General features: G+C 54.6%; 58 protein-coding genes and 1 riboswitch (1 of these 59 only partly in view). Of the genes, 25 read left to right on the top strand and 33 right to left on the bottom strand.

The features are described from left to right. From ABLN94_RS22530 to ABLN94_RS22595, 14 genes are all read left to right on the top strand, one after another. Positions 1-1,856 (top strand): hypothetical protein (locus tag ABLN94_RS22530; protein WP_352996651.1); only part of this gene is annotated, 1,856 nt, incomplete at its 5' end. Then, complete coding sequence (locus ABLN94_RS22535; protein WP_170417970.1) at positions 1,853-1,990, top strand: hypothetical protein; 138 nt, start codon at positions 1,853-1,855, stop codon at positions 1,988-1,990. The genes ABLN94_RS22530 and ABLN94_RS22535, both read left to right, overlap by 4 nt. Continuing rightward, positions 1,990-2,736 (top strand): type IV secretion system protein, encoded by a 747-nt coding sequence (locus ABLN94_RS22540; RefSeq protein WP_352996652.1) that lies wholly within the window; start codon positions 1,990-1,992, stop codon positions 2,734-2,736. The genes ABLN94_RS22535 and ABLN94_RS22540 overlap by 1 nt, the downstream gene beginning before the upstream one ends. Further along, entirely contained in the window at positions 2,733-3,233 is a 501-nt protein-coding gene (locus ABLN94_RS22545) for a hypothetical protein (protein WP_170642041.1), read from the top strand. Before ABLN94_RS22540 ends, ABLN94_RS22545 begins: the two co-directional genes overlap by 4 nt. Continuing rightward, positions 3,230-4,285, top strand: coding sequence for a type IV secretion system protein (locus ABLN94_RS22550; protein WP_170474353.1), 1,056 nt, complete (start codon positions 3,230-3,232; stop codon positions 4,283-4,285). The genes ABLN94_RS22545 and ABLN94_RS22550 overlap by 4 nt, the downstream gene beginning before the upstream one ends. A 17-nt stretch (positions 4,286-4,302) precedes the next feature. Next, on the top strand, positions 4,303-4,947 hold the full coding sequence (locus ABLN94_RS22555) for a virB8 family protein (RefSeq protein WP_352996654.1): 645 nt from the start codon (positions 4,303-4,305) through the stop codon (positions 4,945-4,947). Continuing rightward, complete coding sequence (locus ABLN94_RS22560) at positions 4,947-5,762, top strand: TrbG/VirB9 family P-type conjugative transfer protein (protein ID WP_352996655.1); 816 nt, start codon at positions 4,947-4,949, stop codon at positions 5,760-5,762. Before ABLN94_RS22555 ends, ABLN94_RS22560 begins: the two co-directional genes overlap by 1 nt. Further along, a complete protein-coding gene (locus ABLN94_RS22565) occupies positions 5,762-6,442 on the top strand; it encodes a hypothetical protein (RefSeq protein WP_352996657.1) in 681 nt (226 codons plus the stop codon). The genes ABLN94_RS22560 and ABLN94_RS22565 overlap by 1 nt, the downstream gene beginning before the upstream one ends. An 11-nt stretch (positions 6,443-6,453) precedes the next feature. Next, on the top strand, positions 6,454-7,287 hold the full coding sequence (locus ABLN94_RS22570) for a TrbI/VirB10 family protein (protein ID WP_352996659.1): 834 nt from the start codon (positions 6,454-6,456) through the stop codon (positions 7,285-7,287). 205 nt (positions 7,288-7,492) lie between these two features. Beyond that, positions 7,493-8,506 carry an ATPase, T2SS/T4P/T4SS family gene (locus ABLN94_RS22575; RefSeq protein WP_352996660.1) on the top strand — a complete coding sequence of 338 codons (1,014 nt, stop codon included), beginning with the start codon at positions 7,493-7,495 and terminating at the stop codon, positions 8,504-8,506. A 12-nt stretch (positions 8,507-8,518) separates the two neighbouring features. After that, positions 8,519-8,677, top strand: coding sequence for a hypothetical protein (locus ABLN94_RS22580; RefSeq protein ID WP_352996661.1), 159 nt, complete (start codon positions 8,519-8,521; stop codon positions 8,675-8,677). Beyond that, positions 8,670-10,562 (top strand): type IV secretory system conjugative DNA transfer family protein, encoded by a 1,893-nt coding sequence (locus ABLN94_RS22585; protein WP_352996663.1) that lies wholly within the window; start codon positions 8,670-8,672, stop codon positions 10,560-10,562. The genes ABLN94_RS22580 and ABLN94_RS22585 overlap by 8 nt, the downstream gene beginning before the upstream one ends. Before the next feature lie 80 nt (positions 10,563-10,642). Then, positions 10,643-10,840, top strand: a complete 198-nt coding sequence (locus tag ABLN94_RS22590; RefSeq protein WP_271951236.1) for a YqaE/Pmp3 family membrane protein — start codon at positions 10,643-10,645, stop codon at positions 10,838-10,840. Further along, positions 10,840-11,364, top strand: coding sequence for a hypothetical protein (locus tag ABLN94_RS22595; protein WP_352996664.1), 525 nt, complete (start codon positions 10,840-10,842; stop codon positions 11,362-11,364). Before ABLN94_RS22590 ends, ABLN94_RS22595 begins: the two co-directional genes overlap by 1 nt. A gap of 571 nt (positions 11,365-11,935) precedes the next feature. On the opposite strand, the gene ABLN94_RS22600 is transcribed toward ABLN94_RS22595, so the two are convergent. The 4 genes from ABLN94_RS22600 to ABLN94_RS22615 all read right to left on the bottom strand — a co-directional run bounded on the left by ABLN94_RS22600 (position 11,936) and on the right by ABLN94_RS22615 (position 15,996). Then, entirely contained in the window at positions 11,936-12,973 is a 1,038-nt protein-coding gene (locus ABLN94_RS22600) for a hypothetical protein (protein ID WP_352996666.1), read from the bottom strand. An 87-nt stretch (positions 12,974-13,060) separates the two neighbouring features. Continuing rightward, on the bottom strand, positions 13,061-14,896 hold the full coding sequence (locus ABLN94_RS22605) for a relaxase/mobilization nuclease domain-containing protein (RefSeq protein WP_352996668.1): 1,836 nt from the start codon (positions 14,894-14,896) through the stop codon (positions 13,061-13,063). Beyond that, positions 14,893-15,318, bottom strand: coding sequence for a hypothetical protein (locus ABLN94_RS22610; protein ID WP_352996670.1), 426 nt, complete (start codon positions 15,316-15,318; stop codon positions 14,893-14,895). Before ABLN94_RS22610 ends, ABLN94_RS22605 begins: the two co-directional genes overlap by 4 nt. A 477-nt stretch (positions 15,319-15,795) precedes the next feature. After that, positions 15,796-15,996 (bottom strand): hypothetical protein, encoded by a 201-nt coding sequence (locus tag ABLN94_RS22615; protein WP_352996672.1) that lies wholly within the window; start codon positions 15,994-15,996, stop codon positions 15,796-15,798. A 205-nt stretch (positions 15,997-16,201) separates the two neighbouring features. On the opposite strand from ABLN94_RS22615, the gene ABLN94_RS22620 reads away from it, so the two are divergent. Together ABLN94_RS22620 and ABLN94_RS22625 are read left to right on the top strand one after the other, a co-directional pair. Further along, positions 16,202-17,239 (top strand): IS110 family transposase, encoded by a 1,038-nt coding sequence (locus ABLN94_RS22620; RefSeq protein WP_352996674.1) that lies wholly within the window; start codon positions 16,202-16,204, stop codon positions 17,237-17,239. A 728-nt stretch (positions 17,240-17,967) separates the two neighbouring features. Then, a complete protein-coding gene (locus ABLN94_RS22625; RefSeq protein WP_352996676.1) occupies positions 17,968-18,123 on the top strand; it encodes a hypothetical protein in 156 nt (51 codons plus the stop codon). Between the two features lie 131 nt (positions 18,124-18,254). Here the strand turns inward: ABLN94_RS22625 and ABLN94_RS22630 are convergent, their stop codons facing one another. The 12 genes from ABLN94_RS22630 to ABLN94_RS22685 form a co-directional block, all read right to left on the bottom strand. Next, on the bottom strand, positions 18,255-18,791 hold the full coding sequence (locus tag ABLN94_RS22630) for a hypothetical protein (RefSeq protein ID WP_352996677.1): 537 nt from the start codon (positions 18,789-18,791) through the stop codon (positions 18,255-18,257). Between the two features lie 177 nt (positions 18,792-18,968). Beyond that, positions 18,969-20,834, bottom strand: a complete 1,866-nt coding sequence (locus tag ABLN94_RS22635; RefSeq protein WP_352996679.1) for a ParB/RepB/Spo0J family partition protein — start codon at positions 20,832-20,834, stop codon at positions 18,969-18,971. A 253-nt stretch (positions 20,835-21,087) separates the two neighbouring features. Next, a complete protein-coding gene (locus tag ABLN94_RS22640) occupies positions 21,088-21,492 on the bottom strand; it encodes a DUF3768 domain-containing protein (protein WP_352996681.1) in 405 nt (134 codons plus the stop codon). A gap of 526 nt (positions 21,493-22,018) precedes the next feature. Beyond that, positions 22,019-22,288 carry a WGR domain-containing protein gene (locus tag ABLN94_RS22645; protein ID WP_352996683.1) on the bottom strand — a complete coding sequence of 90 codons (270 nt, stop codon included), beginning with the start codon at positions 22,286-22,288 and terminating at the stop codon, positions 22,019-22,021. Between the two features lie 85 nt (positions 22,289-22,373). Next, positions 22,374-23,495, bottom strand: coding sequence for a hypothetical protein (locus ABLN94_RS22650; RefSeq protein ID WP_352996684.1), 1,122 nt, complete (start codon positions 23,493-23,495; stop codon positions 22,374-22,376). 281 nt (positions 23,496-23,776) lie between these two features. Beyond that, positions 23,777-24,127, bottom strand: a complete 351-nt coding sequence (locus ABLN94_RS22655; RefSeq protein WP_352996685.1) for a hypothetical protein — start codon at positions 24,125-24,127, stop codon at positions 23,777-23,779. A gap of 359 nt (positions 24,128-24,486) precedes the next feature. Continuing rightward, positions 24,487-26,952, bottom strand: a complete 2,466-nt coding sequence (locus ABLN94_RS22660) for a S8 family peptidase (protein ID WP_352996687.1) — start codon at positions 26,950-26,952, stop codon at positions 24,487-24,489. Next, on the bottom strand, positions 26,858-27,979 hold the full coding sequence (locus ABLN94_RS22665; RefSeq protein WP_352996689.1) for an AAA family ATPase: 1,122 nt from the start codon (positions 27,977-27,979) through the stop codon (positions 26,858-26,860). Before ABLN94_RS22665 ends, ABLN94_RS22660 begins: the two co-directional genes overlap by 95 nt. Before the next feature lie 229 nt (positions 27,980-28,208). Then, positions 28,209-29,246 (bottom strand): helix-turn-helix domain-containing protein, encoded by a 1,038-nt coding sequence (locus ABLN94_RS22670; protein WP_352996691.1) that lies wholly within the window; start codon positions 29,244-29,246, stop codon positions 28,209-28,211. A 239-nt stretch (positions 29,247-29,485) separates the two neighbouring features. Further along, on the bottom strand, positions 29,486-30,499 hold the full coding sequence (repB, locus tag ABLN94_RS22675; RefSeq protein ID WP_352996693.1) for a plasmid partitioning protein RepB: 1,014 nt from the start codon (positions 30,497-30,499) through the stop codon (positions 29,486-29,488). Continuing rightward, the gene (gene repA, locus ABLN94_RS22680) at positions 30,499-31,683 is read right to left on the bottom strand and encodes a plasmid partitioning protein RepA (RefSeq protein ID WP_170416192.1); all 1,185 of its coding nucleotides are present in this window, start codon (positions 31,681-31,683) and stop codon (positions 30,499-30,501) included. The genes repB and repA overlap by 1 nt, the downstream gene beginning before the upstream one ends. 428 nt (positions 31,684-32,111) lie before the next feature. Beyond that, positions 32,112-33,167, bottom strand: coding sequence for a tyrosine-type recombinase/integrase (locus tag ABLN94_RS22685; RefSeq protein WP_352996695.1), 1,056 nt, complete (start codon positions 33,165-33,167; stop codon positions 32,112-32,114). 233 nt (positions 33,168-33,400) lie between these two features. On the opposite strand from ABLN94_RS22685, the gene ABLN94_RS22690 reads away from it, so the two are divergent. Further along, positions 33,401-33,877, top strand: a complete 477-nt coding sequence (locus ABLN94_RS22690; RefSeq protein WP_352996697.1) for a DUF411 domain-containing protein — start codon at positions 33,401-33,403, stop codon at positions 33,875-33,877. A gap of 210 nt (positions 33,878-34,087) precedes the next feature. Here the strand turns inward: ABLN94_RS22690 and ABLN94_RS22695 are convergent, their stop codons facing one another. Together ABLN94_RS22695 and ABLN94_RS22700 are read right to left on the bottom strand one after the other, a co-directional pair. Beyond that, positions 34,088-34,306: a GDCCVxC domain-containing (seleno)protein gene (locus ABLN94_RS22695; RefSeq protein WP_352996699.1), complete on the bottom strand. Its 219-nt coding sequence runs from the start codon at positions 34,304-34,306 to the stop codon at positions 34,088-34,090. 4 nt (positions 34,307-34,310) lie between these two features. Beyond that, entirely contained in the window at positions 34,311-34,634 is a 324-nt protein-coding gene (locus ABLN94_RS22700) for a hypothetical protein (protein ID WP_352996701.1), read from the bottom strand. 145 nt (positions 34,635-34,779) lie between these two features. Here ABLN94_RS22700 and ABLN94_RS22705 point away from each other — a divergent pair, with 145 nt between their 5' ends. Together ABLN94_RS22705 and ABLN94_RS22710 are read left to right on the top strand one after the other, a co-directional pair. Beyond that, a complete protein-coding gene (locus tag ABLN94_RS22705) occupies positions 34,780-35,199 on the top strand; it encodes a MerR family DNA-binding protein (protein WP_352996703.1) in 420 nt (139 codons plus the stop codon). 363 nt (positions 35,200-35,562) lie between these two features. Beyond that, a complete protein-coding gene (locus ABLN94_RS22710; protein ID WP_352996704.1) occupies positions 35,563-36,171 on the top strand; it encodes a transglutaminase-like cysteine peptidase in 609 nt (202 codons plus the stop codon). Positions 36,172-36,276: 105 nt separating this feature from the next. On the opposite strand, the gene ABLN94_RS22715 is transcribed toward ABLN94_RS22710, so the two are convergent. Continuing rightward, positions 36,277-36,960 (bottom strand): energy-coupling factor ABC transporter permease, encoded by a 684-nt coding sequence (locus ABLN94_RS22715; protein WP_352996706.1) that lies wholly within the window; start codon positions 36,958-36,960, stop codon positions 36,277-36,279. 76 nt (positions 36,961-37,036) lie between these two features. Next, positions 37,037-37,249: riboswitch (cobalamin riboswitch) on the bottom strand. A gap of 215 nt (positions 37,250-37,464) precedes the next feature. Between ABLN94_RS22715 and ABLN94_RS22720 the strand changes: the two genes are divergently transcribed. Then, the gene (locus tag ABLN94_RS22720) at positions 37,465-38,127 is read left to right on the top strand and encodes a L,D-transpeptidase (RefSeq protein ID WP_050605692.1); all 663 of its coding nucleotides are present in this window, start codon (positions 37,465-37,467) and stop codon (positions 38,125-38,127) included. 42 nt (positions 38,128-38,169) lie between these two features. Here ABLN94_RS22720 and ABLN94_RS22725 read toward each other — a convergent pair whose 3' ends face one another. Further along, positions 38,170-38,442, bottom strand: a complete 273-nt coding sequence (locus ABLN94_RS22725; RefSeq protein WP_171648690.1) for a hypothetical protein — start codon at positions 38,440-38,442, stop codon at positions 38,170-38,172. Positions 38,443-38,631: 189 nt separating this feature from the next. On the opposite strand from ABLN94_RS22725, the gene ABLN94_RS22730 reads away from it, so the two are divergent. Next, positions 38,632-40,965 carry a heavy metal translocating P-type ATPase gene (locus tag ABLN94_RS22730; protein WP_352996708.1) on the top strand — a complete coding sequence of 778 codons (2,334 nt, stop codon included), beginning with the start codon at positions 38,632-38,634 and terminating at the stop codon, positions 40,963-40,965. Positions 40,966-41,017: 52 nt separating this feature from the next. Here ABLN94_RS22730 and ABLN94_RS22735 read toward each other — a convergent pair whose 3' ends face one another. From ABLN94_RS22735 to ABLN94_RS22765, 7 genes are all read right to left on the bottom strand, one after another. Beyond that, on the bottom strand, positions 41,018-41,182 hold the full coding sequence (locus ABLN94_RS22735) for a hypothetical protein (RefSeq protein ID WP_170481525.1): 165 nt from the start codon (positions 41,180-41,182) through the stop codon (positions 41,018-41,020). 99 nt (positions 41,183-41,281) lie between these two features. Further along, a complete protein-coding gene (locus ABLN94_RS22740; protein WP_352996711.1) occupies positions 41,282-42,649 on the bottom strand; it encodes a M23 family metallopeptidase in 1,368 nt (455 codons plus the stop codon). Next, positions 42,646-43,272 (bottom strand): SCO family protein, encoded by a 627-nt coding sequence (locus ABLN94_RS22745; RefSeq protein ID WP_352996713.1) that lies wholly within the window; start codon positions 43,270-43,272, stop codon positions 42,646-42,648. The genes ABLN94_RS22740 and ABLN94_RS22745 overlap by 4 nt, the downstream gene beginning before the upstream one ends. Continuing rightward, positions 43,272-43,751 carry a copper chaperone PCu(A)C gene (locus ABLN94_RS22750; RefSeq protein ID WP_352996715.1) on the bottom strand — a complete coding sequence of 160 codons (480 nt, stop codon included), beginning with the start codon at positions 43,749-43,751 and terminating at the stop codon, positions 43,272-43,274. The genes ABLN94_RS22745 and ABLN94_RS22750 overlap by 1 nt, the downstream gene beginning before the upstream one ends. 18 nt (positions 43,752-43,769) lie before the next feature. Beyond that, positions 43,770-44,429, bottom strand: a complete 660-nt coding sequence (locus ABLN94_RS22755; protein ID WP_352996717.1) for a DsbA family protein — start codon at positions 44,427-44,429, stop codon at positions 43,770-43,772. Further along, on the bottom strand, positions 44,426-44,848 hold the full coding sequence (locus tag ABLN94_RS22760; protein WP_352996719.1) for a disulfide bond formation protein B: 423 nt from the start codon (positions 44,846-44,848) through the stop codon (positions 44,426-44,428). Before ABLN94_RS22760 ends, ABLN94_RS22755 begins: the two co-directional genes overlap by 4 nt. Before the next feature lie 5 nt (positions 44,849-44,853). Next, positions 44,854-45,417, bottom strand: a complete 564-nt coding sequence (locus tag ABLN94_RS22765) for an SCO family protein (RefSeq protein ID WP_352996748.1) — start codon at positions 45,415-45,417, stop codon at positions 44,854-44,856. Positions 45,418-45,630: 213 nt separating this feature from the next. Here ABLN94_RS22765 and ABLN94_RS22770 point away from each other — a divergent pair, with 213 nt between their 5' ends. Beyond that, entirely contained in the window at positions 45,631-46,059 is a 429-nt protein-coding gene (locus ABLN94_RS22770; RefSeq protein ID WP_352996721.1) for a MerR family transcriptional regulator, read from the top strand. A gap of 97 nt (positions 46,060-46,156) precedes the next feature. After that, positions 46,157-46,918 carry a transglutaminase-like domain-containing protein gene (locus ABLN94_RS22775; RefSeq protein ID WP_352996722.1) on the top strand — a complete coding sequence of 254 codons (762 nt, stop codon included), beginning with the start codon at positions 46,157-46,159 and terminating at the stop codon, positions 46,916-46,918. Between the two features lie 197 nt (positions 46,919-47,115). On the opposite strand, the gene phnE is transcribed toward ABLN94_RS22775, so the two are convergent. From phnE to ABLN94_RS22795, 4 genes are read right to left on the bottom strand one after another with little or no spacing between them, the layout of a single operon-like run. Then, positions 47,116-47,859 (bottom strand): phosphonate ABC transporter, permease protein PhnE, encoded by a 744-nt coding sequence (gene phnE, locus ABLN94_RS22780; RefSeq protein WP_352996723.1) that lies wholly within the window; start codon positions 47,857-47,859, stop codon positions 47,116-47,118. Beyond that, on the bottom strand, positions 47,859-48,629 hold the full coding sequence (locus ABLN94_RS22785; protein ID WP_352996725.1) for a phosphonate ABC transporter ATP-binding protein: 771 nt from the start codon (positions 48,627-48,629) through the stop codon (positions 47,859-47,861). Before ABLN94_RS22785 ends, phnE begins: the two co-directional genes overlap by 1 nt. After that, positions 48,626-49,486, bottom strand: a complete 861-nt coding sequence (locus ABLN94_RS22790) for a phosphate/phosphite/phosphonate ABC transporter substrate-binding protein (protein ID WP_352996727.1) — start codon at positions 49,484-49,486, stop codon at positions 48,626-48,628. Before ABLN94_RS22790 ends, ABLN94_RS22785 begins: the two co-directional genes overlap by 4 nt. Continuing rightward, positions 49,486-51,339: a cytochrome c peroxidase gene (locus tag ABLN94_RS22795; RefSeq protein ID WP_352996729.1), complete on the bottom strand. Its 1,854-nt coding sequence runs from the start codon at positions 51,337-51,339 to the stop codon at positions 49,486-49,488. The genes ABLN94_RS22790 and ABLN94_RS22795 overlap by 1 nt, the downstream gene beginning before the upstream one ends. A 116-nt stretch (positions 51,340-51,455) precedes the next feature. On the opposite strand from ABLN94_RS22795, the gene mntR reads away from it, so the two are divergent. Both mntR and ABLN94_RS22805 read left to right on the top strand, forming a co-directional pair. After that, the gene (gene mntR / locus ABLN94_RS22800) at positions 51,456-51,908 is read left to right on the top strand and encodes a manganese-binding transcriptional regulator MntR (protein WP_352996731.1); all 453 of its coding nucleotides are present in this window, start codon (positions 51,456-51,458) and stop codon (positions 51,906-51,908) included. Between the two features lie 471 nt (positions 51,909-52,379). Next, positions 52,380-52,877, top strand: coding sequence for a L,D-transpeptidase family protein (locus ABLN94_RS22805; protein WP_352996750.1), 498 nt, complete (start codon positions 52,380-52,382; stop codon positions 52,875-52,877). Between the two features lie 416 nt (positions 52,878-53,293). Here ABLN94_RS22805 and ABLN94_RS22810 read toward each other — a convergent pair whose 3' ends face one another. Further along, positions 53,294-54,247 carry a helix-turn-helix transcriptional regulator gene (locus ABLN94_RS22810; protein WP_352996732.1) on the bottom strand — a complete coding sequence of 318 codons (954 nt, stop codon included), beginning with the start codon at positions 54,245-54,247 and terminating at the stop codon, positions 53,294-53,296. Between the two features lie 198 nt (positions 54,248-54,445). Then, positions 54,446-55,323, bottom strand: partial view of a helix-turn-helix domain-containing protein gene (locus ABLN94_RS22815; RefSeq protein ID WP_352996734.1) — the 3' portion only. The gene runs 400 nt beyond the window's last position; 878 of the gene's 1,278 nt are visible here — the last part of the coding sequence; its start codon lies off the right edge, out of view; its stop codon occupies positions 54,446-54,448.

Here is a 55,323-nt window from a genome sequence, read left to right on the forward strand (position 1 = left end):
TGTTCACAACACTGGCGGGCACGCTGGGCGAGGCCCGGGTGCGCCGGCTGAAGCTCAGCGAGGGGCGTTGGCTCGGCTATTATGGAATGCTGTTGAACGGTCGGTATCAGCCGATCATTCACACGAACATTGCAGAACCCATTGCCTTCAACATGCCGCAAGAGGATGTGCTGTTTCAGGGCAAGACCGGCAAACTGGTCACAGGCGACGATCAGGAACGCTCCATCCGTGTGTATTCCCTGAAGAATTACCCGATGGCTTCGTTCCCCGGCATTTTCGACGGGCTGGACCTGCCGGTTGATGTTGTGATTTCGCAATCCTTCCTGCCGATCAGCCGCGCCCAGGCGCAGGAAATGGAACGCCGCAAGTCGGGACAAATGCGCTCGGCAGGCGACAAAGCGAAGTCGCTTGAAGAGGATTTGTCCATTCTGGCGGACGGCATTGCCTCCGGCACCATGTCACTCGGCAAGCACCATCTGTCGATCTGCGTGTTCGGGACAGAAGAAGATCTGAAAACCGCCGAAAAGCACATCGTCGGTGAAATCCAGATTTCGGGCGGCACGGTCAAACGCGAAGCAATGTCGGCGCGGTCGGTGTACTTCGCGCAGCACCCCGGCAACTTCGCATTCCGTCCTCGTGAAGAACTGATCACGGACCAGAACTTTGCGGACATGGTTGCGTTCCACATGCGGCCAAAGGGTTTGGATGCGGAAAAGCTGCCCTGGCCGGGGCCATTGGCGACTTTCCCGACAACGCACGGGGACAGCTACGATGTTTCGCTGCACCTTCCCAAGACCAGCAAAGACGCTGAAAACCTGCCCTCCGGCCATACGATCGTTCTTGGACCGAACGGCTCGGGTAAAACTGTGATCGCGATGTTGCTGGCGACTATGGCGGTGGCACAGGGCGCGCGGATCATCGCTTTTGACAAAGACCGGGCGATGGAAGCTCCGATGCGGGCGCTCGGGGCGCAGTACACCCGCGTCCGAGTTGGCGAACCAACAGGCATGAACCCGTTTCAGACCGAGACGGATGAGGCTGGGCAAAGCTGGCTCGCCTATTGGGTCATTGCCCTGTTGAGCTATGACGAACCACTGACCACCGATCAGAAGGATGAAATCACAAGGGCTTGCCAAGCGAATGCCACTTTGCCGCCTGCGCTTCAGAACTTCGATTCACTGGTGGAACGGTTCAGAGCCTTTGACGATGACAAGAACCTGTACAAGCGTGCAAGTGAATGGGCTGGCGAAGGCCGCTTGTCCTGGATGTTTGGCGAGGGTGGCTCAGATCCGTTTGCTGCTGGCGACCGTCATCTTGTTTTCGACATTTCCGAGGTTCTGGATGACGAATTGGTGCGGTTGGCATGGATCAGCTACGTCATGCGCCAGATCGAGCGCCGGTGTGCCTCTAAGGTGCCCACTGTCTTTGTCATTGATGAAGCATGGGTGATTGCTGGCAATCCCTACGGCGCGGAAATCCTCAAGAACGCTTACACCACATATCGGAAGCTGAACGTCATGATGATGATGATGACGCAGATCCCCGATCACCTCCTGTCATCGGCGGCCAGTAAGTCGATCCTTGAAAACACGAGCACGCAGCTCTTGTTCCCATCCCGATCCGGCAATGAAGCCGACTACCGGGCCATCGGTTTGAACGATGCAGAGCTTGGCGCGCTGAGGGCGCACTTTGGCGACCGCGTAATGCTCATGAAGAAAGGTGATGAGAGTGTTTGGCTCGATGTCGATGTCGGCGCTCTCGGCCCGCTTCTCCGTGTTCTGAGCGGATCAGACAGAAAATCGTTCCCTGATCCTGACTGGCGAAAAAACCCCAACTTCTGGAAGGAAATCACATGAAAACCCGCCTTGTAATCGCCCTAGTCGTTCTGGCCGCTGTCTCGGCCTGCACCAGCACCTACTCGGGCTATCGCAGCAAATGCGCCTGCGACTTTGAGCGCATGACCCCCCCTGAAAACCTGGAGCTTGTCTGATGAATATTTCAAAGAAATTCCGCACAACCATTGCTGTTACAGTTCTGGCCGCCCTGCCCGTCATGGCGTCGGCCCAGGGTGTTCCGGTGGTGGACTCTGCATCCATTACGCAGGACGCCGCCAATTCGGCCAAAGAAATCGCTGAAATGGTCCGCCAGTACGAGCAACTACTGAAACAGTACGAGAAACTGGAACAGCAACGGGCACTGCTCGAAAACTCGTTCAAGACTATCACTGGCCTGACGGATCTGGATGAGTTCAACAGCCGCAGCTTTTTGAAACTGGCGACTGCTGCTGACACGCTCGGCTACGCATTGGATGCAGCGGAGGGCGGTATCTCCGGCCTGCCCGATGTCGCTGCGCAGGCAATGGAACGTCGATCCATCAACCTCGGCCTGAACGATGGCATCTTGTCCGAGTTCAGCGGATCGGATGTACAAGCTCGCCGCATCCTGTCTGAGCGTGGTGGTGCGGGCCTGATGGCGTCAGCGTTGGGTGAGAATGGCTATGACATGGCCGGTCAGCTCTCCGAAGATGCTGAAAAACTGCGCGGTGAAATCGGTCAGCAAGAAGATCTGAAGGATGCAATCGACTATAACACGGCGGTTCTCCTGAAACTCCTGCAAGTTGAAATTGAAATCTTGCGCGCAACCTCGGCTAATGCCCTGGCGTCGGGCACGGATCTGGCTGCAAACGCAGCGGACCTAAAGACGCTTAGCAATTACGCAAGAGGAGAAACCCAATGAAAAGCCGCACCACTTTCGCCCTGATCACACTGACGGCGACGCTTTTAGCGTCGTCGGCCAGTGCGGAGGCCAGACTGCCGTTTCCCCCCAATGTTGATTGGACATTTGGGGAATATCGGACCTGTCTTGGTTATTCGGGCGTGCGAGCGTTCAAAAAACCCCTGAAGGAATACGGGGTTGAACAGCTCGCCAACGCTGGTCAGGGCGCGGATCAACAGTATGTCGTTGGCAACTGGACCGATGCCATTCTGAATGAGCAAGTGATAGCTGCTCATGAATTTGCCATTGAGCAATGCCGACTGCGCAAAGCCGATGAAGCATTCAGCACTGAATGCCCGCTCGGCAATCTTAGCCGCGAAGCTGCAATCGAGTTGGTGGGCGCAGACCAGGGCGATTTCTGGTCGAAGCCATCCAGCGAACTCAAATCGCTCAAAGAAACGCAGCAAGAACGCTTGGAAGCGCTGCGCCCTGTAATTGAGGAGGCTTGTGGGCCGTGATTCAGGATTTCGTCAGCTCGATTGAATCAGCAATCAGCAACTTTTCTCAGCAAGCATACACCAGCCTTGCGGCGGATCTCGCATCCGCCCTCTGGGCTATTGCTGCGCTGATCTTTGTAGCGATGCTGATCAACGGCGTACTTCAGATCAGAGAAATTGGGTTTGGTGGTTATGTAGGCTGGATCATTCGGGCGACGATAATCATCGGAATGGCGTCGAGCTGGTCCTTTTTCCAACCAATCTATCAAGGCGTTCAAACCTTGCCGGACAGTATTGCCGGGGCACTCACTGGAACCACTAATGTATGGCAAGCGTTGGATGAGATTGCGCTTCAGTGTTTCTTGATGGGCCAGCAGGCCATTGAAAACGCGACTTGGGGCCTGAGCATCACCGGGGCTATTCTCTGGGTTGTTGGGGCAGTCATCGTTGCCTTTGGCACTGGCATGGCACTCATCGCAAAAGGCGGTCTGGCGGTGTTGCTGGGTCTAGCGCCAGTTTTCATCGCAACGCTACTCAGCTCGGCAACAGCCAATATCTTCGCAGCCTGGGCGAAAACGACCGTTGGCCTGATCATGGTCATCGTCGTTCTGACAGGCATCGTTTCTCTTATTCAGGCGCTTTTCGCTTCGGAGCTTGGTTCCTTGTCTGATGTTAATGACATGGAAGCGAGCGGGCGTTTTCTAGCAATCTGCATCGTGGCTATCGTCATGCTCACGCAAATCCCGTCACTGGCTGGCGGCATGTCTGGCGCGATAGTTTCGGCATCCTCCGGTCTTGCTGTGGCAACCGGCGCGGTTGCAGCCGCAAGAAGTGCATTGGGCACTGCCAGCGATGGCGCGCGCGGTGCTGTTGCCGGTGGGAAAACTGCCGCTGCTATGGCTTCCGCAGCACGTGACGGGACTGGCGTTCGTGACAGCGCGTCTCGCGCAATGCAAGCGCGTCGGGACATAGCGCACAGAGCCCGCAATCAGGATGGGGCAGCTCGTCAGAGCTACGCCGCTGACCGTTACCGGCAGAGCATTCGACAAGCTCGCGCCAATAAATCTTCATAAATCGAGGTACAGAGCAAATGTCACACGTGACAGATCACGAAAAAGAACTCTTTCTGGGCGCACGCCGCGATGCCTTCAAATGGCAGGTATTCGGCATGGTCGGTATGGCAATGGGCGTGGCCTCTATTATTGGCTGGGCGATGCTCCTTCCCTTGAAGGAAATCCGGGCGGTGCCATTCTCCATTGATCCGGACACAAAGCTCCCGGTGCTGCTGACTGAAAAGGTCGAAGAACTGGAACCATCTGAAGCGATGGCCTTCCGTGAAGTCGCAAACTATGTGCGCGACCGGGAAACCTATGATGTCCAGGACAACAACGAGCGCCTGAAATCGGTACTGCGTCGTTCTGATGAGCTGGCCGAAACGTCTTACCGCGAACTGTGGGATGGGTCGAACGACAGCCATCCGGACGAAATCTATACGCCCAAGACAAAGGTGCAGACCGAAATTCTGGGCGTCTCGCCGGTCAACGATGAGACGGTGCAGGTCGAGATCCGCAAGTCCCTGATCGTTCCAAACCAAGCAACGGCCTCAGCCCGCTACGTGGTCACAGTGACCTATGGGTTTGAGGAAAAAATCGTGACGTCGATGGACGAACTTTTGGAAAATCCATTCGGCTTCGTCGTCACCAACTACCGCGTAGACGCAATGGGAGACATCTGATGCAGCGTTCTTTCAAAACACTCACCGCCACCGCCGCAGCAGTTTTGGCATTCTCTACGCCTCTGCTCGCTGAAATCACACCGACGCCAGACGGAAAAAACGCGGATCACCGCATCACGCATTTCCATTACGTCGAGAACCAGGTGTACCGCATCCCTGTGGGTGAACGCCTGATTACCTATGTTCACTTTCCGCAGGGCGAAACCGTCCGCAGCATTGGTGCGGGTGACACTGAAAGTTTTCAGATCACTCGCCTGCAGGAAGGACGCGTTATTGCGTTCAAGCCGGAAATCCTGAACTCGGATTCGAACCTGACAGTGTTGACCAATCGCGGGACATACAACTTCTATCTGGTTCCGGCCGAGAGCGCCGCCGAACGTAAACGAGTACCGTTTCGGGTCACGTTCTATAACAAGAACAACAGCGGCGGGACCACAACACGCCGTGGCACGGTGGCACGCAGCGAGCCGAAACCAACAGGCCGGTTCGTCAACCAAAACTACTCGCGCTCGGGCAAAGCGGACTTTGCGCCCACCGCCGTTTGGGATGATGGCGTACACACCTATATGCAGATCCCACAGGATGCGGAGCTACCGGGTATCTTCCGTGTCCTGCCTGATGGACGTGAGCTGATGGTGAACACCACAGTCAAAGAGCGCGGCATTATCCAGGTGCAGGGCCTTTCAGATCTTTGGACACTGCGCATCGAGGACACTTCGATCTGTGTTCGAAACGATGGCGACGAGTTTCAGCAGGCAAGCGTGAGTGGTCGGCCCGTCACTTCACAGACAGTTAAACCGGGGGGCAGCAAATAATGAACCGCGATCAAACAATTGCGGCACGGGCGGCGGCTGAACAGCCGTCTCAACGTGTCCGGAAGAAGTTCGACCCTAAGAAGCTGATGACCGTTGCAGTCGCAGGAGCGGTGTTCCTGGGCTTTGTGTGGTTTGTCATGGGCGACGAAAGCAAAAGCGGGAACACGGGTGTCCGCGTTGACGCTTTGCAACAAGGTGGTGGCGAGCGATACGGGCTTTTGACCGCACGGGGGCCAGAGGTCGATGAACCCGAACCCGAAGCTCTGCCAGAGACAATTGCGGTAGCAACACCGGCAGCAGTGCCACAGGTCGATTCCGAAGGGCTGAAACAAGCCTTGAAAACTATCGAGCAACAGAACGGTCGGATTTCTGAACTGCAAGACGAGCTGACGGACGCCAAAGTTTCGCTGTCAGAAAAAGACGGTGAAATCGCAACGCTGAACCTGACCAATGAACGCCTTCAGGTCAGATATGACGAGCGCGAGAAAAAGTTTCAGACTGAGCTTGCCCAGGCGGTTGCTGATGCAGAGGCCCGGGCGCTCGCCAGTATGAGCCACTTGCAGACTACGGGTCTGACTGATGATGAGCGGCGCAGGCTTGAAGAACTCAAGCGAATGCGCGAGCGCCAAAACCAGTCAGACGGCATCGTGTTCGATGAAAACCCATACGGCAGAAACTAATGGAGCTGACGATGAACAGAACAGCAATCACCCTCGCCCTGGTCACGTTGGCGTCAAGCGCGATGGCACAGGAAGCACCCGGTCAAAACTACCAGCCGATCAATGGAGGATCGCAGCCGGTCATTTTCCAACCCTTCCCTGCTGCGCCGCAGCCGGTTCAAGTCCAGCCAGACGACACCCGCCTGCCTGAAGAACAGCGCGGCTATCAGGAAAACCAAAACACGACATGGCAAAACAATCTGGTCGAAGAATATCCCCCCATCGTGGTGGCCTCGATCATTGACGATCCGTCGCGCACCTTAACGCAAGGCACGGTTTTGTCGGCTGTGTTCGGTGGCGCGGTCAGCTCGGAATTGCCCGGTAGCGTGGTGGCGACGATCACACGTGGCGTCTACTCGATGGACGGCACTCGTTTGCTTCTGCCGCGCGGATCGAAGCTCTATGGCGAGTATCGAGCGGATACGACATTGGCGCAAACGCGCATCATGATTGTTTGGAGCCGTGTCATCACGCCTGACGGCCTGTCAGCTCAGATCGGATCGGCTGGCACGGACGGTCAAGGCCGGACTGGTGCAACCGGCAGAGTGAACACACACTTTGGGAAGCGTTTCGGCACGGCTGCATTGTTGTCGATCATCGGTATTGCCCCTGTGGCGCTGGTGTCTGACAGCGACAGCAACAACTCGGTCAGAACGGATCTGGCAACTCAAGTGGGGTCTAACCTGCAGAACGCCACGGCAGCGGCGCTTGATGAATATCTGCGCATCACTCCGACAATCTTTGTCGATCAGGGCAGTCGTATCAACGCGATCCTGCAGCGCGACGTTGTGTTCGATAGCTTCTGAGCGCGAGACAATGAGCCGACCGCCTCAGCGGTCTTTCCGGCCGCTGCCAGCATGATCGAGTGCGGTAGCGGCCTTTTTTGACGCAAATTCAGCACTTTTTGGAATCAATGAATCTTGTGTAGGTGCGTTCGCGTTCGAGGCAAAGCCGAGAGGCAGCGAAGGCAACCTCCACTGTTCCAAAAAGTGCTCTAACAAGGACAAGAACATGAGCGGGCGGAACGGGAATAGCCTTCTGGAATACTATACAGGCAAGATCGAGCATCTGTTGCACGATCAAAGCCTGAGCGAAATTTCTGTGAATCCTGACGGATCGGTCTGGGTCGAAGAAATGGGCACAACGCACATGACCAGGACAGACATCACTCTGAACAGAGACGATGTAGAAAACATCGGGCGCTGCGTGGCCGGTTTCAGCGATGTGACATTCGGAGAAAAGAAGCCGATTGCGACGGCCAACGTGCCTACACAGCAGGGTAAAGCGAGGGTGCAGGTTGTGATTCCGCCAGCAACAACCGGCGTGGGGTCTGTGGCGATCCGCCTGCTCCGCGTGAAAACCGTCGATCTGGGCGCGTTCAGTTTCGCCAGCAAAGAGGCGGCGTTGGCAGAAAACAACGATCACAGCGCGCTTGAAAACGCGCGGGCTGCTCTCGCTGCCGGAACAATGAACTTTGACGAGCTGGCCGACCTTGCGATGCTTAGCAAATGGAACGTGATCATTGCCGGGGGCACCTCGTCTGGCAAAACCACTGTTCTCAATGCAATGCTGAAGCGCGTCGATCCGGGCGAACGGATCGTGACGATTGAAGAAGTGGCCGAGTTGGACATCGAGCAACCCAATTCTGTCGATCTGCTTGCTGACCGTTCAGAAGAAGATGGCCCTCGATCACCAACAAAGCTGCTGGAATCGGCGCTTCGCCTCCGGCCTGACCGCCTCGTCTGCGGTGAAATCCGGGGCGACGACGCGAATATGTTCCTGGAACTGGTGAACACTGGCCACGATGGATCTGTTTGCACCATGCACGCCAACTCGCCCGTAGATGCCATTGGACGGATGAGCAAAATGGTGCGGCGCGGATCTCCGACCGTCCAAAAGTCAGAGGTGGTCGATGACATCCGGGCCACCATTCACATGATCGTTCACATGAAGAAAATCGGGGACGAACGGAAGGTCAACGGCGTGATTTTCCCGCCCCTGATGACCGCTGACCAACTTATCTGAAGGAGTCAAAAGATGAAGAAATTTGAGTATCGAGACGTGCCCTTTTCGGAACGCGACGACGCCAGCGAGAAATTCGCAAAGCTGGGCAAAGAAGGTTGGGAAATGGTTGGTGTCGCACGTGCAGATTTTGGCATCGTGTGCTTCTTCAAACGCGAGCTGAGCGATGGCTGAGTTTCAGTATCTACCAAAAGGCAAGAAGGTAGCGATAGCCGGTACAATGGGCTTTATCGCTACTTCGGCTTGCGCGGTGTTGGTGGTCGGTCTGGCTCTCGAATACATCAACACCAGAGGCTTTCGCGGGCTGGACATCTGGGCGATCCCAGAGAAGTTCATGGCACAGCCTGCAGAGACGCAGCAGATCATGGGTCTGGTGGCGGTGGTCGCGGTGGGTGTTTTGACCTTTGCATTCGTGGCGGCTGCGCTGCGTGGTCCCTCAACGAAATACGGTGATGCAACCTTTGCCAAAGCCCCTCAACTCGTCCAGGAGGGATACGCTTCGGTGCTGAGGCTCAAGGACCAATTGGATAGTGAAATCGTGTTTGCCAAATTTGGTCAGCCAAAAGACAAAAACGCGATCTACTATAAACCCGGCCCCGGTGTTCAGAAGCCACACGCGATGTTCATTGCCCCTTCTGGGTCAGGTAAAACCAGCGGCTTCGTGATCCCGAACGTCCTGCGCTTCAATGGCTCTTGCGTCGTCCTGGACATCAAGGGCGAGATTTTCCAGACAACCGGTGCTCGGCGCGCAGAAATGGGCGATGAGGTTTTTGTGTTCGATCCCGAAAACCCCGACAAAAGCCACAGCTACAACCCTCTGCGCCGTGCTGCTCGTGCCGACAATCTGGACCGGCGATGGGAAGAAGTGATTCAGGTTGCAACCCAGATGTTCGACACGCCCAGTTCGTCCGCACAGGGCTTTATGGGGGGTGTCGAAGGCATGTTCTGTGCAATGGCGATGTTGGCTATAAGAAGAAAGCGGCCATACATTTCCGAAGTCCTGCGCCTGGTCAAAACGACCAAGCAAAAGGACTATGAGAAAATGGCTGAAGAAGTTGGATATGCGCGAGCTGCAGATGAGTTTCTGAATCTTGCAGCCGAAGAATCCAAAATCTTGCGGTCAACGATTTCGGTTATGAACAACTCCGGCCTTCAGCTCTGGCGTAACCCGTCTGTGGCAAGAGCCACGCAAGGCAATGACATCAACTTTGAGGATCTGCGTCGGCGCCCCACCTCGATCTACTTTTCTGTGCCAGGGAAGAAGGTCAAAGAGTTCCGGACGCTCATTCGCCTGTTCTTCCTCGATCTGGTGAACACCATCGAAACCGTTGAGCCGGGCGAAGATGAGCCGTTCAAGGTATTGATGCTGCTCGATGAATTTCAGCGCCTCGGCCATCTTGAGCGCGTCGTTGAAGCGTATGACACCATGCGATCGTTCGGTGGTCGGATCATCGTGATTTCGCAAACGCTGTCGCGCCTGCAGGACATCTATGGGCATGAAGGCGTGCGGGCAATGTTGGCAAACGCCGGGACGCAGATGTTTGCGGCCTCTGAGGATTCAGAGGTCCGCGAGCACGTGTCCAGGTCCATCGGTGATAAAACAGTCATGAGCAAATCGAAGTCTCGGGCACTCGGCAAAATGGAAATGGGCAGCATATCGGAACGCGAGGAAGGCATTCGCCTGCTCCGGCCGGAACACGTTGGTCGTCTGCCTGAAAATGAGGTTGTGCTGATCCGCGAAGGCAAGATGCCGGTGATTGCGAACAAGATTCGATATTTCGAAGATCCGTATTTCGTGCAGTTCTTGGGTGGTGAAAGCCCGAAGATCAAGGGGACACACCTCGATCTGGCTGCAGAGCAAGCCAGGGACACGGCAAAGGCGCTGGCTGAATCGAAACCGGCCCCTGCCCCGGTGAAAGAGGTTTCGGAAAAAGATCAGGAACTTCAGGCGGCATTTGATGCACAGCGCACGGTCGCAAAGCGGAAAAGCCGGTCAGCGAAAGATCTGGCGATGGAGAAAATGAGAGCTAAACGGCCTGAAAGTAGCGCCTCCGCTTGACGGGGGTGCTGTTTAAGTAAATCTGCGTTTAACCATGCTTGTGAGAACATAGCGGTCTAACTATCAGAAGGTTTTTTCAGATGAGATTGATACTCGCGATTTTGCTGCCGTTTGTGGTGTTTTTCACGATCAGACGCCCATTTCAGGGCTTTTTCTGCCTGCTCCTGCAATTGACGCTCATTGGTTGGATTCCGGCCGCTATTTGGGCCGTGTACTCGCTGAGTCAGTACAACACTGACAAAAAGATCAAGGCGGCGGCGAATAGGTTGGGTGAATAATGTTGGACAATACCGTCGAGCCAGAATGGTTCGGACCAATCAAACAGCGTTCAATGCACCTGATTGTCCATGACACCAGTTTTGAGGCAGCACTTGGGATACTGAAGCAAAGGCAAATTCACGGGGTAAGGGGCAATCACACAAGCCATGAAGGCTTTCCCCACTTCCTTTATGATGGTTGGCCGCAAATGAACCATCTGCCAACACGCCCGCAGATCCGTTTGAGTTTTGAGGTGACGCGACCAGCACGGCTCCGAGGTCAGGGTGTTAGCCTGCCTGAACCTAACTACCTTGAGGTGTACCAAAACCCGCTGGGTGATCCTTGGCAATGCAGCCTTCATCCGGAAGGGCCTGAACTGGTGTTTGTCGGCTCAAGCCCAGATTGGCGGGTGCTGCAAGCTCGTATCCCGCCCTGGACCACCAGAGGCGGATGGTCGGAAGCCAGTAGAGAATTGAGGCGACTGGTAAGCCAACTTCGGCAATCCGAGAATGAAAATCGAAAGATCAGACCGGCGTTGGTTTGAGGCAAAAAAAGGGCCACCCGAAGGTGGCCTTTTTGAATCGAGGCTCGATGCCTTCAGTTCTTGCCAGAAGCTCGGCGCATTCGCCGGATACACCGATTCATGATAGTGGTGCGTTCGGCCCTTAGTCTCTTCAGAGCTTCTTCTTTTCGCTTAATCCGCCCGTGCAACTTTGCAAGACGGACTATTTCCCTCTGTTCTGCAAACCTGAGCCATGCAGCCCGAAGCCCGAAAACACTATCAGGTTGCGGTTTAATGACCTTTTCAGGAGGCGGGTTGTTGTGCCCCATCATCGCCGCAAGATGTACAGTTGAATGCGCTGCACAATCGCTTTGGTTTGCTGCCAACATCATTAGCCTCCTGCACCAGATGTATCAGCCGATGGACGGGCGACCCGGACCACACATTGTTCCAGGGCTGCAATCTCACTGTTCCCGGCAACACATTTCACTACCGCAAGCCGCCACTCAGTTGTGAGGCGCTTTTCTGTGTGCGTTTTGGTTGCGTACCAAGTCCTTGCGACGGCGGCGAGCAAGATCAGAGTGCGAACGATCATCTATCATGTCCTCCGTGGTTAAAGGCTGTGTCCATCATCTTCATGGACGTGGGTGGCCTGTTCGCGGGTATGGGCAATCTCTTGCACCACGGCGGCAATCTTGCTGGATGAAACTTGGTGCAACTCACCAACAACGGCCTCCGCGCGCTCGTAGCTGTCCGGAACGCCTTGGCTGTAAAAATGGGCGGCAGCGGTGGAAATGTCCGCGTCTCGCCAAGTCGCAGTGGTGCCGACTGAAACGCTGTCATGATCGTTGTAGCGGGCCAGGAACTTGTTTCCATCGAGTCCGAAGCTGTTGGCGGTTGCAACAATGTCGTCACGCACCGCCAGCCATTTTTCGGTCTCGGACGGGTCCAGGTTGTCCAACTCGGCCGCATTCATGGATGTGGTGTAACTGTCGTCAGCAACAGTGTACGCCTGCAGGTCGGTATCGTATGGGCGTAGCTCGGCAACATCGCCCTTCAGCTCTCCGATCTGCACGTCCATTGCGGCACGCAGATGCGGATCTTCGACCTCTCGTGCAAGAGCCTCCATGTTCTCGATGGAGTTCACGATGTCCTTGGTCTGCTGTTCGTAGTTCTTGAAACCGGCCTGACTCAGAGCGGATTGCATATACTGAACATAGCGATCACCGGGCGACTGGTAGTCGTCGGAATCCTGAAAACCTTTGTCGCCGGACAGATCCGCAAGAGACGAATAGTAGGGATGATACAGGTCGTATTCCTGAGCATCGTTCATGTGCTGAGAAACCAAAGCCTGTATATCGTGCAGATCAACCGGCTCCCCCGACCGCTCCGCAGCCTCCAATTCGATTTTCAGTTCTTCGACCAGATTTTGTTGCGCCGTGTGTTCGTCAACACGGCGGTAGGCCTGGTCCTCAATGTCGAAGCTCTTTGAAGCGATGGCGGCACGATCAAAGCCCATCGCATGCTGTTCTTTCTTAATGATGTCGATCTGCTCTGAAACGCGATCCTCGCGCGGGGCGGATTGATCAAATTGGGAATAGGGTGCGAAGTGTTCGACTTCGTTCAAAAGATAATCTGTACGAGAAACCATAGTTTTTCCTTTGCGAGTTGATGGAAAACTCTGTGATGGATCTGCCTACGGCGTTGGCGCGCTCATCAGGCAGACCGGGTGAACTCCTTATAGGCTGTGACCGTCATCGTCGCCCCGCCCCTGCAAGAGCGGGTGCGTTGCGTGGGCGTGAACGTCTGAAAGTTCTTCTGAGATTGCGATGATCTTGGAAGAAGCAAGCTGGTGCAGCTCGTCAACAACGGCCTCTGCGCGGTCGTGGCTGTCCGACAATCCTTGAGCCTGGAAGTGGGCTGCGGCGGTCGAAATATCGTCGCTGCGCCATCCCATTGTAGTGCCCAAAGTGACGTTGTGATGGTCGCCAAAACGGGCAACGAACGCCTCGCCATCGAGGCCGTAGCTGCTGGCCGTTTCGGTGACTTCCTTGCGGATCGCCGCCCACTGTTCGGCCTCTGGATAGTCGAGGGCATCCATTTCAGCGGTGCCCATTCCCATCTTCGTGGAATAGCGCCGGTCTTCGATGATGAAGGCTTGAAGGTCCGGATCGTTGGTGCGCAGATCCGCAACGTCGCCCTTCAGCTCGCCAATCTGAATGTCCATAGCGACACGCAGATTTGGGTCGTCAACCTCACGGGCCAGCCCTTCCATCTTGTCGATGGATTGCAGCAATTCTTTCGTCTGAGTCTGGAAGTCCTCATAGGCCCCCTCGCCCAAGGTGTCCTGCATGTAGACCTCGTAGCGGCGTGCTGCCGGGGCATAATCTGCGGACGCCTGGAACTCCTTGTCATCGACAATATCAGCAAGGGTAGACAGATACGGATGGCTCTGTTCGTTGCCCCGAACGTCGCTGATATGGGCAACAACCTGAGCCTTCAGCTCGGGCGCGATTGTTTCTTCAGAACCGCCTAATTCGATGTGTCGCCGCAAGTTGCTCATGACTTCCGGGGACACATACGACGGGTCTCCCGGCTCACCGTAATCATCAAAATGATGGGCTTGGTCTAGTAGATGTTCCATTCTCGATACCATAGGTTCCTCACTTTCAACGAGTTGGATGGCAAACTCTTCGATCCGGTCTTTGATGGCGTTGGCGCGCTCATCAAACAGATCCGACATTCTTGCGATGGATAGGGTCATCACATCGGCGGCCATGTCGCGGGCCGTAACTTCGACTTCCGGAGTGCTTTCAACAACCGACATTCCGGCCTGAACTTTCCACGTGTCCGTCTCAACTTCCTGCCGCAATCCGCGCTCAAGGCGGGTCGTTGCGGTCAGCTCAATTCCGTATTCCTCAGCAATCTCGACCTGGATAGAGCGCTGGACGTCGATGTTCATTTCGCTGCTCATACCCATAGCCAACCACTGCCCATGTTCGACGCCTCGGTTGTTCACAACGATGTGGACATGGGGGTTGTTAGTGTCGTTATGGAACACTGTCAGGTAGTCCCAGGTATCCCCAAAATCACCGCTGCCAAATAGTCGATCTGCGAACTCCAAACCGGCCTCATGAGCGGCGTCCGGATAGGTGCCTTCGGGAAAAGAAACGATCATGTGACGGGTGTAACCGTAGTTGGTTTTCCCGTTGAAATCCTCCGCCCAGGTCTCGATCAAATCGCTGACCTGATCCGCATCGAGCGGGGTCACGCCATTGTCTCGGATGTCCAACACGCCCTCTGCGCGGACGGTCAGATAGTTGATCTGGCGGCGCAGCTCATGCGCGTTTTTCACCCCACCTTTGCGGACGTGTTTCACAACTGCCTCAGGCTTGCCAACCACGGCACCAAGCCGCGCCTTGATGGATGAGGCCCGCGAGATCATGAACTTAATGCGCCTGGCAGTCTGCGACTGCTGAGTGATCTGCTTAGAACGATCAACGCCCTTCTGAGCCTCGCGGAAGGCAAGCTCTAGGAAGTCTCCTGCTGTCAGATCGTGGGCAGCGGCGTTCATTCTTCAGGTGTCCAATCGTCGTCGCGCAAAATCCGGCGAATGGCGGATTCTGGTTCTCGGTTTCGGCGGGCTGCTGTGATCATTGCTTTCAAGTCTTGCCGGTGTTGGATGATCGCGCGATGTAGATTTTCGACGTCGCGCCGGTCGTCATCCTTCCAGATGACCGAGCCACGCTTGGCTGATTTCGCAAGCTGGTTGAGGTTGGTGTATCCACCCTGAACCTGCCGCAAGTGCTTCTGCCAGAGATCCACAACAGCGGGGTCAGGATCGAGATAACCGATCAGGCGATAGATCAGTCGTTGGATGATCTGGTTGCGGCTTTTGGCTCCCAGCACGGTCACAGCCGCCTCAAGACGCTCCAGCGCATCCACTGGCAAACGTACGGAAAAGACGGTGGTGTCAGAAGTTTTGCTCTCGGTCAAATCGCAATCAATCTTTAGTTGTATTTGTGATTTGTAACACAACTACCTTATCCTGTCATACTCTCCAAGAGGAAACCGGGGGTGATTTTAGAAATCCGTCATTTCTCAAATCGCCGCCGGAACAGTTTTGCTCTTGGAGGCAATCTCCACGCCGGGAAAAGGGTCCCGCCCCTTTTCCAACCAACAGGCGTGGGTGCCGGTGGACTGGCGCAGGGCAATCACGCGAAGCGGGGGCTGCCCGAACAGCGCCCGTCAGATACCGGCACGTTCAAGTTCAGTATGGCATTTTCCGCGCGCCTCAGCGCGCTCATTATCCCGCCGCCTGCGCGGCGGGTGTGGCAGGGGTTAGAGCTGCCGCGTTGCGGTGGGCCACCTCCCCTGCCCGGCCGTTGGGCCGCGCGCCACGTGTGGCGCATATGTGGTCCGGGTTTTGGCCGGAGCAGAAGAAAGGGCGGCTTGCGCCGCCCTGCCCTCTCGTCATTCGGTGACGGGCTCGTCATCGGTGCGCTTCGGGAAGGCCACCATCTCGACACCGGGGAACATGCTGTGCTTGACCTGAATCGAGGTGATGTTGCCGGTCTCATCGGTATTAGCGAAGAGAACCCCACAGCGGTCCCAGAAAGTCTTGCCTTCTTTTTCACCGGTCTTGACGTTCAGTTTCAGAGTTTGAGTTGCCATTGTTTGATCCTCGCTATGACGTGTTTCGATGAACATGGGAAAAGCGGGCATCAAGATACGGTAATGGGGCTTTACACTTCTCGTTACCGTTGGCGATTGCTTTGACTGCTGATGAGAAATGTCGGTTCACTTGATACGCGTTAGCGTGAATACCGGCTCGTGTAACGATGTGCGCCTCAATCCCTAAGAATGGAAGGTCATCGGCATGAACGTGTTTATCGGATTGGACGTATCTTTGGAGAGCACCGCAGTCTGCGTGGTGTCGGAGCATGGGAAAATCTCGCAGGCGACAGCGGCTGCAAGTGAACCCGAAGCGTTGGTCAAGGCGTTGGAGGAAATCGAAGGTAGCGTTCTGTGTGTTGGAATGGAGGCTGGACCTCTATCACAGTGGCTCCATAAACATCTGACGGATGCTGGCTTTGACACAGTTCTGATGGAAACGCGGCACGTCAAGAGCGTGTTGAAAGCCATGCCGATCAAGACAGATCGACGCGACGCAGAAGGGATCGCGCGCTTACTTCAGACAGGATGGTACCGACCTGTGCATTGTAAGTCAGCTTCCGCGCAGGAAACGCGTGCTCTGCTGACCGCCAGGAGATCTTTGCAAAGAGGCATTCTAAATCTTGAACTGTCAATCCGAGGCGTTTTGCGCAATTTCGGCCTAAAAGTCGGCAAGGTTTCTAAAGGAAAATATGAAGCCCGCATTCGAGAGCTGGCTAACGGGAGCCCAATGCTGGAATTGGCGATGGTGGTGACATTGAATGCCCGGACAACAATGAAAGAGCAATTTGCTGAACTAGACAGGCAATTGCTTGCCCTTGCCAAGCGTGACCCTGTTTCTCAACTGATGATAACCATGCCCGGTGTTGGTGCAATTGTCGCCCTGACGGTCAAATCTGCCATTGATGATCCGGGCCGCTTCAAATCTTCCAAAGATGTTGGTCCCTGGGCCGGCCTCACGCCAAAGCGAAACCAATCTGGCGAAACGGACATCGTTGGTCGCATCACAAAGGCTGGCGACACATCGCTGAGAGCGGCGCTCTATCAAGCAGCGACGGTGATGCTCAATAACGCGAAATACAATTGGCTGACAGCTTGGGCCCTGCGTGTTGCGAGCCGGCGGGGTAAGAAACGAGCGACTGTAGCCTTGGCACGGCGTATCTGTGTTGTCCTGCATAACATGTGGCTGCACAGAACCAAATTCGAGTTCACGCGATGTGGTGCAATGTCAGCACATGAATAAGCCCAAGCAACCAAATCATCCATAAAAGGAGAACTGGCGACTGACGAAACAGTCTCCATCGGAGGTCCCTCGCTGGGACGTGGGCTCATGATGCCGTGACATCCCCCGTGCCACCAACACCAAGCACGACATTAAGATGGGCACTTGAATCCTGCTAGGACTACGTATCAAGTAGCGATCCAGTTTTGGAATTGACTACGGACAGAAGCATTTACCCAGCGATGGAAATTCTCTGAACAAGACTCGAACTCAGGAGTTAGGCCAAATTCGACTTCTCACCCGGCCAATAAAAGGCTACCCAAAATTGGAAATGGCACGGCATCCGCCTAAGGCCATGTTTTTGTGCGACTCTTTCTGCTTGAAATTGAACGCCCCATTACAGAAGGGGATGTCAGCAGGGAATTTGGTCCGCGCGGAATGCGCCGCAGGCGCAGGGGAAATTCCCTGTTGAAGCGCAGCGCCCGTGCCGGGCGCCGCGCGTCTTCCCCGACTGCCCGGTTATGTTCATCACTACAGAAACACGGCAGCCGAGGATCTTCTCCGGCAACGAGATTGAAACTGTCAGACCAGATGAAGGGCAAGGCATTCTGGGATCGTTGCGCGCGGAACATCTGAACGGCACGATGTGGTTTATGGCGGCAACATCACCTCGATCCGACACTGGCGCAGCAGTGCACAGTTCCAGTGCGAGTGGCCTTTCCGGATCGGTATGACCCTCGAGTCAAAGAATGAAGGATCATTGGCGGCGCAAGTCGCCCTTTCCAGTTGGCGGAGGCCAAAGACTGGACCGTCCGGCCCTGGACCGCGCTCGCGCGGATCAGGTGATCAGCCGGACTCAATTTGGCGGGGTGGATTTGGCCGAGATAACGCGACAACCCACGTGACCTATCTCACGCGCGGATGTCGGCGTGACCAGCACATGGGCGGAGGCCGTACGATACCGCTCCAAGAAAGAGGCCCACCGAAGCGGGCCACAAGTTGAACCGAAGGAAAATCTGGAGGTATTGAGTGCAGGCTAACGCTTGCGCGCGCGATCGACAACACCGTCGGCGGTGATCGTGGCAATGCGATCCTCGGTGCGCCGGGTCATTTCCACGCCGTCACCTGTCATATGAGCCTCGGCAAACTCGGTGAACTTGAAGATGCTGCCATCCGCTTCGACATGGGTTTCATCTTCCGCCGAGCGGCGTTTGACCGACCCGTCATGTCGGATTTCAATAATCGTATTGTCGGCCATTCGCACCGTCACGGAATGCTCATCCACGGCAACACCCTGCCACCACATATCCGCATCGCGCCGTACAACAATTCGGTTCGGATGCAGCTTGATCTGCACGTCATGGAAAGCCTCCGGGTCAGCGGCCCTCACAACAACAATCGCCTCTTGTGCGCTGGGGTCGCTATGGATCGATGCGCTCCCGTTCTTTGGCGGCCAGAGCTTTGGCTGCGCGCGCGGTTTGCCTGTCTGATCCGTATGAAACCCGACAAACATCTGCGCGGATTTCCAGACGCGGCGAGCGGCTTTTTCGAGCTTGTTTGATGAGGTGTCCATGGGTCTATCCAAATCCGTTCTGATCAAGTGATCGCTTTAGAAAATGAGCCGGGTGGCCGACCTCTGATAGCTATGCGCGACGGGACGTTCGCGCAATGCCACTTTGAGTTTTTATCATTGAGACTGACACAGCCAGAGATTGAGAGGCAGGGCGCAATGCGCCCTGCCCTGTTGGGTTCAAAAGCAGTCCGGCACCCAGGCGTCGATCCGGGCTTTCTGTGCCTCGGTCACACCCAGTGCCGCTTGATGCACGTTGTCGTTGAACAACTTGTGCATCGCTTCGTTCTTCACGCCTTTCTTGGATTTCGCGAAGGCTTTGAACATGTCGGTGTCAACATGCAGGTCCAGCAGGTCTTTGTAGAGATCGTTCAGCTGCCAGCCTTTCAGCCGTTTGAAGCAGTTCTCAGCGGACGGTGTCCAGATCGTGCGCATGTCAGCACCAACCTCTGCTTCGATCTCTGCCATGAACTCCGGGCGTTGGGTCAGGAACCGCCGGGCCAGAAATGTTGTGATCTCACCGTTGCGGGTCTTCTTGCCCAGATCGCGAAACGCTTTGAACGCCTCCACGCTGCCTTGAGCGGCCATCTCTTGGAATTGGTCATAGGCTGCATCTGCCGCTTCATCCCGCTCCCCGCCAAGACGTGGGTCGAGGATGAACTGGTCGTCGATTTCCGGCGTGTTTCGCTCAGCGCCGCCATAGCCAAACCCAAATAGGTTGCTGGTCAGACCGGATGCCGGGGTGGCATAGAAGGCAAACAGGCTCAGCACATAATCCGGCTTGTCCAGCAAAGCCGTTTGAACCGCTGCCAGCCGGATCGCCACCATGTCGTCGATAAACTTCTGCGAATAGGCCGGTTTTGGTGCCTCTACAGCCTCTGGCTCTTTAACCGGGGCCAGAACTCCGGCCTCAATGGCGGCCTGTAAATGTTCCGCCGCGACGTAGGCCGAGGATGTTTTGATCTCGCCGGTGTTGCCAACATAGACAAACACACCAGACAGCTTGCGCTGATCGTCGGAATAGAACGGCGCGGCATAATCTTCGAGCGCTGCAAACTCCTTCTCGCCATCCGCGTCCAGAGCCTCAGCCTCATAAAGCTCGGCCAGTTCGTCAAACCGTTCGGCCTGTTCTTCGGTGAAGTCCCGGCTCACCATGTCCAGACGGTGCATGCCTTCTATGCCTGCGAACCCATAGGGGATGTAGCTTTCATCATGGGTCTCCACCCACTCCCAGCCTTCCGCTTCGCGCAGCTTTGCTGCTTCTGCTGTCAGTTTCTCGGCAAACAGACGATCCAGTAGCGCGCCATCATTGAACAGGGTTTCATCTGCAAAGAGATCAGCGGTGACGGTGCCGCCTGCTTCAACATAAGCCTTCTGCCCCACAAACACCGCCTTGCGGTTGGTGCTGCTGACAGCTTCCGACGTCAGGGCTTGTTTGACATCATGCTCACTGAACCACCGGCACTCCTTGGCCTGTTCCAGCACCTCCAGAATTTTCTCTTCCTCAGTGCTCACGGTCATGGCTTTCGCCAGACCCATGCTGATCTCACCCGCTTTGAGCGCGTCCAGAACGGCGGCGGGCAGACCAGCTAGCGCGAGACGGCGGCGCACATGCGCCTCGGTCACACCAAACGCATTGCTGATCTTGGCTACAGACAGAGATTTCCCCGCCATCTTGCCATAGGCGCGAACCTCGTCCACCGGGTCCAGTTCCTCGCGGGCGGTATTTTCCGCATTGGCCCATTGTTCGGCCACAAACGGGTTGTCGGTGACCTTCACGGGAACCTGTGCCAGATCGGCGCGCTCGGTCACGGCGATGTTCAGAGCTCGCAAACGGCGGCCACCGGCAACGATGGCAACATTGCCATCCGCATCGCGCAGGCCACTTAGGTTTTGGATCAGGCCACACATGACCAGACTATTAGCCAGCAGGGCGATGCCGTCCTCGGCAGCCTCCTGTCGTGGGTTCAGATCGGACAGGTAGAGATCAGACAGGGCGATGGTTTCGATGGCTTCCGGTGCGGTGAATGTTTCGACTTTGCTCATGGGGCAAATCCTTGTTTGAGTGTTTCGCTTCGTGTTAAGGGTGCCCTACCCCTTCCGGGGTAGAGCGGGGCCGCTTAGGCGGCTGCGTGTTGTTTCAAGAAGCGGAGCGCGATGTTTGCAGACAGGCCTCCCTTCTTGAGCAATTCCACAGCTTCACGTGTTCGCTGTTCGATGATCTTTGCAGGCATGATGTCACCTCCTTTCCTGCGCGGGTTGCGCATGCAGTCCCTGCCCCGTTGGGACAGGGCTGGTCTCAGTATTCGCTGGGGCACATTATGGTCAGGACGCGACGCGTCACTACGGGATCAAACGGGCGGTCGGACCCGTACGTGTAATCCGCGTCATATAGGTCGATTTTCCAGAACAGCTTTTGGTCGCTGATTGTCACCGTTCCGAATGTGTGATCGCCATAAGGGTCATTGCCCTCGTCAAACTGATCATCCGACGCCACTGCAGCCAAAGCCGCAGTCTGAAATTCCACTCCTTCGCCCGACACGCCGGGCGTGACGAAAACCTGGCCCTGAATGCCTTTGGAGTACATCTCAATGGCTGCAGTCGGATCGATCAGGGCTTTCCGAAACAGATCGTTCTGGTCCGCGATTTCTGCTGCCTGAAGGCTCGTGTCATTTTCTATGTCATTCGTTGCTTCGGTATTCAAAACCGTCTCTCCTTTTGTGGTGCGACCTCCAGGGTTGATCCCCTTTTGGTGCTGGTTTTAAGCCGAGCCCTGAAAGGGCGTCGTCTCTAAAACCTGCCCCGTGGCGAACGCGGAGAGGGGCGAGACAGGACAAATCGACAAGAGTGGTGCGGCCCGCAGCACAACGCGCGAGGACACGGTCTTGTCTATTTGTCTTGTCCGAGGGGGGAGGCCGAGCCTTCCCCCTGACGTCAGGGGGCGTTTGGCTTGTCCAAATCCCGCCTGACCAACAAAAGAAGCCAAAGGATCTTTGATCCTGCGGGAGCGCAAAAGGGATCGTCACCCGGAGGGCAGATCACCACGGCATGGAGCGACCATGACCCAAAGCCCCTGCCCCGGCTCGCAAGAGACGGGTCAGGGGCTACTGGGACAGGGAGATCATGCCGGGGTGTTCTGGGTGGAAGCCGATACGTCGGCTGAAACCTAGAGCCTGGTCACGAGCCGAACGGCTCGGGATTTGCCAAGGGACAAAGGCTGCAGCCCGAAATCACTCACCGACCGGGACGTAGCCTCGTCGGCGCTTTAGCTTTTCGAGTTTGTTGAGTGCATCAGTGGCCTGGGCTTCATTTTCATATGTCACCATCATGGCCTGCCCGTTTGTGCCGATACGTCCCCAGGTCCGCAGGACGGACACTTCGCCAAACAGCGTTGGCTGCAACTCTATTCCGTAGAACCGCGCCATGTTGACGTCCGGGTCCACGTGGATCAGGTGGACAGATGTGGTCGCCGTCAGCTCCATGACACGATTGTCGATCAATAAAGCTCGTCTGTCCAATGACTTTGCAAAACGAGGTGACCGGGATCTCACTCCCAGTCACCCAACTGACGTTACGTCGTCGGCTTCAGCGCTTTATCACACCGTGTTCCTCATAAGCGTTCAACAGCATTTCCACATACTTGGCGGTATTTGCCGTCATTCCGCCTAAATCAGGCCAGGCGAATGGTTCCGAGAATGCGGAAATCTCTTGTTCGACCTCGAGCCCGAGCTTCGCGGCAACCGCCAGCGCAGAAGTCGGTTCCTTGTCCTCCGGCCATAACAACTCGTCAAAGGTGATCCAAACAACCTCTCTGTCGATCAGACTTATTTGTGCGCGAATAGCGCCAAGCCGTTCGTTGACTGTGGTCGCGTCCTCAAGCAACGCACAGCGAACCAGAGTTGAAACGGTTTCCTCATCCAGACACAGTGTAAGCCGCGGCTCCACAATCCTTATTTCCGGTTTCTGCCTTTGCGCCACATCTGGATTATGAACTGGCTCCCCGGGAAACTGATCATCGAATGGTACCGGATGGATATTCAATGGGTGAGTGCCACAGTTGGGACAATGCCAGTAGTTTTCGGCCGCTTGCGCGCCCGTGATCTGTGCATCGCAACTGTGACAAAACCATGTTGCGGCGTCGCCACGCCCCAAAGGATGCCGTGCTACGCCATCAAGATCTGCCTTTGTTGATCTTCGTGGCCAATCAACCGCCATCTGCGCGCGCACTCTATTGCTGCGCGCCTGAGCGATCTCAAGAAGTTGGGCAAGAAAGTTCGGATCATTTACCGGGCTTGTTTCTAAATAGCGCTCGTCAATTTCAACAATAGGCGCTTCAAGCGGAGCCTCAGGGATCCGTAAATCCCAACCTTTGCCTGAAACTACAACATCACCAAGACTGTCTCCAATCTGGTACCAGTGACCGCAAAGCTCCCCTTCTTCGCATGCCAGTTCGAAAGAGAATAGAGCATCGTTATTAGTAGCATCACCGTTTGTCTTGGCACCAGCATCGCATACAAACGCTTCAGCTTGCTTGAGATCGTCTTCGGTTGGCTGCCATTTTGCCTTCACTGCATCAGTCAGTGCTTTCCAATGAGCAAAACCGAGCTCTACTGCGATAGCGTTCAGAGCTTCATTGTGGGCAACAGTGGTCGCTCGCGCGTACCGCTTCCCCAACACTTTTAATTTCTTCATGTGATAATCTGACATGTGTCATCTCCTTTTGGATCTGACTAGGTGCCCGCTACTAATCATTCCGCGCAGTAGACGCGGAGGCGCAAATTTTATGCTGAAACGCTGCTTAGCTTTGCATGGCGGGCACACCGGCCTGCGTGAAGGCCAATCACTGGGTATGACTTCTATAGCGTATCGTCAAGCACCTTAAATGGTCGTTCAACAAATTCGAAATTGGCCACAAGATTGGCACGGTTGTCGATCCGATCGGCGTCGATTTAGTCAACAAAACCTTCTGCGTAGTTCCAGTTCGAAAGCTAGAGCATGTGGGATCCAGACGCGACTACATAGAACTCAGGAATGGTGACTGAACTTGCGTATTCAAGGACTTCGCGCGTTGGGATAACGAGAGTTGATTGGCCCTTTGGGGCATAGCAGTTCTTTCCAGATTTCGCATACCAAGCAGTTCCGCCCCAACCGCCGCTATGCTCGGTATAAAGGCGCCCTGCACTCGGCTTGGTACCGGTGACTTGAGTAACCTTCAATTCCAATAACCCACCTTGAGTGCTGCGGATTACAACCTGATCGCCTTCGTTGACGGATCTCAAATACTGTTCAATCTCGTATTTGGTCTGCGTGCTAGAAGGATCGACTTCGGGTGTTTTCATAAAGAAATCTCTCCTGGAAAAGAACTTTGGTTGGTCAGGCTATTGAGGGCGAATTCTGTCGGCTCAGCTCCGCGGCTCCGATACGGCAAACTTGGCGCAAAGTTTAACCAGTAAAAAACCCTCACCTCGCTCATCGACCCAATCCGGACTCCCAAATGCCCTCAAATTTGCAATGTGTCTCGCCATAGTTGCTATTCGGGGAACAAGTACAAGCTGTTCCATCGTCGATGGGATAGTGTACCGAAGGGCCAATTAAATTTTTTCTGACTGACATATAGCGCTCATGGAGACGCGACCAGGTAATTTTGACACCCAGACTGGTATGATCGGACAAGTGGCTCCCAATTTTCTCCTCGCCCTCAAACCGCTACGACAGCTTGGGCCGCCACCAATGCATCAACGGCAGTCTGCACCTCAGAAAAAAGCTCCGCCTGCAGTTCTTCAGCATCAATTTCAACAATGAGCGCATATCTGAACGTCGGCAGCTCGCCTTGCAACAACGCTTTTGATTTTCTCCAGCCAGAAACCGGATGAACAGCAACAAGATTGCGACGCGCTAAGTCGGAAGCTCGACATGTCAGTTGATCGATATGAAGCGATCCCACATCGCGCCGGTTACTACCGAAATCCCAAAGATCGTCTTCAGCACTTGGTGGACCTTCTGGCTGTTCGGCAAGTTTACTGATGCGGGCCATAAATCGTTGAGCGTTTTCATCAGCTCGGTTCAACTTGAAGCGCAAATTGTGCGATGCGTATCGGTATTTTGACCCACGTGAAGCTTCGGACGGGTTAGGAGCAATAAATGTACTCAAAGTCACTCGCAACGTTACTTCTGCATTGCCAAGCGAACGCAATTGTTCAACTGGCCAAGGCAAGGTGAACAGCTTCATTTCATTGTGGATATCTCCGCCAGTTTTCTCTGACAATCCATATGGGGTGATAGTATCCTCGACAATGAGCGTAAGAGCATTGGACGCGCTACGGCGGGCGCGACTGAGATCGGGCACCCCATATCCATAGCGTTGGAACAGCGTCGCGTAGTGGCCCTTGTTTGGTTCGGCTGGTAAATGTGACAGCATTTGAGGCGTCCAACGGGCTGACGAAACATACAGTCCACGTACAGTTTCAGGCCATAGCTGCGGGTATTCAGACCAGAGCTCCGATATCCCCTTTGCAGCAAGCGCTGTCGCCGCGCTTGTATCGTAAGTAAACGTAAACGAGCGCAGCGGATAATTGTGATGTGTTGAAAGAAGAGACAGCCAACCATGCCGCATCGGTGGGGGTACAGCACTGGATGCCCAGTTTCCACCTTCTAAAACGATATCCGGTTTGAGCGGCCAAGTGGAAGACCAAGATGCCGTTCTGGAAGCCGGAGAAAGGTCACCAAACGGTGCCAGCGGTGATGCGATTTCTCCCTCTGGCAATAGTGTTTTTTCAGTATAAGCACCTATCGTAAGAGCGTTCCACGCCTGCGCTGGTGACTCGATCTCATTGTCTTCATGGTCGCATTTGTTCAGGTAGTCGCCGGCCCCAAACGTGAAATTGTCGGTGTTGCCAGCGGAGACAAGGATGAGCCTGGGCGTGTCGACCGCACCTGAAACACCGGCGGCGAGCTGATCAAGCTCACTGGACCATGATGTCGGTGCGCCATCGTGCGGAGAGTCTTCGCCAGTGGTGGTGGTCATAGTAAAAGTGCGACGGCGCGGGTGGGTTTGTTCAACGATGTTGACAGCGTTGCGGGTTACCGCTCCAAGAAGATGGTGGGGATTCACACCTGCGTCCGGCAACAACTTGACTGATTCAAGCCGGTTTACAACGGTAATCGGATTGGCTTGGTGGAGGTTTGGCGTAAGGTCACCGAACAAAGCCAAGCCGGCCATTTGCGTCCCGTGTCCCTTCACGTCGTCGAGACTCCAGGCCGGGTTGGCGGCGTGCCTGTCAGCTGCGGCAAGTGCGGGATCAATTAGCGGATGTGCGCGGCTTACACCAGTATCCATCAGAGTCACGTACCCAGGATTTGGGTGCAGAGGAAATTCGGTTCTCTGCAGGAGTTCGTCAACCCATTGAGCCTGCTCTTGGACATCCATTCCGTCGAAAAAATCGGCGGTAACAGTCGGTGCCGCCATCGCACGAACACCGCCAAGACGTCGGATAGCATATCCTAGAACCTCCGGTGTACCGTGAGCAATCACGACTACATCTTCTGGAAAATGCAGGCGTTCTTCGCCAATTGCCAAACCAAATTTTGGGGCATTTTCAGTGAAGTTGTCGACTTCATTTGGCTCCAACCAAATTTCCCAATTCGCGGGGCCACGACCTTCAGGAAATTTGTTGCTAGGGCTGCGCCAAAGAGCGCGAAGCCCAGCCTCGGTTATGGCTGCAACGCTTTGAACGAGATCCGCGTTCTTTGGCCGCCCTGGAACGATCTCGCCATCTTTGACACGGTCAGGCGTATTTTCGTTTTCAAATTGGTCGACCTTCTTACGGAGCTTTTCTATGCCTTTGGCCGTCGCAAAAACCGTCGCACGCTCCTGATTGGTGCCACTATGCGACCCGTCTTCAAAACGAAGCAATGTTAAATCGCTTGCATCAAGGCTGTCTTTCTTCAAACGCTCGTTTGGCCGAGACGTAACCTCCAGGTAAACCCCAGGAATATCCGTCTGCTGGGTATTTGGAAGTGCGTCAATAGCCTGAAGAAGCGCTTGCGCGTGGGCCGCACGATCTAGAACATCACTTGGCCTTTTTTGACCTCCCCCGCCTTTGGCTTGAAACGGGTGTGCCTTTCCCAGGTCGCGAAGATGAAAGTGTCGAAGATTCCTTGCCAACTGTGTCGGTTCCTAAAACTTGTAATGAACGGCGGCGTTCGAGAGCCGCTATCAAATCTTGTGTCGCAATTTTGTCTGTATCTGTAAGCACCGCACGTCGTGCTGCGTCTTCAGCGGCGGCTACAACATCCGCTGTAGACAATCCATTGGCAAAGTCCGTCACCTTTTTCCAGCTTATTCTGGCAATAGAAAAGTTTATCAAACGACGCTCTATTGCCTGCCTGATCGAAGACGCATCTGGCATCTCGTACGGGAGTACAAGATCGAACCGTCGCAATACTGCACGATCAAGAATATCAGGCAAATTGGTTGTGGCGATAACAATGGACGGCCCTGTATCCTCGTCGAGGAACTGCAAGAAAGAATTGAGCACACGCCTGGCTTCTCCGACATCATTGTCGTTCCCGCGCGCAGCCGCAAGGGCGTCGATCTCGTCAAACAAGTAAACGCCGCGTGTGGTCTTAACCGCGTCAAACACCATTTTTAGCTTTTGAGCTGTCTCGCCCATAAATTTGGTGATCAAACCGTGCAACATGACGGAAAACAGCGGAAACTGAAGCTCTCCTGCAAGCGCTGACGCGCTCAATGTCTTTCCTGTGCCCGGCGGGCCAGACAACAAAAGCCGGCGTCGCGGTTTTAAGCCCTTTTCCTCAAGTTTCTCACGCATTCTCGTCTCTACAACAACATGGGCGAGCTCATCTTCAATACGTAGAGGCAAAATGACATCGACAACCCGCTCCGTTGGGTATGAGGCGGCAAGAAATGCTGCCATGTCACCGCGCGGAGCAGCTATCGGGGTGACAGCAGGTGCGTGTGATACCGGGGTTTTCTGCCCCATTTCCGCCCATTGACGTAGCTGTTCGGCCAAGCGCCTATGCCCCTTTTGCTCTTCGCTCGCAGAAAGTTGCATCGCCAGATCGTAAAAGCGATCCACGTCACCCTCTGCATGGCTCTTTACGAGTCCGATGAGTTGTTGAGCCGATGCCATAGCTGGAAAGTTATCCTTTAGAAACAACAGGAAAGTCACCTAACTTCTTTATTTTACAAAACAAAAGACAGGTTGGCCAGCCAATTTGAGCTCAGTATTTGCCGTTGTGACAATTGGGTCTATACTTCGCGAATGAGGTAGTAAACGTACCGCAAAGCTCCGGCATTCAGCGAGGACTACAGCGCGGAAAAATCTGACAAAGAGACAAACCGCTGCAGGAGTTTCCGGTGGCGCCTTCGAGCAATTGGCCGCTATCTGGGGCACTACGTTAAGTATTCTTGCGATCTTCCCATCCATCCCGCCTAGTTTTCTGAGGTATCAACAGAGTCCTCGGTTCCATTTCTCCGCGATCAATCTTGTTCATAATCCACGTCAGGTACGCTCTATGGCTTCGTACTTCTTCAACGCGTTGCAAAATATAACCCAAGACCATGAAGCGTATTGCTGGGGGATGTGATGATTTCATTGCATACCAACCCTCCCCAAGTCGCATGTGGTCAGCCAATTGGTCCATTAGTCGATCACAATGTGTTTCATCTCGTGCGAACCGCAATTCTGAACACAGCCGAGGGAATGCGTGTTCCATTTGATCCGGGGTCACCTTCTTCCAATAATGATCTTCTTTTTTACTATTATGAATCAGTAAATGTTCTTTGTGCCCCTCAATTTCACCGTCGCCATCCCTCAAATTGATGGGCTCGTAGGTTTCCGACGAGCGGTTTTCCACAGAAACACACTCATTTATCTCGTCCAGCAGCCCCTGAAGAACGTCCTGTTGCGGCCGACGGCGTAGGATTAGTCGCGCCCGAACGAGTAGATCCTGAACTCCATCTGAGATGACGTCTTGAAGCCGGGCCATCGCTACTGTGCATTCATCCCGAAGCACCCGAAGGGCCTCTTGCGCACGACGATAATCACCAGCGAGGGCTGTAAACTCCGCATGACGGGTTGCCAGGGGTAGAAGCGACAATCCACTGACCAGCGTTACCTGCCCTGCTCCGTCTCGTCTGCACCATCTTTTACCGTTTGCTGCGGTAGTGCGTTTAATGATGCCCAATTTTACCAACTTCGAGATGTGTCGCTCTACTGTTTGAACGCTCACGTGGGCACGCTCAGCTATTGAAGAATTGCTAGCATAGACGATGTGATGTTCATCGGCCATTTCGCTGACACGGTCAGCTGACATAAATGAAAGCATGGCTCGCACAATAGATATGCTTGTTGCTTTCAACCCAAGTGGTTCACGGGCCTCTTCTATAGCACGGAGTTGCATCCATTTGGGCGCACTGCTCCCCTGCCCGGTCAACGACCTGACTGCTCCTGATGGAGCGAAATTTGTTACTGTCCTCATGGTTTTTTGTCAGCAGACACAGAAATATCGCCCACCCAAGGGTGTTTTTTCTTGTGTGGTGATTCGGGAGGAGCTAAGTTCAAGTTGCTAGACAAGATTTGGTCCTCGGGAGCATCACCGCTTTCGGGGGCTATTTCTTTCTACCTTTTCTCCTTTGCTCGCTTGCCTATGATTTGTTCACAGCTGTGAACTTCTTACTTCCGTCCGCTTACTGCCTCAAAGCGGTCCCGGAATTCCTTCATTAGAGATTCAATGTGTTCGTCTAGCCAATCAGAGAAGCCTGGGGCTACGCTGTCATTTATACTTATGTTCAGTCCGGAAGCTCCTTGTTTGACAGTTGCCAGGCCCTCTCCGACGATTCTGGGGTTCGGTCTAGGTGTTTCGGATTTCCTCTTTATCTCATCAAGCAGCGCCAGGAGTCGTTCGTCTGAAGAAGAGTCGGGAGGCAGTTTCTCCAGTTCACGGAATGCGTTGCGAAGCGTGATCACCTTTTGATCTAAAGCGTCCACCAAGATCATCCACTTGGTGCGACCAAAGCCTGGCGCGGCTCCAATGGCATCACCCAGTTCACGCGGTATTGACTTCGTAACGCGCTCTAAGTTGGACAACCCAGACTTGGTCAGGGACATGATTGTTATGACTTCTGACCTGCTTTTTCCTGAAGCAATGATGTCTGTAGCAAATCGAGCGCGCTCGTAGAATGTGAGATCCTTCCTGGACGCATTTTCAAGAGCCTTGGCAATCAGAGCCTTGTCATCATCAAGATCGACAACATTAGCTTTAATCTTAATGTTCTCATCTGGGTAGTTTTCTTTCAGATAGCGGCAGGCAGCAAGACGACGCCGACCATAAATGATTTGGTAACGACCGGTTCGACCAGGTTCATGGCGCACCTGAATTGGTACTTGCTGACCATTTTCTCGAATGCTATCCGCCAATTGTTCAAGTGAATGGTTGGGTATGTCAGTGTCTTCGTCAGCTCCGGAGTTCACAGCTGTGAACTTCTCGAGTCGGTCTTCGACGCCCCAGTCATCGATAAGATCTGGGTCTATCTCATCTATAGCGTTATATGTGTCCTCAATGAATTGAAGACCCGGAGTGATTGGTCGGGCAGGGGCGGGGGCCGCCTCCTTGACATCCATAGTCGCTTGCTCTGCGATCTCCATCATGCTGGAATGACGCTTTCTTGCTCTGCGTTCTTTTGCCATCAGTTGCGTCCCCATGCTTCAAGAACCATATGTTCTACTTCTTTACCGACGGCATCCATAGAGGACTTGGCTCGGTCGTAAGTTGCACGTGTCAGGTCCGATCTGTTCAGCTCATAGATTGATTGCTGAAGCATCGCTGCATCGCTAATCGCGGTGCTTTTCAGGCTGGTTGCAGTCATTACTCGCTCTTGAAAGAGGGCCCGCATGAACGCGACAATTGTTTGAGATGGTGTGTCGACCGGCTCATCCCGCGTAATCAAGAGACGGTAGTTATCATAAACAAGTTTTGCTCCGCTTCTTTCAATCACCTCCATGTACGACGAAGTCATTTTTAGAAACTGCGCTGTGGACGCGACATCGAGCATCGAAGGAGTTAGTGGCACAATCACTGAAGTCGCGGCCGCCATACCACCCATTGTGATAAAACCAAGGCTTGGGGGGCTATCGATCAGAACCACATCGTAGTCAGCCTCAACTGACATAAGAGCGTCGTGAAGGCGCGCGAAAAAGGGGTGTTGCTTGCTATTTAGTTTGGCCGACTCTGCCTCAAATTCGGACAGCATCAGTCCGCCGGGCGCGATCGAAAGGCCAGGAAAGTAAGTTTCTCGGATGACTTCCTTCATTGGGATTGGATCATGGTATGTGATCGCGTCGTAAACGGTATCAATACTCTCATCCAGCTCGGTTTGAAGGCCACACATTGCCGAAAGCGAGGCTTGAGGATCAAGGTCAACACAAAGCACCCTGAAGCCTTGCAGGGCGAGGTAATGCGCAAGGTGAATGCATGTCGTGGATTTGCTCGATCCGCCCTTGAAATTCATCACCTGAATTCGCTGTAGCGTCTCGCCTTCGCGCCGTCGTGGGACGTATCGTCCTGGAGTTTTACTACGGGCGTCCAGAAGTTTTCGTAGTTCCCAAACTTCCTGACCTGTATAATACCTACGACCGTGATTGATCTCACTGGCCTCGGGAACAGCGCCCTCAACAGTTGCCTTGCGAAGATACTGATGGCTAATGCCCATCAGGTCACAAACCTCTTGAGCTGGGAAAAGGCGCAGTTGCTTGGTTGAGTCTGGAGCATAGGCCGCAAGAAGGTGTTCTTTGATTGCGAGATTCAATCGACTACTGATCTCACTGCTGATATCAACTGGAGAAGTTGATGCTATGGGTGTGGTTGGGATCATGGTTACATCTGTATGCTCGAATTGGCGATTTACGCTCTACCATCACTGAGACCTGATGAAATGATTCAAGTCAACCTTTTTTTACATGTAGGGTAGTGAGCTAAGAGCTCTACCACATGTTGTTGGAATAGTTCACAGCTGTGAACTTTTTTTGAGGTGACGCAAAATGCAGGCTCTCTTGCCATGCGCATCGCATCCTGTGCTCTCGCAAACCTGTTGGGACCTGTGCTAGCTGAGTGCAAAGTGACACTGTCATCTCAAGACATGTTTGCAACATCGTCAGCTAGTCGATCAATTTGGATATCTATTGCGATCTGCTGCATATGTTTCCGCGCTGGCCACTTTGAAGGCGGAGCAGAGAAAAAGACATAGTCGCGGTAGCCAGCATATCCTTCGGGCTGAGATTGCTTTGAACAATCAGTAAGTGCTCACCCCAGCAGATCTGTAGCCGGGTTTTCGGCGATATCGACGTCGTCATAGTACTTTTGTGCCTGGGCCATGGAGCGGTGCAGCGAGAGGCGCATGGCAGCCTGGATTGGGGCGCCGTCCAGTGCGGCTTGGGTTAGGAACCCAGAACGCAGACCGTGCGGCGAGGCGAAGTCCTCCGGCAACCCTGCCAACTGGAGGCGATGTTTGACGATCTGATAGATAGCGTCCGGCGAAAGCCGACGTTTCAGCACACGATCCGCTTTTGAGACTGGTCTGAACAGTGGCCCGTTCTTAATCTGTCCAACCTCGATCCAATGGACCAACGCTTGGGCGGCGCGGCCTTTCAGCACCAGCCGTGGGGTTTCGCCCTTGGCCGTTGTCTTGGTCTCCAGCAGTGAAATCCAAACCAGGCTTTTCTCGTCGAACTCCTTCAGCGAAACGTCTTCAAACATCAACCCGGTGATCTCCGAGCGCCGTCTACCACCAGAAGCCCAACCCAGCATCAAGATGGCGCGGTCGCGGCAATCCCGCCGGGACCCTCGGCAGGTGGACAGCAACTGCTCGAGCACATCGCGGGTAATCGGGTGTTGTGATTTTGGGGCAGGGGGCCGGGCTGCAGCCCGGCGCGCCTTGGCACGGGCCTGCTTCACCTGCGGCGCACCGAAAGGGCTGGTCAGGTTCTTCATTCGATGAAAGGCAAGCCAGGAGGCGATGCGCCGGTCCAGCGTCGAAGGGGCAGGGCAGGCGAGAGACTTGCGCAGCCCCTGAGCAATTAGCGCTTCTGCGGTTTCGCGCGCCACATCCGTTTCTGGTGCGTCATTCAGATCGCGGGCGTGATCGAGAATGAAGGCGAGGGCGGTGGCCTCAGATTCCGGCCAGTCCAGCGTCGCTGCGAACCGCGCGGATTTCCAGGCAGTGACATAAAGCAGATCCCGTTCATATGCCCGCAGCGTGTTTTCCGGTGTGCCGCGCACATAAAGATCAGTGAGCGCCTCCTGATCCGTGTCCGAGAGGGCGGGGGAGGCGGCGGGGAGGTATGGGGCAGGGGGCTTCATGTACCCATTCTGCGTCAATTTGGGTCAGATTTCAAATAGCATGATAAGCGGAACTTATCGGGAATAATAGTAATTTGATAGCGTGGTGAAAGTAACGATCAAAATGACTAAGTTTTGCGCGCAAGGCGGGTAGGGGGTTTGCAACACAATAAAACCAGGAATATGTTGTCACGATACCATAATTGCTGGGCGCTCACTTCAAAGGGTCAAGACAAGTTTTCTCTGGAGGGAACATGACAATGAATAACCTGAGCCGTCGCCGCGTGATGCAAGGAACTGCGGCCCTCGCGGGAAGCGCGGCGCTTCCCGCCCTCGCGAAAACCGGCCCCTCAATCCATGTCCTGAAGGACCCGAATTGCGGGTGCTGCGGCTCGTGGATCAATATCATGCGAGCGGAAGGTTTTGAAGTGAGCGTGGAAAACAGTGCATGGGAGGCCCTGAACGCTCACAAAACCGCTAATGGCATACCGGAAGGCATGATGTCATGCCACACGGGCCGCGTGGAGGGCTACATGATCGAAGGACACGTCCCGCCCGCTGACATTCGGCGCCTGCTGGGCGAACGCCCGGATGCTGTCGGACTGTCGGTTCCGGGAATGCCTTTCGGCTCACCTGGCATGGGACCGGAAAGCGAGCGCGAAGCTTTTGACGTCTTCCTGATCCGCAAGGATGGATCCACAGAGGTGTTCGCCAGTTACCCGGCGGCATGAAGTGCCGGTAGCGCTGGCATGATCCTGAAAAACACAGCGCTCGCTTCTTCTGCCGGGTGTACGTGACATTCTTCACGGCAAACCAGTTGATCCGTAAGTTCACGCATGCCTTGTCCTACCGGGCAAGTTCCAGCCAACGGTGAAAAAATCCGGCGTTCGCAAAGCCTGCTGATTAGCTTTGCGGACACTCCGATATCCCGAATTGTCGTATCAATCGCAGCATTTTCTGCCCGCCTGAATTGGCGGGCATGGGGCCGATCCGTAGGAACAGTAGACGCAGCAATCGCCGGGAATTGGCCTCAGGACTGCTCCGCAAGATGTGCATTCGTAGAACCACTGACACGCGTCTGTTGGCATCACTTCAGGCTTTGAATGTCCACATTCCGGACAAATGATCGTACTGACAAGGCTCGGGCGTTTTTCACTCATGGCGTCACATCAAGGTTATCAAGAAATCATTAATTCGGATTTCGTTGAGCATGATAACCCAAGCAATTGTCGTCAGCGCAAAACTGCCTGTCAGCCACCATTTGAGGCGGTCGAGCGAACTACGGCGATACGCGACGATGCCAGAGAGAATAAGCAGAGCCGTCGAACCGCCAAGCCCGCAATAACTCGCGGCGGCGATCTTGCCAAATACGGCCAACCAGCTCCCTCCCAAGCCAAGTAAAATCAATGCCATCGGCAAGATGCAGCAGGTCGCAACGCCAAATGCGGTAAACGATCCAAGAAAACTCGCCCCTACAAATTTACTCATAGTCAGCTTTCTCCAACTTTGACGATCTCGAGCGGAAGCCGGTTCGGCTTCTTCGATTTTTGCTTCGTGCGGTTTGCGAAATTCGACATCATGACAGACAAATTGCATCCTGTAGTGGCTACAGGTTCAAGGGAAAGGTCATCACATGATTGCCATTGGCGAAGGGGCGAGATTGACCGGCCTGTCGGTCGAGGCGATCCGCTACTACGAACGGGACGGCATAGTCGAGAAAGCCGGTCGAACCGCCTCGGGGCGCCGCGCTTACACGGAACGGGAAGTATCCGAGCTTAGATTCATCAAACGCTGCCGCGATCTTGGCTTTACTATTCAGGATGCATGCGCACTTCGCGAATTGTCCAAAGCGCTCGAGCAAGCTTGTCGTGACGTCGAAGACGTCGCAACAAGACACCTTGAAAACGTCAGGTCAAAAATCGCCGCTCTCCAACGGCTGGAGCAAGCATTGGCAGAATTTGTGCAGACTTGCACTGAGGGAGCAGCATCATGCCCCCTGCTAACGGCGTTGCTCAACGAACCTGTCGTCAAAGATGTCATTAGCGGCCACTAATTGCAGCGCCCGGAAAAACCGAAACTGGCTACCTCAGCTTGTGGAGGAGCGGCTTTATTGTCCCGGTATTCCGTAACCCTCAGCGATGACGGCCGATCTCTGTTGTATTTTTGTTGAATGAAAGAATTGCGATCAGCTTACCCTCTAGTTCGCGCCGTTAGCTATACCGGACCGGTGATGGCGTGGATGCTCTGATGCTGTCAACTAAGTAAGAAATACCATAGAATCTGCAAATTTTTGCCGCTTTGCCCCTAGAGGCTAGGAAGCTGTTGCAATGCATCAAAACACATGAAGGCTTGCGATAGAGCACTCTTGGACTAGCAATTACGGAACCTTAGAGAAACGAGCATGGGGAAGGCAGATATGACAAATCCCACTTTAGTTCAGAGAAGGTTTTCGAAAAAGCTGTCGGGTCATCTATCAATGGTCTGTTTTATATGCAGCTATTTTGTCTCTGCCGCTGCATTGCAAGCCTCTGAGCTTCCCTTGATCGATCTTGATAGAAAGATTGAAGCGCCGTCGGGGGCCAAATCACTATGCAATGATTACTCTTGGGCGTGCGCGAAAACTCGTAGTTCTGGACTGTCCGAGGCGCAGGAAAAGCAGATCGTTAAAACGATCAACATGCGCGTCAATCGGAGGATTCACGCCGTTTCGGATCAAAGCCAATATGGAACAAAGGAATACTGGACATTGCCGACGCAAGGGTCAGGAGATTGCGAAGACTTTGCTTTGCAAAAGAAGTTTGAACTTGTGCAGAATGGTTTGGATCCTACGAAGCTACTAATTGCGACTGTCTTGGACACCAATCGCAATGGCCATGCTGTTCTTGTCTATCGCTCGAGTGAAGGCGACTTGGTTCTGGACAATGTTACCAACAGGATCAAAACGTGGAAAGAAACTAGGTATCTATTCCTAAGAATACAGGACCCACTACACCCTGACCGTTGGGTGCAGGTTTTTAGCGGCTAAAAGCAAATGTGGCGCGCCCTCGAGACGCGCCACAATAAGCTTTGGTCCTGCGACTACCAGTTGTTTCGCGGCAACCCCAGTTTAGGGCACCGCTTCAAACTTTGGTCAAGCTTCCGCAGCGTTGTACAAGCGCGGAGTCACCAGACCTGTGCTGTTCAAACCGCGCATCGCCTTGGCTGCCGCAAGCACTGCTAGATCAGCAATCGGCTCGATGACTATTACCAGCATATAGGCACCGCCAAAGGACAGAACCGACGCCATAGTTTCAGCACCAAATCCCTGGCCGTAGAAAGCCCAGAACGCAACCCATGCGACTACTCCCCCCTGATACATCGCACTCAGGGCAAGAGCTTGGCCATATTTGAGGTCAACATATGCTGTACCGGGTGCAATGATGCGGCTGGCCAATGCTTGTAGCGCAAATAGCGGCACCAGCAGAGTGGTTAGGTTGATGAAGTACTGCGGAAGATCGAACGGGGCAAAAAACACCCCTTGAATCAGCAGACCGGCTGCCAATCCAAAAGCCGCGGGTGCAGCACCGAGAAGCAGGAACAGCGTCGACCCCAGAATGAAGTGGACTTCAGAGACACCAACCGGGAAGTGTGGCAGGACTTCAAAGAAAAGGAAGACACCAACGGTGGCGAGCACCGAGCGCATGACAAAAGATGCAGGTCCATTCGCACGCAATGTGGGAAACGTTTCTTTCGCTGCGTAAGTAGCCGCGCCTGCGGCGGTAACATAGGAAAGCGCGATTTTGGCACCATTCACGATGCCCGGTTCGATGTGCATTTTATTTCTCCCTACCGCCTCACCCGGCGGCTTGTCAGGTTGAATCGGCCGTAAGGCCGACAGATACAGTCTGGGCATAGCCCGGCGTTTTACGGCAGGTCTCCTGACTCGCGGGTGCTCGCTCCGCCAACCTTCCCGGTTCCATTACGAACCAGTGGTGTCTTGGCATCGCTCTCCGCTCACAGTTGCGGGGGCAGTTACGGAATTGGCGCCGTTAAAAACACCGAACCGTATTCCCTTTTAATCCTTTTGGCTTCCGCCATCAGGAACCGAAAACAATTCACCGCTACAATGGCGGCTTCGTTTCTGTCAATTGTCTTTGCGACCTAGTCCGAAGTAGACTCGACCGAAGTAGGGTTCACGCAACCGGCGACATGGTCGACTAGGTAAACCAAGTGTTACCTGAAACCTCTTGAAGCTCTAGCTGCTAGAGGCTTTAAGACTCGAATTTGATCGCGAAAATGCGATGCAAATACATTAAACTTGTGAACCAGGACGAGATCTATGCTGACAAGGCGCCATTTCATTCAATCAACCACTGCGCTGTTCTCCGCGTCTGCGGCCAGTCCATTGATCGCCAAAACATGGCCAACCTCGTCGCAAAAGACCTATTGGGACAGCCAGGTCACGCCATTTGATTACGATCCAGCGACCTCAAATCCATGGGGCGTTCATGACCGTTTTTTACCACGACGTGTCGTAGCAAATGATGGTTTGGTTCCTGGTGACATCCATGTCGATGCCGTCGCGCGCTATCTTTACCATATCGAGGAAGGCGGGACAGCAATGCGCTATGGCGTAGCGATCGCGCGTGGGAACCTTTACGAGCCCGGTACCTATGCTATCCGGCGCAAGGTCGAGTGGCCACATTGGACACCAACGGCTTCAATGATCGAGCGCAACCCCGAATACGCGGAATTTCGGGATGGCATGGAACCCGGGCCAAGTAATGCTCTCGGCTCTCGAGCCCTTTATCTATACGTTGGGGATCGAGATACTTATCTCAGAATCCACGGTACACCTCAGCCCAGAAGCATCGGTGGTCGCGCAAGTTCTGGATGTGTTAGAATGATCATGGCCCATATCAATGATCTCTACCCACATGTAAAAATCGGCTCGACCGCATACTTATACTCGGCCGAAGATAGCGTCACAGCCCGCTCATAAATTTTGGGCAGCGTAGGTGGACGTCGCTGCCCTCTTTTTTTATCAGGCGTCGCGCGCGGCGCAGATCGGAGCGCCATTCGTCGCGCGCAATGGTACCAATGTCGTCTCGACAGGTCCGCTGTGCTCATACCAGAAGCAATTGTCATCTGGTAAAAGGCGTGCCGTAGCCAGATCCTGCCCCGGCCCTGCCAGTGCAACGACAGAATCTGGCAGGTTACCTGGTTCGAATGCTTTGCTTTTGCCCCCTGTGAACTGGGCTGAGCAACCGGCAGTAATCGAGACTAACGTGATGGTAATTGCGATCCGTTTCTGCATTGACCTGTTCCAAATTTTTTACGTCTTCTGCGACTAGATTGCATTCACGCGGCCAGCCCGCAAGAAGGAATGAAGCATCAATATCGCGGGCAACGAACCGGATTGAAAAAAAAATTGAAAAAGGTATTGAAGCTCTAGTTACTGTAGGAACTATTTACAAAGGACCATAGAGATTCTTGAGGTCCAATCATGTCATCCGATACCCATAGCCACGACCATGGCCACGAAAACAAACATGGTCACCACGCATGCGGTAGCGGCGGGTGTGGCGACATCGCCCCCGCCGGTCCAATTCCTGAAGGTGGTAGAAGCTTTCAGGTCTCTGGCCTTGATTGCGCCGAAGAGGTGGCGATCCTGAACCGTGTCGTCGGCCCGAAAGCAGGTGGCGAAGAGCATCTTGCATTTGATGTGATCAACGGTCGGATGACACTTCTTGAAAGTGCTGCCAAGTTATCTGACGAAGATGTCATGATGCTGGTTGCCAGTACTGGTATGACCGCCAAACCATGGGATGACGGAAATGCCGCCCAGGACCAGGCGGCGCATATTGCACGTCAGCGGCGGTTCACCACTCTTAGCGGAGGGTTTTGGGCAGCGGGTTTTGGCTGGCACATTTTCGAAACCGGCATGGGCGGTGCGCTCGGGCTGTTCTCGGGACATGGTGAGGTTCCGATGCCTTTGCCCGAGGCAGCTTTGTTCGCGGTCGCGATCTTGTTTGGCGTCTGGCTGGTGGCCCCTAAGGCCTGGTCTTCGGCGCGTCGACTTTCGCCGGATATGAACCTTTTGATGGTTGTTGCCGTCGCTGGTGCCATCGCTCTGGGTGAGTTTTTTGAAGCCGCAACTGTAGCATTTTTCTTCTCGCTCTCTCTTTATCTGGAAAGCTGGAGTGTCGGACGTGCTCGGAACGCGGTATCCGCGCTGCTTGATCTGGCCCCCCCGACGGTTCGGCTGGTTCGTGCTGACGGTTCTGAGGCAACGGTCCCGGCGGCGGATGTCTTTGTCGGTGACAGCTTCATCGTTCGCGGTGGGGATCGCATTCCACTTGACGGGGAAGTCATCGAAGGGGCCGGTGCCGTTGACCAGGCTCCAATCACAGGTGAAAGCGCGCTGATTCCCAAAGAGCTGGGTGATGAGGTCTATGCCGGCACAATCAATGGTGAAGGCGCCCTCAAAATACGTGCGACGAAAACAGCGTCAGACACCGTGCTTGCCAAGATCATCCGGATGGTCGGTGATGCTCATGCTCGCCGTGCGCCGGTTGAGCAGTGGGTTACAAAATTTGCGCGGATTTATACGCCCATCGTTATGGTCGTCGCAGTGGCCATCGCCCTGATCCCACCGCTTGTATTTGGCGCATCGTGGGGCTTCTGGTTTTACAATGCACTTGTTCTGCTGGTTATCGCCTGCCCCTGTGCGCTCGTCATTTCCACACCGGTTTCAATCGTTGCGGCTTTGACCGCTTCGGCCCGGGCTGGGGTTCTGATTAAGGGCGGCGCATATATCGAGGCCCCCGGGCGTACCACCGCACTGGCCATGGACAAGACAGGCACGATCACCATGGGTGAGCCTGAAGTGGCCAATGTCTATCCGCTGGGCGCCGCATCCGAGCAGGAGCTGTTGGCGAGCGCTGCCAGCCTCGAGGTTCGGTCTTCACACCCGCTGGCCCGCGCCATTTTGACCCGGGCAGAACAGACCGACATTTCGATATCGGCGGCTGAAGACATCCGAACCGTTCCCGGTCGTGGTCTGGAAGGCCGTACCGAGCGTGGAGATATCTGGCTTGGCTCCGACCGCTTCGCTGTAGAGAAAGGCTTTGGCGCGTCCATCCCTGCCGAGTTGCGCAACCAAATCGAAAACGCGGGAAGCACACTTGTTGTTGTCGGGGATGAGAACGGGTTAACCGGTTTGCTTGAGCTGCGGGACCGCATTCGACCCGAAGCCCGAAGCATCGTTGCCCGGCTTCATGCGCAGGGCGTAGAGTCAATCATCATGCTGACTGGTGACAACGAACAAACAGCGAGAGCGGTAGCAGCCGAAGTCGGCATCGACGAAGTCCGGGCCCAGCTTCTGCCGGAAGACAAAGTCGCTGCGATTGAGGAACTGGCAGAACGGCACGAGATGGTTGCGATGATCGGCGATGGCGTCAACGACGCACCTGCGATGGCTCGGGCACATTATGCGGTTGCGATGGGTGCAGTTGGGTCCGACGCTGCTATCGAGACCGCAGATATTGCTCTGATGACCGACGACATCGGTAAAGTACCCTGGCTGATCGACCATTCACGTCGAACCATGTCGATCATCCGTCAGAACATCGGCTTCTCACTTGCGACCAAAGCATTGTTTGTCACTCTGACGGGTTTTGGGCTGGCATCCATGTGGGGTGCAATCGCCGCGGATGTCGGAGTGTCCTTGCTGGTCGTGGCCAATGCCTTACGGCTTCTGAAAGCTCCGGAAGATCGCACCGCCCAGACTGCGGCAAATACCCTTGGCTCGCAGGGTATAGGCGCTGCGACCACATAAGAGTGGAAGCCGGACTTCAAGGTGTCCGGCTTTCGCCTCGCTTACCGGCGCGTTACATCAGGCGCACAACTGCGATCGAAAGAAAAAACGCCACCAGGCCAAAAGCGATGGCATATCCTGTAGCGTATTGAAGAATATCAAGGCTGTTGCCATTCCGGCGCTTTGCCAGGACCCCACCCCAAACGGCGCCAACCAAGGCCCCCGCGATTGCCATCATTTTACATCCTCTGATTTGGTTCTTCTGGAGTGCAGTCCGCTTCAGGCGCGCATACCCGCAAACTGATAGCCGCGCACCTGAAGCCGTTTTAAGAAACTCTCACGAACTAGATTCGCGTTTTTTGGCGACGGGATTGCCCAGCTGTTTCTCAAGCTGTGCTCGAGCATTTCTTAAGCGTTTTCGCGCTGCTTCGTTTTCAACCTCGTTGTTCGCAGCGGCAGCAAGTCGGTCGTCAGAAAGCGGGTCCGTTGGTCGCCCGTCGACCAATACTTCATAATGAAGATTGGGGCCGGTCGCGGTGCCGCTCGACCCGACACGACCAACCACCTCGCCAGCCTCCACGCGCTGACCTTTGGCCAGACCATCGGCGGTTGCGCTAAGATGCGTATATCGCGTGACCGTGTCCGATCCATGAGCGATTTCCACCACACGCCCATACCCCCCGCGCCAACCTACATAAGACACGCGCCCCGGGGCCGTCGCATGTACCGGAGTACCACGTGCGGCAGCGAAATCGACACCGGTGTGCATCCGCACATTGCCGTAGACCGGATGTTTCCGCCGACCAAAGACAGAACTCAGGCGCGCGCCCTCAACTGGTTGCGAGAAGACGCGAAGAAGCTCACCATCGACATAGATTGCGGCGCGGCCAATTTCGGCGTCTGGCCATGCTATTTCGTAAAGTTGGTCATCCACTTCCAGTGCTGCAAAAATGAGTTGCGGCTGGCCTACCTTCTCGCCGTCGATACTTTCTTCGCGCCAGAGAAGACGGAGTGTTTCACCTCCTGTCAGATCCTTCCGAAAATCCACTGTGCCGCTCAGCATCTGAGCGAGATCCACCGCAAAACGGACCGGGAGCTTTGCACCGCTCAGTGTATTTGAGATCGAGGTTTCGATCTCTGTTTTGCGGGCCAGAATGACTGTGTCGGGTTCCGGTGAGACCACGCGCGTGGACAACGTCTCGCTAAGTGTCACTTCAATTCTCACGCCATCTTCCACGGCGAGCTCTACACTCCGCAGTTGATCCGCGGCCGTTGCAACGACTGTTATCGAGTGACCCGGCCGCAAGCGCCGCAAGTCGTATTCAGCGCCAAGTGCAAGTGCGATTTCAGCGCGATCGGTTGCGTCGATCCCCGCGTCAGACAGCATACTGTCGAGTGTGTCACCCACTGCAAGCTCGCGCGTCCATGTTCGTGAAGGTGGTTCAACAGGTGGCAAAGGTTCCTCTGCCTGAATGGGTTCCGGCTGAGCAGGTCGAAACGAAACGGGGCTTGGAGCGAGTTCTGCCGATGGTACGTTCAGCAACAGAGCCGATGTGGTCTGCGGTTCCGCAGGAAGTTTGGGCACCTGAAAGACCGTGGGCGCAGGCGCCGTCATTTCAGACCTGTTCGAGGCAATGAACATGATCGAAGCAATCGAGACACTGCTGATCGCGATCGCCGAGGTTGCTAGAAATCGTGCGTTCATGATGTTGTATCCGCTCCACTTTTCAAAGCGCGGCGGATCTTGGGTACAGCGAACTCTCTCTGCTCATGATAGTCGATGGTGCTGACAAATTCGCCTGTGGGGTTAAACAGAAAAACACTTGCGGTGTGGTTCATTGTGTAGTCGCCATCTTCCATTGGAACTTTTTCATAAGTGGCGCGAAAGTCGTCTGCGGCTTGCGCGATTTGGTCCGAAACGCCGACCCAACCGCGAATAGCCGGATGAAAGTAGCTGACATAATCGGCCATGGCTTCAACGGTGTCTCTTTCAGGGTCTACAGTTATGAACACGACGTTCACCTCATCCGCGTCATTGCCCAGATCATCCAGCCAGAGGGAAATATCTGAGAGTGTCGTCGGGCAAACATCCGGACAGTAGGTAAAGCCGAAGAACACCATTGTTGCACGTCCGACCAGCGATTGCGGGGTGGCGGTAGTCCCTTCGTGATCAACCATGCGAAAGTTCATGTCTGACAACGCAAGGGGACGAAGGCGATCAGATTGAGCCGCTCCCGGCCCATCCACTTGCCACCATCCGGCAAAGAGTGTCAGCCCGATTGCACCAAGTCCAGCAGCCCCAAATGTGAGAACGCGTCGCCGTTGCATCAGTTCTCGGGGCCTCGCGCAGCAATACCAAATATCGGTACGTTGACAGTCTTTTCTGCGCCATCGGCAAAGATCAGAGTCAGCGCAAAACTCTCGCCTTCGGTCATAGGGCGTTGCAGCCGCATGAGCATAGCGTGGAGCCCGCCCGGCTCAAGCGCTACGGAACCACCCGGCGCAATTTCCAGCTCGCCAGCTGGTGCCATGGAACTGACGCCCTCTGCATTGGTCGATGTCTGATGGATCTCGGGCATCATCGCAAGATCGGTGCGGATAGACGTCAGCGTGACGGCCTCATTGCCGGTGTTGCTGATCGTCATGTAAGCGACGCCAGGTCGGTTGGTGCCAATTGAAGCGCGCGACCAGGCATCTTCAACGACAACATCGCCGCCCCCTGCCAGTACAGGTGCCGATAGAATGGCAGTGGTGCCGAATGCGGCAAGCACACCTGCCAGAAGTGTATTTTTTGCAGTGAGTCTCATAGTACCTCTCGCTACTGCTCAGCTTTGCAGTGCTGCAACTTCTGCAGCGACCAGGCGTCTCAATTCAGCCTCACCAAACGGATCCAGAGATTTGCCATTGACGAAGAATGTCGGAGTTTGCCTTATACCGACCGCTTCGACATCAGCGCGATCCTGATTGAGAACACCAACTGTCTGGGGCGCAAGCATTTGTGCCTGCGCTGCCTCGGCATCCAGTCCCGCCGCTGCTGCAACTCGAATAATAAGACCAGGCTCAGGCGCACCATGCGCGGCCCATTTGGGCTGCTCCCGCAGCACGGCTTCCAGCACTGGTTCGAAGACTCCCTGCATGCGTGCCGCTTCAAGCACGCGGATCGCCTCCTCTGAGCCTTCGCCATGGAAAGGGGTGTACCGGATCACAACCCGCACGAGGTCTCCATGCTGTGCCATGATGTCCTTCACGACCGGATGAAAGGCACGGCAGGCTTCACAAGCTGGATCGAAGAATTCGACTATTGTAACCGGTGCGTCTTTAGGACCGAGAACAGGCGAGTAAGAACGGATAAGTGTTTCAGCGATTTCGGGTGCGACAGGCTCGGTATTGCCTGAAGCAGTCGTTCGGTTCACGTACCAGGCGGCGGCTCCGAATCCGGCCCCACCGAGCGCGAGAACGGACAAGATCATGCCACGTCTGTTCATACTTGTTTCTCCTTGAGTGAAAGAGCACATAGAGCGCCGATCAGCGCAAACGAAACGAGCGCCATCAGCGGAATCGGGATGCCCAAAACAGATTGATTTGCGTCGGTGCAGGACGGACCACTTGCCGAGCATGGTTGGATTTTTTCGGGGATCAGACCAGCATACAGGCCCATATGCCACAAGGCGACAGCAGCGCCCCCCAATGCCAGTGCTATCCCGTAACGACCCACGTTCTGGTCCTGCCACCACAGGCCAAGCCCCAGTACGATCGCCAATGGGAACATGAACGCACGCTGGAACCAGCACAGCACACAGGGCGTCTGCCCCAGGATCTCTCCAATAAACAGAACAGAAAGAGACGCAACCAGGGCAATCGCCCAGGCCAGGCCAAGAAGTGTATCTTTGGAAAACCGGGACATGGTGCTCAGAGTCTCTGTTTCAGATCCGCAAGAATTTCTTCGGCAGGTGTGCCATATGACCAGGACTGAACGAATCCAGCGTCCTCATTGAACAGAAACAGATGAGAGGTATGCCCCATCGTATATCCGTCCGGTGCAGCGGTCTGTTCGATCCGTTCGTAGAATATCGGAAAGGTCTTGGACGTTTGCGCAATCTGTTCTGGCGTGCCTGTAAGCCCAATGATCCCCGCATCGAAAAGTGGCACATACTCGGCCAGGACGGCCGGAGTGTCGCGTTCGGGGTCAATTGAAATGAAGATAGGTTGCACTTGGTTTGATTGGTTTCCCAGGCCTTCCTGCACTGCTGCTACCTCAGACAGTGTTGTAGGGCATACGTCCGGGCAGTTGGTGAACCCAAAAAACACCAACATCCATTTGCCCGCAAAGTCGTTCTGAGTACGAACAACGCCAGAGTGATCTGTCAGTTCGAACCTGGCTTCGAACGGAACAGACCCCTCCTCAAACCGCGCAGGTCTATATTCTGACCACAGCATCAGATAGGCAAATGCCGCCGTTGCGACACCAGCCAGTACCCATAAGATTTTCTGAAATACGGTCAGTTTCAAAGCTAGCCGTCCGCCTGTGATTCTTGGTTCAGAACGGCATGTACACCCTCTACCTGCTAGAGGTTCAAAGGGGATTTTGAGCCTGCGGCTGGGTGTCACAGGTCCACCGGCTGGAAGGTGCTATTGTGCGGCGCCAACCTGAACCTACATAAGCTGTAACTTTGTAAGGAGACCCAGATGCTGACGATCGGAACGCTTGGAAAAAAGACCGGAACCAAGGTTCAGACGATCCGCTATTACGAGCAGATCGGACTTATGCCGGAACCGGGGCGCACCGAAGGTGGCCAGCGGCGTTATGGCCATACCGAACTGGATCGCCTGGCTTTTATCCGTCATTCCCGCCAATTGGGGTTTTCGCTTGAGGCGATACGCGAACTGCTTGATTTGTCCGACGATCCGGATCGCCCATGTCATGAAGCCGACAGTATCGCGCGCCGGCAACTCAAACAGATTGAGCAAAGAATGGCGCGGCTGGAAGCGTTGCGGACCGAGCTGGAGCGCATGGTGCATGAATGCAGTGGCGGCAACACCTCGGACTGTCGTGTTCTCGAAGTTCTGCGCGATCATTCCGAATGTCTTACTGATCACGAAGAAATCGGCGCCTAACCCCGGGCAGCGTTATTGCGAACTGGAATTAGCCTCTTGAAGCTATAGTCACTATAGCAATTAAAAGTCTTTCTGAGTTGATTCGACGAGAGACCAAATGCTGAACCGAGACCCGTTGCTAACCGCCACACCTCTGCTTGATTTTGAAACACCCGCAATTTTGGGGCTCATAACTGAACGGAGCTGGCCCGATCTGCCTGTATTGGATCGAATTGGCGCTATTTATGATTTCGTGCGTAACGAGATTGCCTTTGGTTACAACCGTGCAGACGATATCCCGGCGTCAGAGGTACTCGCCAATGGCTATGGGCAATGCAATACCAAGGGCACTCTTCTGATGGCACTGTTTCGCGGCAGCGGTATCCGATGCCGTTTGCATGGCTTTACGATCCACAAAGAATTGCAGAGGGGTGTGGTTCCCGAGCTTTTCTATCCGATGGCGCCGACGGAGATTGTGCATTCATGGGTCGAAGTCGAAACAGAGGGTACGTGGCTAAAGCTGGAAGGCTTTATTCTGGATGAGCTTTTCTTACGCGTGTTGCAGCAGACATTTCCCAAAACAGAAAGCCTGTGTGGGTATGGTGTGGGGACGGATTGCCTGAGCGATCCCCAGGTCGAATGGGAAGGCCGTGACACATACATTCAAAGAAACGGCATCGTGCAGGATTTTGGGGTCTTTGACTCCCCTGACTCCTTCTATGTCCGTCACAGGCAGAACTTTGGCTTTTTCCGTGAACTGATGTACCGAGTCGTCGTGAGGCATTGGATGAACGCACGTGTCAGAGCACTACGCACTGGCAGGCTGGTAGCAATTGTTTCGGCAACACATTCCCATGGAAACAGCGGTGAATCCGTTTGAACGCTAGATTGGCACCAAAAATTTTCCTCAACGCAGGCGACTTTCAATCTAGCAAGCTTGAGGCCTTAACAAACCAGCGTGAGGGGGTGTGTAGCAGACTACACCGGCCCGGTTTCAAGCGAAGCATCCAACCTTCAACCGCTATGGAAGAAAGGAAAGACACGAGCCTTTTCCTTGGAGAATTGGGAAATTCCGGCTTAGTTGAACCGTTTTTGCAAGGCCGTATTCAGCGCCTCTGACAATAAAACCAGAACAATGATTGCCAACGTCACGGTCGCAGCCTTTTCATACTGAAACGACCGTACATAGGTTTGCACATACAACCCGATGCCACCGGCACCGACAATGCCCAGTATCAGGCTTTCGCGCAGATTTAGCTCAAACCGAAATACGGTATCGCGCATGATCACAGGCGCCATCTGCGGCCAGATCGCCCAACGCAACTGTTGAATTCTGTTGGCTCCCGCGCTTTCAAGCGCCGCCACAGGAGCGGTAGCAACATTGTCGATGGCTTCCGCATAGAACTTTGCCAACATGCCGGTCGCGTGAAATGTGATTGCCAGTATACCGGGAAGTGGACCCAACCCAACAGCGCCCACCATTAGCATAGCGACCAGGATCAGCGGGATCGATCGGATAACCGCCAGCAAGGCACGGACGGGACGCCAGATCGCTGGTGGCACCATAGTTTCAGAGGCCAGAACGGCCAGTCCCGCCGACAGGGTCACAGCGAACAAAGTTCCCAGAATGGCGATCCTCAGTGTCTCGGCCAGCCCCGTCAGAACCTCGCGCCAAACGGACAGGTCAGGTGGGATCATGCGCCCCAGAAACTCTGCCAGACGGGGCCCCGCGCCTGGCAGCTTGCCCAATCCCATATCCCCGCTGGTCAGCGACCACAGGATCGCCAGTGCCAGCATGACCCAAATGACAGATCGACCCATCAACTGACTACCCGCAGCCCCGATGTGACACCGGCGCCGTGATACAGTTCATCGATGTCCGCGCTGGTCAATTGAGCCGACGGTTTGTCGAACAATACCACGCCATCTCGCAGGCCTATGATGCGCTCAGCAAAGCGGCGCGACAGCTCTGGCTGATGCGAACTGAAAATGACGCCGATTCCGCGGCTACGTGCAGAGCTGGTGATCAGGCTCAGAATGCGTTCGGCGTGAGCAGGATCCAAATTGCTGACGGGCTCATCCGCAAGGATCAACTCGGGTTCTTGTGCCAGACATCTGGCAATCGCAACGCGCTGCCGTTGTCCACCCGACAACTGATCGGCACGGCGGCTTGCCAGATCGGACAGCCCCGTATCCTGAAGCGCCCGTGTCACGCACATATGGTCCTCTTCCCGGAACCGACCCCAGAGTGAGGACCAGATATTCATCCGGCCCATCCGACCGTTCATCACATTCTGATAAACACTCTGCCGATCAACCAATGCGAATTCCTGGAAGACAAAGCCAGTATTGGCACGGTCCTCGCGGGATGGAATTCCTGTTGCCAAAAGTGGCTTGCCCAGCACCTGTGCCTCGCCCTGCCAACCGCTCAAACGACCGTCCAACAACGCCAGCATCGTTGATTTGCCCGCACCCGAAGGACCGAGTAGCGCGACGCTTTCACCGGGCTGCACCGACAGTGAAACATCTGTAAGAGCTGCCGCACTGGCAAAGTGCTGAGATACCGCGTTGAGTGAAGCTATAGGGTTCATTTCAGAAACCCATACCGCCGCGCAGTCTCGCGCACGCCCTCGTAAACCGATGGATCAGCAGGAAGATAGCCATCCGGGCCATAGAGGTAAGCCAGTAGGTGACGGTTCTCACTCTCGTTGAGGCGCAGCATGGTTTCAATGAACTTCGCCTGCAGCCCAGCGTCCAGATCGGGGCGGGCAATGATTGCGTGGCTGGGAATTTGTTCTGATTCCGCCAGCACCTTGACCTCGGCCTGCTGATCCGGAGTCAGATAGAGATCGGCATACTGGCTTGCGCCTGCCGCATCGACCAGTCCGTTGGCCATGGCCTGCATCGCTTGCTGATATCCGCCAGCAAAGAATTTCTGCCCGAAAAAGCTGTCGGCATCGCCCGTGCCCGAGAACAGCCCGGCACGCACAAACAGATCAAGCGGATAGATGTAACCGGATTCCGACACCGGATCTGAAAAGGCAATGTCTCGCCCCTTCAGATCGGCCAGCGTCTCGATTCCGCTGTCACGCCGAACGAAGACCCTGCCCGAATAGCTGGGTTGCCCGCGATAAACCTCGGACAAAAGCGGTACGGCGCCGATCTGGTCTTCGGCCAACACAAAGGGCAATGCTCCCATGAACGAGATGTCGGCATCACCGTTGCGCAACGCCTCGACGGCGGCAGCGTGGTCAAACGTGACAAACCCCGTGACCGGGACACCCATCTGCTCGGAAAGCCAGCCGGTGATGACGTTGATGTCACCCAACAGCTTTTCGGGGTTCTCCTGCGGGATGAAGGCCAGCTTCAGCCCCTGATCAGTTGCAGCCATTACGGGCAGCGCTGCAGATGCGGCTGCAGCGACCAGAAAATTGCGGCGCGACAACATCAGAACATCCTCTCGTCAATTTCGGCTTGCATGGCCTTGAACAGTTCCCACTGGCGGGTGGCTTCGGTCCAGTTTCCTTCGGCGCTGGCATCGCCAACCGCCCGCAGGATAGCGGCAAATTCGTAGATTTCGGGCTTGGCGTTCTGATTGACCATGACACTGGCATCCGCGGCCAGATCAGGAGCTACTGTGTCGATCAGAACCGCTATATTTTCGGCATCCTGCATCGGCAGCAGGGTATCGAGCGTGCTGGCGAATGTCGTCAGCTCCTCCCAGGACAAGCGGAATACGCTGTTGCGACCTTCGAATACTTGATAGGGGTCTTCACCGTCTCCAACAGCTTCGACATAGGCCGTCAGATCTGCGCGCTGTGCTTCGTCCAACCCCAAATTTTTGGTGTCATTGAACCAGTCAACAACGCTGGCCAGCGTCGGCAACGATCCGTCATGCATGTAAGGTGCAGTGAAATTGACGTTGCGCAGCGTCGGGGTTTCGAACGCGGTAGCCGTGCCGCCGGGGAATGGTGGTGCAGCGCTGCCGATGTCGTAGGTCAGACCATCGCGGAACTGACGGTCAGGCGTGTGACACGAAGCGCAGGATTTGTCACCAAGTCCGGCAAACTTTGAGTTGAACAGCACCTCCCCGCGCTTGGCGGCGTCTGACGCCAGATCGGTTAGCTTGCCGGACCGATCGATCTTTGGGTTGGGAAGAAAGTCGAACTGTTTGACATAGGCTTCCAGCGCATCCAGTTGGAACGGCGTTGGTTCCTTTCCCGCGAATTCGGTCACAATCACATTTCGGATGAACCGACGCAGGCTGGGTTCGCGCCCGTCGCGGCCATAAGGTGCGGTAAAGCGGATGCCGCGCATGGAAGGCGTGTCCAAGTGATCATCGGTCCGGTCATTGAACATTGGATTGAAGAACGATCCGTCCACATCCATCCCACCCGGATGGGATGAAAGGCCCGGAATGAAAAAATCCCGGTTCACGTCGGAGCGGTTGTGGCAGGTCGAGCAGGCAATGCCCAACTCGCGCGCCGGGCCGCCGAAGATTTCAGGGCTGTCGAACAGCATATCGCCATAGGCCACCAGCGGTAGATTGGCTTCATCCTCACCCGCCTCCTCAAATTGAAGAACCAGCCGCGGCAGCTGCGCCTGATCTCCGATGTTCGACCCTGGAGGCAGAGTGGCAGGCATTGTGATATGTTCGCCGGAAAGCACAACTGCTTCAGGCAGCGGTGTTAACTTGTCGCGTTGGGCATACTCGGATGGCAGATAGTTGGCACGAATATAGGCAACAATAGTGGCCTGAGCTTCTGCAAATTGGTCGACATCCACTGTTTGTGCGCCATTGCCCAGTACTCCTGCGCTGCCAAGGGTGGAGTTCAGAACCAACCATGCCCGGCCCAGATCGCGAGACGCCGACGTGTCTGCAGCCTTGATACCATCCTCGAATGCGCGGAACAGAGCAGCCGCTTGCGCGACCTCGCGTGCCGCTTCAGGCTGACCCAGCTCGGTCTTTGCGACATCCAGATGGCGCAGAATTCCCTCAGCAATGGCAGTTGTGCTTGCTTCAAACAGCGCCTGCCTATCTTCGGCTTGCATAGCTCGGTTGATCGCAAGCGCCTCATTGTCGGAGACGCGTGATAAGGGAGCGACCTGAATGTCACTGCCGGGTGCAGGCGAAGTCCAACTCCTCTCAATTTCATCCCAGGGAACCGGAGTTAGATTTCCCATGAACAAGGTCAGTCGATACGCGGCAGCGCGTGGTGCCCAAGGAGATTCTTCAATCGCCGTGGCATCCGCGATCACTGGCAATGCGCAAAGAAGTGTGGACGCTATCAGGTGTTTCATAGCTTTATCTATTAAAGTTAGCCTTGTCTAATTTATCGGTGGAAGCATGCTCATTGTCAAGTTCGACTTTCAGGTGCATACACTGGAGACTAGACCAGCGACGTAATCGTGAGCCGATGACCGAAACAACACCGCGAAATTCAGATCGTAGTATTGACACTCAGGCGAGTGGATTTGAGGCCGTGCGACAGGCTCATCAGAGCGAAATGGTTGAAGACTACGTTGAACTTATCGCGGAGCTGATCCATCAGAATGGCGCGGCGCGCCCGGTCGAAATAGCCGAGCGATTGGGCGTGACCCAACCTACGGTTTCCAAAAATTTGGCTCGTCTAAAACGAGAGGGTTTCATTGAGCAAATACCCTACCGCTCACTTCAGCTGACCGATGCCGGGCGTCAATTGGCGGAAGCTTGTAGAAGGCGTCACCGGATTGTCGTGGAGTTCCTGATCGCCTTGGGCGTTTCACCGGAAGTCGCAGAGCATGACGCTGAAGGTATTGAACATCATGTAAGCGAAGAAACTCTTGCAGTTTTTAAAGGGTTCGTGAGGCGCGCTGATGAAACAAAATAGAAACAAAAAGAGCCTCAAATATGTTTGCGAAATTTGGTAGATCTAATTTCAGATAGACAGAGATTGTCCTAAGTTGCAGCTAGACAGTGACGCTATCTGAGGGTGAGTGGCCCGGCGCGAAACTACGTGGTACCTGAAAATCGATACAGGTGCAGCGTAGTGAACGAACCCTTAGAACAAGAATCCAATTCGGTAGTCGATCTGGCTCACTTAACAATCGGCGTCAAGATTTCCAGCGGCAAAAACCCTGATTTCAGCAGCGATCTCCGTACTGAATAGGCGAAAACTGAAAGGTTGCGTAAGAATAACAAATGTCGAAATCAAAGTGTCATTCATTGCACTGCTGACGAGGTGGCCACAACTGATCACTTGGTTTTCGGTTCCTGTCCTAGTGAGATCCAATACACCTTTGTTCAATTGGCCTTTAGTGATATTCTTTTGAAAAAAATCAAAATGAGCCGGGCAGTTCCTATGAAAAGACGTTTGTTTCTCTCTGGCTTCATAGCCGCCTTTTTGTCTGGCTGTGCAAGCAAGTTCCGTACTTACAATGGGCCGGTTGTGACTCGGCTTCGGCTATACAAAGGGCAGCGCCTACTTATCCTCGATGGTAGTGAGCGTGTCTTGCGGACTTTTCCGATTGGACTCGGATTTGCCCCCGAAGGTCACAAGCAATTCGAAGGAGACGGGCGAACACCTGAAGGCTCCTATGTAATTGACCGTCGCAATCCCGAAAGCCTTTTCCATCTTTCAATCGGAATCTCTTATCCGAACGAGGCGGATTCTGCGTTTGCCCGAGCTCTGGGTCGTTCTCCGGGCGGTGATATTTTTATCCATGGCGGCCCTCGCCCTGGAATTGATCCCACGAACAAGCGTGACTGGACCGCAGGGTGCGTCGCTGTCACAGATCAGGAGATTGAAGAGATCTACGCTATGGTCAAAGACGGAACGCCAATCGAAATCTATTCATAGAGGGACAGGTTCCAAATAGACAACGATTGCGGATTTGCCTTAGAGCTAAGTTGACGGCGTCAGAAGCAATTACTGGAGCTTTCACGGCCAACGCCAGACTCGCTGTTTCGGCGAACGGGTAAGCACCTCCTGTGAAACCACGCTGGGCAAGATCCTCCAGTATGCCAGGGCATTGCAGAGATGAGGCCTCAATCTACAATTTTTGGCTGTTAGAACGAAGGTGACAGCGTCTGCTGCCCTCGCGTCTAAGGGCTCTGTAGCCAAGCTTTGAACGTGACGCGTTTTCAGCAGAATAGGAGATTTAGAATCCAGAGTTAGAGTGGGCTCTACAACGGTGGCACAGCGACGTAAGCGAAATTATGTGAAACTTGCGCCTGCGGTCTTTTCAAAGACAAAGCAGTGCGTTTTAGCTGAATTCAGAGATACCTAATCCGCAATCTTTGATCACGGTTACGCGCAAGTTCCTCGACCACCTCGTTTGCACTCAAGTTAAACTCTCTCACGAGATCCGTGATCTGGACCGGCTGAAAGCTATCAGCGTTCCGCACCAGTCTGCCGTCTTCAAAAGCGATAAACTCGTGAGACCTGCCACCCCAACGGACGATCCCACCGCATAGTCGCTGACTTTCCATATTGACCAGTTCGGCCACAGGGTCGGCAAAGAAATCGCTCCACTTAAGAAATCCAGTACTGACTGCCCGCGCCACTGCCTGTTCAATCGTCCGGCTTTTGAGCTTGGTGGTGATCGAAGCAGTCAGTGCCTCTACCATTCGCGAAGAATGCCCCGTCTGCCTGGCAATGACAGACGGTATCAAACCCGACGCGAGCATCTTCAACACATCCAGTTCATCGCCAGACAGGGAATCCGAGGGAAAGTTGAATACGGTTTCAATGACATCCAGCGCAAGCAGATGCAGGACCTGTGCCTCATGGCGAAGGGCAGGGAGCATTGTAGCGACCAAGGCGTCCCACTCAGACCGCGGCAGATTGGACGTAACCGTAAAAACACCACGCTCACCAAACGGATTGATAGCCGGAATGGAAAGGCCGTTCTGACCCACACCAACTTCCCTTGCAGCCTCGAATAGTGGTGCATGTTCACGCTGGTCATCAAACACAGCCCAATCAATTGGTGCAATCATTGCAGCGCCAAAGCGAATGAGGGGATCGGCCAGAACCAGATCGTTGTCGACGTAATGCCTGACCCATTCGGCCGGGAACGTGGTGCAGCCGTGGACAACGTTGTGATACTTGTCGATATGGGCGTAGGACGCATTTTCCAGTCCAAACCTGGAGCAAATCTCCTGGAGGCGCGCTTCGCCTGTTTGCCTGAAATCCAGTTCAGAATTGCCAATATCCGCGATTTTCATAAGCTGCCTTTCTGTTCCGCGTCGCCGTTGGGGCCGATTAGCAACCTAAAGCTGAACAAACTACTCGGGAATTCCCGTAGCTAATCACAGATTTGAATACGGTTCTGTTCTGGAGGCGGAAACAGAGCGATATCCTGCCGATGAGACACGTCAATTTGAGCAGCTGGCGGGCATAATCCGACACAGCTAAAACCCGCTCTAGTGGTCTTGCGGAAGCCCGTCTTCCTCCTCTCGGGCTCTACGCGCCAAAAGCCCCATGAAACTGGAAATCAGGTTCAATTCACCCCGTTCTTCAGCTTGCACCATGCCGCGAAGGTATCCACCCGAATTAACCACGGACGGCAACCGCGGATCACTCAGCCTCGCATCCGTGATTACTCCAGCCAGGATCGCTCCCATGATGGTCAACCGATCAATCGCCGCGTGCCAGGCGGAGACATTGGTGCCAATCTCCGAAAGTCGGGACCAAACACCGGTCTCAATCGCAAAGAGGCTTGGCTTGGAATTCTGATCTCCACCACCGGCGATATCGATATGCATGCGCAACTCGGGTGAGGCCAGTTCATAAAGGATGCGATTGTTCACCCGCGGTAGTTTTTGGGCCTTGCGTGATGCCGTGTCTGTCGGATGATTGCTTTCTAAGCAATTCGGAGGGCCGTCAGGCCCGGAGCCGGAACAATCTGGTTCCGAGGCTTTTGCCGAGGACATAGAACTCTCGCCATCGGCGTTACAGGACAGAATTGTTTCTTCAATTTGGTCTTGTATATGGGACCCGAAACAAGCTTCGGGTTCACCCGAAATTTCACCGTGTTTTGCGACATACTCTTCGATCCGTTTCCAATGGTCATGGGCCGCCTGAACATGTGATCTGAGGGCATCCAATGACAGGTATTTTAGCTTGTCAGCGCGCGGCCAGGATTGAAGCTCCTCCATCATGTCTTCCAAGCTTTCAGGAGGGCAGGGGAGTAAGAGAAGCACAGCCAGACTATGTTTCACATATCGGCAAAGCCGTGATCGATCCCCGCGCAGCTCATCATGCTCTTTCTTCTCAGCCTTGCTTTGCACGTCCGCTTCGA

Source organism: Ruegeria sp. SCP11, assembly GCF_040329455.1.
Lineage (GTDB): Bacteria > Pseudomonadota > Alphaproteobacteria > Rhodobacterales > Rhodobacteraceae > Ruegeria > Ruegeria atlantica_E.

What these genes read in the sequence shown, in the direction of transcription:
- ABLN94_RS22545 (WP_170642041.1), top strand. Translation starts at nt 2,733, where the DNA reads ATGAAAAGCCGCACCACTTTCGCCCTGATCACACTGACGGCGACGCTT.
- repA (WP_170416192.1), bottom strand. Translation starts at nt 31,683, where the DNA reads ATGATCCCAACCACACCCATAGCATCAACTTCTCCAGTTGATATCAGC.
- ABLN94_RS22775 (WP_352996722.1), top strand. Translation starts at nt 46,157, where the DNA reads ATGCTGAACCGAGACCCGTTGCTAACCGCCACACCTCTGCTTGATTTT.
- ABLN94_RS22605 (WP_352996668.1), bottom strand. Translation starts at nt 14,896, where the DNA reads ATGAACGCCGCTGCCCACGATCTGACAGCAGGAGACTTCCTAGAGCTT.
- ABLN94_RS22560 (WP_352996655.1), top strand. Translation starts at nt 4,947, where the DNA reads ATGCAGCGTTCTTTCAAAACACTCACCGCCACCGCCGCAGCAGTTTTG.
- ABLN94_RS22760 (WP_352996719.1), bottom strand. Translation starts at nt 44,848, where the DNA reads ATGTCCCGGTTTTCCAAAGATACACTTCTTGGCCTGGCCTGGGCGATT.
- ABLN94_RS22595 (WP_352996664.1), top strand. Translation starts at nt 10,840, where the DNA reads ATGTTGGACAATACCGTCGAGCCAGAATGGTTCGGACCAATCAAACAG.
- ABLN94_RS22810 (WP_352996732.1), bottom strand. Translation starts at nt 54,247, where the DNA reads ATGAAAATCGCGGATATTGGCAATTCTGAACTGGATTTCAGGCAAACA.
- ABLN94_RS22540 (WP_352996652.1), top strand. Translation starts at nt 1,990, where the DNA reads ATGAATATTTCAAAGAAATTCCGCACAACCATTGCTGTTACAGTTCTG.
- ABLN94_RS22700 (WP_352996701.1), bottom strand. Translation starts at nt 34,634, where the DNA reads ATGAGTAAATTTGTAGGGGCGAGTTTTCTTGGATCGTTTACCGCATTT.
- phnE (WP_352996723.1), bottom strand. Translation starts at nt 47,859, where the DNA reads ATGGGTCGATCTGTCATTTGGGTCATGCTGGCACTGGCGATCCTGTGG.
- ABLN94_RS22695 (WP_352996699.1), bottom strand. Translation starts at nt 34,306, where the DNA reads ATGAGTGAAAAACGCCCGAGCCTTGTCAGTACGATCATTTGTCCGGAA.
- ABLN94_RS22620 (WP_352996674.1), top strand. Translation starts at nt 16,202, where the DNA reads ATGAACGTGTTTATCGGATTGGACGTATCTTTGGAGAGCACCGCAGTC.
- ABLN94_RS22575 (WP_352996660.1), top strand. Translation starts at nt 7,493, where the DNA reads ATGAGCGGGCGGAACGGGAATAGCCTTCTGGAATACTATACAGGCAAG.
- ABLN94_RS22740 (WP_352996711.1), bottom strand. Translation starts at nt 42,649, where the DNA reads ATGAACGCACGATTTCTAGCAACCTCGGCGATCGCGATCAGCAGTGTC.
- ABLN94_RS22790 (WP_352996727.1), bottom strand. Translation starts at nt 49,486, where the DNA reads ATGTTGTCGCGCCGCAATTTTCTGGTCGCTGCAGCCGCATCTGCAGCG.
- ABLN94_RS22735 (WP_170481525.1), bottom strand. Translation starts at nt 41,182, where the DNA reads ATGATGGCAATCGCGGGGGCCTTGGTTGGCGCCGTTTGGGGTGGGGTC.
- ABLN94_RS22565 (WP_352996657.1), top strand. Translation starts at nt 5,762, where the DNA reads ATGAACCGCGATCAAACAATTGCGGCACGGGCGGCGGCTGAACAGCCG.
- ABLN94_RS22535 (WP_170417970.1), top strand. Translation starts at nt 1,853, where the DNA reads ATGAAAACCCGCCTTGTAATCGCCCTAGTCGTTCTGGCCGCTGTCTCG.
- ABLN94_RS22600 (WP_352996666.1), bottom strand. Translation starts at nt 12,973, where the DNA reads ATGGTTTCTCGTACAGATTATCTTTTGAACGAAGTCGAACACTTCGCA.
- ABLN94_RS22570 (WP_352996659.1), top strand. Translation starts at nt 6,454, where the DNA reads ATGAACAGAACAGCAATCACCCTCGCCCTGGTCACGTTGGCGTCAAGC.
- ABLN94_RS22755 (WP_352996717.1), bottom strand. Translation starts at nt 44,429, where the DNA reads ATGAACAGACGTGGCATGATCTTGTCCGTTCTCGCGCTCGGTGGGGCC.
- ABLN94_RS22585 (WP_352996663.1), top strand. Translation starts at nt 8,670, where the DNA reads ATGGCTGAGTTTCAGTATCTACCAAAAGGCAAGAAGGTAGCGATAGCC.
- ABLN94_RS22805 (WP_352996750.1), top strand. Translation starts at nt 52,380, where the DNA reads ATGAAAAGACGTTTGTTTCTCTCTGGCTTCATAGCCGCCTTTTTGTCT.
- ABLN94_RS22770 (WP_352996721.1), top strand. Translation starts at nt 45,631, where the DNA reads ATGCTGACGATCGGAACGCTTGGAAAAAAGACCGGAACCAAGGTTCAG.
- ABLN94_RS22705 (WP_352996703.1), top strand. Translation starts at nt 34,780, where the DNA reads ATGATTGCCATTGGCGAAGGGGCGAGATTGACCGGCCTGTCGGTCGAG.
- ABLN94_RS22685 (WP_352996695.1), bottom strand. Translation starts at nt 33,167, where the DNA reads ATGAAGCCCCCTGCCCCATACCTCCCCGCCGCCTCCCCCGCCCTCTCG.
- ABLN94_RS22730 (WP_352996708.1), top strand. Translation starts at nt 38,632, where the DNA reads ATGTCATCCGATACCCATAGCCACGACCATGGCCACGAAAACAAACAT.
- mntR (WP_352996731.1), top strand. Translation starts at nt 51,456, where the DNA reads ATGACCGAAACAACACCGCGAAATTCAGATCGTAGTATTGACACTCAG.
- ABLN94_RS22580 (WP_352996661.1), top strand. Translation starts at nt 8,519, where the DNA reads ATGAAGAAATTTGAGTATCGAGACGTGCCCTTTTCGGAACGCGACGAC.
- ABLN94_RS22785 (WP_352996725.1), bottom strand. Translation starts at nt 48,629, where the DNA reads ATGAACCCTATAGCTTCACTCAACGCGGTATCTCAGCACTTTGCCAGT.
- ABLN94_RS22745 (WP_352996713.1), bottom strand. Translation starts at nt 43,272, where the DNA reads ATGCAACGGCGACGCGTTCTCACATTTGGGGCTGCTGGACTTGGTGCA.
- ABLN94_RS22635 (WP_352996679.1), bottom strand. Translation starts at nt 20,834, where the DNA reads ATGAGCAAAGTCGAAACATTCACCGCACCGGAAGCCATCGAAACCATC.
- ABLN94_RS22615 (WP_352996672.1), bottom strand. Translation starts at nt 15,996, where the DNA reads ATGGCAACTCAAACTCTGAAACTGAACGTCAAGACCGGTGAAAAAGAA.
- ABLN94_RS22795 (WP_352996729.1), bottom strand. Translation starts at nt 51,339, where the DNA reads ATGAAACACCTGATAGCGTCCACACTTCTTTGCGCATTGCCAGTGATC.
- ABLN94_RS22555 (WP_352996654.1), top strand. Translation starts at nt 4,303, where the DNA reads ATGTCACACGTGACAGATCACGAAAAAGAACTCTTTCTGGGCGCACGC.
- ABLN94_RS22655 (WP_352996685.1), bottom strand. Translation starts at nt 24,127, where the DNA reads ATGAAAACACCCGAAGTCGATCCTTCTAGCACGCAGACCAAATACGAG.
- ABLN94_RS22630 (WP_352996677.1), bottom strand. Translation starts at nt 18,791, where the DNA reads ATGGACACCTCATCAAACAAGCTCGAAAAAGCCGCTCGCCGCGTCTGG.
- ABLN94_RS22750 (WP_352996715.1), bottom strand. Translation starts at nt 43,751, where the DNA reads ATGAGACTCACTGCAAAAAATACACTTCTGGCAGGTGTGCTTGCCGCA.
- repB (WP_352996693.1), bottom strand. Translation starts at nt 30,499, where the DNA reads ATGGCAAAAGAACGCAGAGCAAGAAAGCGTCATTCCAGCATGATGGAG.
- ABLN94_RS22720 (WP_050605692.1), top strand. Translation starts at nt 37,465, where the DNA reads ATGCTGACAAGGCGCCATTTCATTCAATCAACCACTGCGCTGTTCTCC.
- ABLN94_RS22590 (WP_271951236.1), top strand. Translation starts at nt 10,643, where the DNA reads ATGAGATTGATACTCGCGATTTTGCTGCCGTTTGTGGTGTTTTTCACG.
- ABLN94_RS22690 (WP_352996697.1), top strand. Translation starts at nt 33,401, where the DNA reads ATGACAATGAATAACCTGAGCCGTCGCCGCGTGATGCAAGGAACTGCG.
- ABLN94_RS22650 (WP_352996684.1), bottom strand. Translation starts at nt 23,495, where the DNA reads ATGTCAGATTATCACATGAAGAAATTAAAAGTGTTGGGGAAGCGGTAC.
- ABLN94_RS22725 (WP_171648690.1), bottom strand. Translation starts at nt 38,442, where the DNA reads ATGCAGAAACGGATCGCAATTACCATCACGTTAGTCTCGATTACTGCC.
- ABLN94_RS22710 (WP_352996704.1), top strand. Translation starts at nt 35,563, where the DNA reads ATGACAAATCCCACTTTAGTTCAGAGAAGGTTTTCGAAAAAGCTGTCG.
- ABLN94_RS22715 (WP_352996706.1), bottom strand. Translation starts at nt 36,960, where the DNA reads ATGCACATCGAACCGGGCATCGTGAATGGTGCCAAAATCGCGCTTTCC.
- ABLN94_RS22625 (WP_352996676.1), top strand. Translation starts at nt 17,968, where the DNA reads ATGAAGGATCATTGGCGGCGCAAGTCGCCCTTTCCAGTTGGCGGAGGC.